The following is a 56,424-nucleotide window of genomic DNA, read 5'->3' as shown; positions in this document are numbered from 1 at the left end:
AAGAGCCTGGAGATGAAGGGCCTGGTCGCGCTGGTGTCCGGCAACCTCACCGAGCTCGTGGTCTTCGACGAGACGACCGGCAGGACCAAGGCGGGAGCCTTCCTGCCCCAGTACGCCGTACCGAGCGCGTGGAGGAGGCAGGCCTTCTCGCCGGACTGGCACTCCGTCGTGTGGACGACGAAGGGCGGCGACCTGTACTTCGGGGAGTACACGAGCGGCGCGGGCCCGAACGGGAACTACGGCGACACACCCGTGCATATAGGGGGTAAGCCGACATATTCGGGTGGCAAGCCCGGATACACGCAACCCCGCTTCGGCCCGGACGGGAAGCGCGTGTACTTCCTGGCCAACAACGACAAGGTGTACTCCGCCGACCCCAAGAGCCCGGATGACCTGAAGGAAGAGGCGACCCTCGGGCCCGGAACATCCGCGCAGGAGAACGAGCTCGCCTGGGACATCGCCGCGTCCGGCCAGGTCGAGAAGCGACAGGCCGCGTCCCCCGGACGCGACAGCGAGGTGCCCGCCCCGGACGGCAAGAGGACCCTCGTCAAGAACGGATCAGGCTGGTTCCTGAAGGAAACGGGCAGCAGCGCCGAGCCGAAGTTCCTCTTCGAACACCTCCTCGACTACGACGAGAAGCCACTGGCGAACAAGAGCGTGACCGTCGACGTCCTCGGCTGGTACTGACCTGCCGCCGCCCTGACGCGTGGTGGCCGCCGCGCACACGGGATCGCCGCCCAAGACACGACGTCAGGACGGCGTCACCGGCTGGGGAGGAGCACGCGGATACGAGGCCGCAGGACCGGCTCAGGGCCGTGAGCCGGGTGCGGGCCGTTCACGCGTGGGGGCCGACTGCCCGTCACAAGGCCGCGTCGACCGGCTCGGGATGGTTCGACTGGATCTGCGCCACGGCAAGAGGCATGAACGACATGACGGCATCGGCCTCCGGCTGGGTCAGCGAGAGGACGCTGCTGATGACGACGAGCGAACTCCCCACGCGTACCACGGTCGCGTCGGCACGTTGCGCGTCACCCGTGGTGCCCATCGTCACCGACGCCTGGATGACGAGGCTCTCGTCCCCGAGCCGTGGACCTTCGGCGACGGCGAAACCGGCGGCCACGGCCGGCTCCCATGACGCACGGGGCAGGTCCACGCTCCGGCACCGGCCCACCAGGTCACGCATGTCCTGCAGCGCCTGGTGCGCACCGTCGCCCGGGAACGAGTAGAGCATCTCCGATCCGGGGATGACGCCGTTCCCGGCGGAGTGCCCGCCGCTGAACACGGCTGCCGCAGACGCAGCCGAGGCCGCCGTACCCGCGTCCGCGACACTCTGCCCGTCGAGAAGGCCCGCGCAGGTCGGCGGTGTCGCCGCCGCGCCCGGTGTTCCCTTCGGGCGCTCCTTCGCGGGCTCCGCCACGGAGGTCCAGCCACCCGGCATGACCGCGGGCAGGAGGTGTGTTCGCAGCTCTGCAGCCGACATCGGCGTTTGCGGCGCCGATATCGGCTGTTGCGGCTCCGTCGGGCTTCCGCAAGCCGTGATCGACGCAAGCATCACAAGTCCAGCCACGCACCGGATCCCGGAGTCGGTCACCTCGGCACACCTCCCACCTCAAGTGATCGAACTGCCAGGAGCCGGCAGGATAGCGGTGCCTTTGACCGTCCCGGCGGCCGGGAGGCGCCGGACCCGGACCACCGGCACCGCTCACGCGGCGACGTCGTCGAGGCCGTCACGGCCCCGCAGCGCGCTGGTCGACGCGTCAGCCGTCGAAGCGGTGGCGGGAAGCCTCGATGTGACCGAGGTGCCGGTGGGTCCAGTCGCACAGTCCGTCGATCGTCACGCGCAAAGCCCGGCCCGGGCCGGTGAGGGTGTACTCGACCCGCGGCGGCACGACGGGGTGGACCGTCCGCTCGACCAGACCGTTGCGCTCCAGCATGCGCAGGTTCTGGGTGAGCATCTTGTGGCTGATGCCCTCGATCTCGTCCCGCAGCCCACCGAAGCGCAGGGTGCGCTCTCCCAGGGCCTCGATGATCAGGAGAGCCCACTTGTTGGCGACGTCCGAGAAGATCTCCCGGGCCAGGGAGTCGGCGCGCCTCACGTCCCCGTCGTCGGCCGAGCCGCCGAGCTGCTTGGTCACCACAAGGTTCCCCAGTCACCGAAAAGTGCGTTCTTCCATGTCAGCGATCACTCTCCTACGGTTCCTGAGTAACCACAAGAGAGCACGTAAGCCACGCGCGCCACGGAGCGCACTCTGACAAGGAGACAGCAGCATGCCCGTCACCCTGGTGAACCCCGGCGGACTGCCGAAGATCGATGCCTACCGGCAGGTGTCGGTAGCGACCGGCTCGAAGCTGGTCTTCATCGCAGGCCAGGTCGCCTGGGATGCCGACGGTGCCACGGTCGGCGAGGGTGACCTCGCCGCTCAGGTCGAGCAGTGCTACCTCAACCTCAACACCGCCCTGGACGAGGTCGGTGCCTCATTCGACGACGTGGCGAAGCTGACCGTCTACGTCGCCGACTGGACCCCCGGCAAGATGCCGCTGCTCATGGAAGGGATCACCCGGGCGGTCGCGAAACTGGGCGTCACCCCGACACCCCCGGCCACCCTGCTGGGCGTTGCGGCTCTGGACGTACCCGAGCACCTGGTCGAGATCGAAGCCACCGCAGTCATCGACTGAACAGGTCCTGTGAACAGGCCCTTTGGGCAGGCCCTTTGGACAGGTCCTTTCCGCCGGGGCCGAACCGAGTACGCGCCACCGGCGGCGAGGCGGCCCCCGGCCGACCGGGCTAGCCCGCGCCGGTCGCGCCGGGTGGCGGGAGGTGTCGGGTGATCCGGTCGAAGAGCTCGACCAGTGGTTCGCTGATGTGCCTGCCGAACTCGGTGAGCCCGTAGGTGACCTGAGGCGGCGTCGTGGGCTCGACCGCCCGCCACACCACCTCGTCCCGGACCAGAGCGCGGAGGGTCTGGGCGAGCATCTTCTCGCTGATGCCCTGGATGCTCTCGCGGAGCTCGTAGAACCGAAGGTCCTTGCTCCGCAAGGAGATCAGCACCCAGATGCCCCAACGACTGGTCACGTGGTCGACCATGTCGCGCGCGGGGCAGTCCGTGTGAAACACGTCATACCGCTTCACCGCATCACCGGCTCCGAGCTGCGCGCTACCCCTCATGTGAGGAGCTTACCCACAGGTATGTCCTTACCAGAAGTTAGTCCTCCTCCTAGCGTCAGGTGCGTACAAGTCACGGGGACGAAGGAGCTGATCATGATCGTGGTGACCGGGGCTACCGGGAACGTGGGCCGGCCGCTGACGCGGGCCCTTGCAAAGGCCGGCGAGGAAGTGCTGGCGGTATCGCGGCACAAGGCGCCGGTGCCGGACGGCGTCCGCCGACTGGCGGCCGATCTCGCCGAGCCCGCCGCTCTGCAGCCTGTACTCGCAGGGGCGAAGGCCCTGTTCCTGCTGCTGTCCGGGGACCTGCACGGTCCCGGCACCGGCCCGGCCGAGACCGTCAACCGGGCCGCGGCCGCCGGGGTCCGCCGGGTCGTCCTGCTCTCCACACAGGGCGTGGCGACCAGGCCGTACGGTCCGACACGGATCGCGATGCGCGCCCTGGAGGAAACGGTTCGGGAATCCGGCATGGAGTGGTCGATCCTGCGGCCGGGCGGCTTCGCCTCCAACGCCCTGTGGTGGGCCCCTGCCGTCCGCGCGCAGCGGGCCGTCGCCGCCCCGTTCGCGGATGTCGGCGTCCCGGTCATCGACCCGTGGGACATCGCCGAGGTCGCGGCGGCCTGCCTGCTGGAGGACCGGCACCTGGGCGGCGTGTACGAGCTGACCGGCCCGGAGGTGATCACCCCCCGGCAGCAGGCACAGGCCATCGCCACCGCACTCGGCTCGCCCCTTCGCGTCCACGACCTCACCCGCGACGAGGCCAAGGCCGCCATGACCCGGAACATGCCTGCAGAACTCGCGGACGACACCCTGGACATCCTCGGCGCCCCGAGCGACGCGGAACTGCGCATCAGCCCCGCCGTCCAGCAGGTCCTGACCCGCCCCGCACGCCCCTTCGCCGACTGGGCCGCACGCAACGTCGCCGCGTTCCGCTGAGCCGCCGCCCGCGCGGGGTGGGCCCCGCCCGGGCGTTCGCAGGGTGTGGTCGGGGGGCCGGCGGCTGTAGGCGCGTGACCTGCTAGGTTGACCGTTCTTTTGTCAGGCGCGGCTGGGGGAGCAAGGGTGATGGGGCGCGGGCTGGTGCGATCGGCGACAGGGGCGATCGGGACCGGTGTCCTGGCGGCGGGGCTGATGGCCTGCGGGCCGTCGGAATCCAAGCAGACCCCAGCGGGCAGGGGCGTGCAGGATCCGAAGCCGGCCGCGAGTGCGAGTGCGAGTGCGAGTGCGGGTACGGGAACGGCCGCCGGTGTCAAGGCAGTCGGTTCCGTCGGCGGCGAAGACACCCCGTGCCGCCTGCCCGTCTCCTTCGACCTGGTCCAGGACTGGAAGCCGAAAGCCGTCACGCACGCCGAGGACGACCGGTTCGCTTCCCTCTTCCAGCAGGGCGGGATGACCCTCGCCTGCGAGATCGACGCCAAGCCTGCCGGGAACATCGGCTTCCTGCGCGTCTGGGTCGCCGACGAGCCGGCCGCGCCCGGAGACGCCCGCAAGGTCCTCGAAGCGTTCATGGCCGGCGAGAAGGCCAAGGGCACCCCGGTCTACACCGACCTGAAGGCAGGCCCGGCCGGCGCCGCGCTCCCGGCCGTCCAGGCCGCGTACGAGACCGACCCCCTGGACGAACCCAAGAAGGAGAGCGCCTTCGCCGCCGTCACCCCGGGCGGCGAGGCGGTCGTCGTCCAACTGGGCGGGCTGGACAGCGGCGAGCACGATGAGATGCTGCCCGCCTTCCGGCTGGCCCAGCAGTCCCTGAAAGCCGCCAACCAGCGATGACCGCCCCACGGCGGAACGTGGTCTCGCACGGCTGACCCACCGCTCACCCGTGCCGCAGTACGCATACGGTCCCCGGCCGACGGGCATCCGTCCAGGGTGATCGGAACCGAACCGCCCCAGGGCCAGGACCCGCCTCCGCAAGCCGTCCGGGCCGGACCGGTCCGCGCCCTGCACGCGTCCTACCAGGCCCTCGCGGCCGTCGTGGCCCCGCTGGAGGACGAAGACTCCTGGCAGCCCACCGGCTGTACGGGCTGGGCCGTCCGGGACCTGCTCTTCCACTGCCTCATGGACTGCCAGCGCGGGCTCGTGGCCCTGCACACCCCCGCGCCCGGACCGGCGGACCGGGACGCCGTCACCTACTGGAGCGACAGGCGCCCCGATAGGGAAGGCGCGGCCAACGGCCGACGCTGGGCGCGGGTCAGCGCCGGCATGTTCCTGCATTTCGGCCAACTGCGCGGACTGTACCTGGAGACCGCGGCAGCCACCCTGAACGCCGCCGCCGCGACCGACCCCGGCCTCCTCCTCTCGACCCAGGGCCACACCATGACCGCCGGCGACCTGATGAAGACCCTCACCGCCGAGGCGACCGTCCACCACCTCGACCTCGTCGCCTCACTCCCACACGCTCCCGGGGCCTCACCGCCCGGACTGGCATGCGTACGTGCCACCCTGGACGGCCTGCTGGGCCGCCCGCTCCCGCTCGACTGGAGCGACGAGCACTACGCACGCGCCGGCACGGGCCGCCTGCCCCTCACGAACGCCGAAGAACGGGCACTGGGACCGGACGCCGCCTCCTTCCCCCTGTTCGGCTGACAGGACCGGTGTCCCCAGGACGCGCAGTCCATGTCTGCCCGATGCCGGCGGCGGCGGTCCTTCGCGTCCACCATCCGTTCCGGCCGGTTCCGGACGTTCCTGGACACCCGCCGGTGAGCCCGCTTCCCTGCGGGGCCCGGGAACGGGCGCTCGGGTGAACCCGGGCAGACTGGCCGAAACTGGCATCGATGAGATAGGTGCCTTAGGCATGTAATGGAGTCCGGCGTGAACGGAACCATCGCTTGCGAGGTGTTGCTTTCCATGACCGAGGCCATGTCCCATGCCCTGCCGGATGTCGTCGCCTTCCCCCAGGACCGCACCTGCCCCTACCACCCGCCGGCCGCGTACGGGCCGCTGCGGCAGAACCGGCCCCTCTCACGGGTCACCCTCTTCGACGGCCGCTCCGTATGGGTGGTCACCGGCCACGCCGAGGCGCGCGCCCTGCTCTCCGACGCGCGGCTGTCCAGCGACCGCACCAAGGAGGCATTCCCCGCCCCCACCCGCCGCTTCAAGGGCGTCCAGGGCCGGCGCACCGCGCTGCTCGGGGTGGACGACCCCGAGCACAACCGGCAGCGCAGGATGCTGATCCCGAGCTTCTCGGTCAAGCGGATGGCGGCCATGCGGCCGCAGATCCAGGAGACCGTGGACCGGCTGATCGACGCCATGACAGCGCGCGGCACACGGGCCGAACTCGTCAGCTCCTTCGCCCTGCCGGTCCCGTCCATGGTGATCTGCTCCCTGCTCGGGGTCCCGTACGCGGACCACGAGTTCTTCGAGGGGGAGTCGCGGCGGCTGCTGCGCGGCCCCGAGCCCGCCGATGTCGAGGACGCCCGCCGCCGGCTGGACAGCTACCTGGAGGCCCTGATCCGGCACAAGCGCACCGATCCGGGCGACGGGCTGCTGGACGAGCTGATCGCCACCCGGCTGGAGACCGGCACGACCACCGTGGAGGAACTGGTCGACCTGGCTCTGATCCTGCTGATCGCGGGCCACGAGACCACGGCAAACATGATCTCCCTCGGCACCTTCACGCTGCTGCGCCACCCCGAGCAGCTCTCCGAACTGCGCGACGACCCCTCGCTGATGTCGGAGGCGGTGGAGGAGCTGATGCGGTTCCTCTCCATCGCCGACGGCATGCTGCGGATGGCCACCGAGGAGATCGAGGTCGGCGGCGTGACGATCCGCCCCGACGAGGGGGTGGTCTTCTCCACCTCCGTCATCAACCGCGACGAGACGGTCTTCGAGGAGCCGGACGCACTCGACTGGAATCGGCCCACCCGCCACCACCTGGCCTTCGGCTTCGGCATCCACCAGTGCCTGGGCCAGAACCTGGCCCGCGCCGAGATGGAGATCGCCCTGGGCACCCTCTTCCGGCGGCTGCCCGGCCTGCGCCTGGCGGCCGACCCGGACGAGATCCCCTTCAAGCCCGGGGACACCATCCAGGGCATGCTCGAACTCCCCGTGGCCTGGTGAGCGGCATGCAGATCTCGGTCGACCAGGACATCTGCATCGGCGCCGGCCAGTGCGCGCTGACCGCGCCCCAGGTGTTCACCCAGGACGACGACGGGCTCAGCGAGGTGCTCCCGGGCCGCGAGGACGGCCACGGCAGCCCGCTCGTACGGGAGGCCGCCCGGGCCTGCCCGGTCTCGGCGATCACCGTCGCGGAGGGCTGAGGCTCCGCCGGACCGGCGGGCCCGCAGAGCCGGACCGTCCGTCGGGGCGCCACACCCGGCGAGCGCCCGTCAGGGGCCGGGTGGTGGGTGGTGGGTGGTGGGTGGTTGCACATGCCGTAGCGGCATGTGGTGTCGTCGAGGGCACCACAGCACGAAAGGCCCCGTCTGCGATGTACCCCTCCGCCACGCCTCCCCGCGAGGTCAAGATCGGCGATGCCGCCGCCTTCGCCGGAACCACCCCGCGCGCCATTCGTCACTACCACCAGATCGGTCTGCTGCCGGAGCCCGGGCGAGGCGGAGACGGCCGCCGCCGCTACGGCTACGACGACATGATCCGCCTGCTGTGGATCCGCAAGATGTCCGAAGCCGGCATCAGCCTGGACGACATGCGGGCCGCCTTCGACGAAGCCCGGGACGTCGAGGACGTCCTGGGCCGGCTGGAGGAGACCCTGGCCGCCCAGGAGGCCGACATCAAGCGCCAGCGCGCGGCAGTCCAGCGCCTGCGGGCCGTGGGCAGCCCACTGGGCCTGCTCTCCCCGTTGGTCACGGACCGGCTCAGCCACCTGCCTTCCGGCGCACTGCGCCCCTCCGACCTGGACGCCCTGCTCGTCACAGAACGGATCTTCGGGCCGCTGGGAGCCGCAGTTCAGGCCAGCGTGTTCATCACCCTGGCGACCCATCCCGGCCTGCGGGCCGAGGCAGACCGACTCGACGCGGCCGACGCCGCCCTCGATGACACCGTCGACCCCCACGACCCGCAGGTCGGGGAACTCGCCGCGCGGCACTGCGCCCACCACAAGGCCCTGCTCCAGGCCATTGAAGCGGCCGGACTGGACGTGGCCGAGGAGAAGCTCTTCGAGATCTGCGACGACGAGGCGAGCGGCGAGGAGGACGCCCGGATGAGTGCCTTCGAAGCGGTGACCAAGATGCCCTACGGCTTCTCCGCGGCCCGGACGCGGTGCGTGGAACTCACGGCACGGCTCCTTGCCGGGGACCTCTCCGCAAGCGGCTGACCGCTGGTGTGGCCGTGCGTGCGGATCCCGGCGACTGAGCCGGGCCCTTCGGTGCACGCGATGTGCGGACACCATGCCGCAACGGCCGCCCTCCGCGCCCTATGACTACGCGTCACGAGCCCGCGTGACTGCCGGGTTCGGGCAGGTCAGGCGGGCCGGCGGAGCTTCTAGGATCTGCGGCATGGCAACACGACTCGTGCAGATCAATATGAAGGCCCGTGACGACTCCGCGCTCGGCCGGTTCTGGGCGGAGGCACTCGGCTGGGGTGTCGACAGCGAGGGACCCGGCGTGACCAACCTCGAACCCGTGGGCTTCGCCTACCCCGACCCCGTGGCCGTTTGCATCGACATCGTCGCCCGCCCGGAACCCAAAACGGTCAAGAACCGCGTGCACCTCGATCTGGCCACCACCTCGACCGCCCATCAGGCGGAGTTGGTCGCGCGCTTGAAGGATCTCGGCGCGACGCTCGCCGACGTGGGGCAGGGCGACGTCCCCTGGACGGTCATGGCCGACCCGGAAGGCAACGAGTTCTGCGTCCTGGAGCCCCGTCCGGTCTACCAGGACACCGGGCCGGTCGCCGCGGTGGTGGTCGACTGCACCGACCCACGGGAGATGGCGCGGTTCTGGGGCGAGGCGATGGACTGGACGCTGTGCGAGGTCACCGACGAGCAGGCGACCATGCGCTCCGCCAAAGGCGTAGGCCCCTACCTGGAGTTCGTCCGCACTCCCGACACCAAGAGCGTGTGGAACCGCGTCCACCTCGACGTCCGCCCCTACCCCGGTGACGACCTGGCCGCAGAGGCAGCCCGACTGTGCGCCCTGGGAGCCACCGCCCCCGATTTTGACCGGTCCGCAATCTCCTGGACGGTTCTGGCCGACCCGGAAGGCAACGAGTTCTGCCTCCTCACGCCTCGCTGACGTGAGCGGACACGGGGTGACCTCCGATCGGCGGTGGCCGTTTCCCCGGGCCGCCGTCACGTTCCCGGCGCCCTGGGCGGCGTTGGACAGGCGGCCCCGGCACGCGTAGCAGTCCGCCGCAGGGCCTCCGCGTCCGCGTCCTCGTCGGCGGTGGCGCGGGCACCGGGCCGGCGACACCGGGCCGGCACCCGTCGTGGGCGTCCCGGCCGCCGATCGTCCTCGGCCCGGATGCCATCGGGCATGCGGCTGGGGGGCGATCCAGCCGGAGTTCCAGCGTGAGGCGGTGTGGACAGACCGGGGCCGGCTCCCAGCCGGCGGCCCACTGGCAGGCGCACCGGCCCGCGCCGATAGGGTGCGGGCCGGACTGCCGGGAGGGGCTGAGGATGAGACCAGGGCGAAGACTGTGGATCACAGGGCTGGTGCTGGTGCCCCTGGGGGTGCTGCTGGCGGCGGGCACGTGGCTGCTCGGTGACTCCGCCTTCGGCGGCCACAGCGTCGGCTCCGATGCCATGCGGCCGACGTACGAGCAGGGCGACACCGTCTTCACGAAGAAGATCGACGGCACCGACGTCCATCGCGGCGACGCGGTCTTCTACTACCTGCCCGGGCGCTACACCGACACCGCTCTCGTCTTCCAGCGCGTCATCGGGGTCGGCGGCGACCGGGTGAGCTGTGACGGGCAGCAGGTACGGGTGAACGGCAAGCCGCTGCACGAGACGTACGTCGCCGGGGGCGACCCCGTAGGTGACGGCAAGAGCTATGACGTGAAGGTGCCGGACGGCAGGATCTTCGTGATGGGCGACAACCGGGTCAACTCCCGGGACTCCCGCTACTTCCTGTCGGACGGACAGAGCGGCACGATCCCTGCGGACGCGGTCCGCGAGCGGGCGTTCGACGGCGCGGGCCTCGCCATCGCGATGGCCGGCCTCCTGATCGGCGGGTTCGTCCTCGCGCTCATCGGGCTCGGCTGCGGTCTGGCCGGATATCTGATCATGCGCCGGGGCCCTCGGGCGCAGCCCGCGCCCGCGCCGCCCTACGTCTTCCCGTCACCCTGACCAGGACCCCGACGCAGGAAGGTCACAGCCGCCCGTACGTCTCCCGATCACCGTCGCCCGCACCGGGGACCTGCCCCGCCGGCATGCCTTCGCCACCGGGCCGGAACTGTCAGACCCCTGCGCCATGCTCACCGGCATGAACGAAGACGCCTTCTGGCAGCTCATCGAGGACTGCAGGCCCACAGAACCCGACCCGGACGCCGACCTCCTTGCGGACACGCTGACCGAGCGGCTTGCCCGATCCCCGTTGCCGCTGGTCACCGGCTTCGCCGAACGACTGTCATGGGCGCTCTACCGGCTGGACCGCAAGGAGTACGGACACGACCTGGGCGCAGACGCCTTCCTCTACACCCGTGCCGCGGTCGTCGCCGCCGGCCGCACCGCATTCGACAGCGTTCTCAAAGATCCTGCCGCCTTCACTCCTTACGCCACCGACCTCGTCTGGGCCGAAAGCCTGCTCTACACACCGGACCGGGCATACAGACGCATCACCGGGCAGGAGTGGGACCGCAACACGCGCTACTCCTACGAGTCGTACTCGAACACCGGGGGCTGGACCGATTGACCGGCACGGCCTGCCGATGGTTCCGGACTCCAGGAGCCCGAGCGGCTCACCGGCCCGTCTCGGTGATCATGTCGATCAGGCCCTGGGCCGTGTTGTACTCGGAGTCGATCCCCGGATCCTCTCCACCGTCAAAGGTGGCGACCCCGGCGCTGCGGGGGAACATGGCCTGCTCGTACTCGGTGAGCGCGGCCTCGACATCGCCGGGGTGCGCGGCGAGGGCCTTGCCGAGTTCGGCGCCGTCGTACATGGCCAGGTTGGCGCCCTCGCCGTTCGGGCCCGCGAGGTGGGCGGCGTCACCGAGCAGGGTGACCCCCGGCACCCGGTCCCACCGGTGCCCGGTCGGCAGAGCGTAGTGGGGGCGCAGGACCGGCGCTGTGTCGCCGTCGGTGATCAGCGCGGTGAGTTCCGGTGCCCAGCCGTCGAACTCGCGCGCGATCCGCGCCGTGGCCGCGGCGGCATCGGTGAAGTCTATGGCGGCGAACCAGTCCTGAGGCCTGGTCAGCGCCACGTAGGCGTGCAGGGTGTCGCCGCTCTCCCGGTGGGCGAAAATCTCCCTGCCCGGCGAGGGAGCGATCAGCATCCCTCCGCCGACCGCCTTCGCGGCGGCCGGGTGGCGGGTGTCGGCGTGGAACAGGTAGGTCTCGACGAACGACGTGCCGGTGTACTCGGGCGTGGCCGCGGAGAGCAGTGGCCGTACCCGTGACCAGGCGCCGTCGGCGCCGACCAGCAGGCGGGTGACGACGGTGCTGCCGTCGGCGAACGTCACCTCGTGGCGGCCCGAGCCGAGCGCGCGGGTGCCGCTGACCTTGCGCCCCCACCGGACGGTGCCGGCCGGGAGCGAGTCGAGCAGGATCTGCCGCAACTCGGCACGCTGCACCTCGGGGCGTCCGCCCGTGCCGTCGTCGGCCTTGTCGAGCAGGACGGTCCCGTCCGGGTCGAGGACCCGCATCGCCTGGCGGCCCTCCAGGACGATGGCGTGGAACTGCTCCGTCAGGCCGGCCGCCTCCAGGGCGAGCTGCCCGTTGTAGTCGTGGATGTCGAGCATCCCGCCCTGCGCACGCGCCGTCGGGGAGGACTCGGCCTCGTAGACCGTGACCGGGATTCCGTGGACGTGCAGGACGCGGGCCAGAGCAAGTCCGCCGAGTCCCGCGCCGATGATCGTGACGGGCAGGTGCATGGTGCCTCCTGGGAACGGGGCCGCCCGGTGAGCTCCGGCCGGCCGTCTCCCGTACGGTGTCGGACCTCGCCGACAAGCCACCGACACCGAACCGGCAGCCGCCGATGGACGACCGACACCGCACCTGCGCCAGGTGGGTGAGCGGGCGATCATCGCTCACGCCTCGGTGAGGGCCTGCCGCCCTCACCCGTCGGCTTGTACTCGGGCGGCGTCGCCGCGGGGGAGGCCAGGCGGGGGAGTCAGGCGGGGGAGCCGGCCCCGTGGAAGGCGCGGGCGGCCAGACCGATCCACTCCGGGCGCTCCCGGGTGCTCCAGCGGGTTCGAGCGGCGTGTTCGACGGCGGCGGCTGCCTCGTCCACGGTCTCGCCGCCCACCGCTGCGGCGGCGTCTCGGGACGCGAAGCCGAACACCCCGGCGGGCAACGCTGAATCCACCTCACACGCCATCAGGCCCCCGCTGGACGTCTGGACGTCCCGGCGGGGGCCTGACTGTGCGCCCGGGCGCAGCACCCGGCGGGAGTTGACGAAGGCGGCCCCTTCCGCCAGCGGCGTTGCCCGGGGGCGGCCGCCGCGCGGGCGGGGGGTCTACAGGTGGGGCAGGACGAAGTCGTACCCGGCCATCGAGTGGGCGTTTCCGGCGGGGCAGCGGCCGTTGGTGGGGTAGCCGTAGTAGTAGAGGCCGTAGCACTTGGGGCAGAAGCGCCAGTTGCGCTGGGTGGTCGCGGTCTCCGGGATGTCGTGCGGGAGGACGAAGTCGTACCCGGCCGCCGCGTGGGCGTTTCCGGCGGGGCAGCGGCCGTCGTCGGGGTAGCCCCAGAAGAACATGCCGTAGCACTTGGTGCAGAACCGCCAGTTGTGCTGGGCGGTGGGCGTCTCGGGGATGTTGTACGGGAGGTTGAAGTTGTAGCCGGCCGCGTCGTGGCCGCTGCCTGCCGGGCAGGCGCCGTCGGTGGGGTAGCCCCGGAAGAACATGCCGTAGCACTTGGTGCAGAACCGCCAGTCGGCCTGGTTGGCCAGGGCCGCCTTGGTCTTGGCGGGCGAGGAGGTCTTCGCCGGCGACGCCGAGGCCGGCCCGGTCGCCGCCCCCACCGCGGCCGCGGTGCCCAGGCCGGCCGCCGCGAGGCCCAGCGCCCGGGCCAGCACGGCCCGCCGCCCGGGCCGCGACTGCGGATCCTCATCACGCACTGTCAGAAAACCCATGAATGTCCACCTCTCCGCCGGCGGTGGCCGGCGAATCCACAGGCGAAGCCCGGTCAGGCATTCGTTGCGCCGAGTATCCGACCGTCACTGTGCGTGGTCAACGGAGCGCGGGGGTGCGCCGGGCCCGCACGGCGCGCCCCCGCGCTCACCCTCACGGGTGTCCTGTCCCTCGGGCTCACCCCGACCCTTTGCCGGCTCGCCCTGAGAACGGATCCGGGCCGGCGGGGTCTGGCGGCCTGCGATCGATCCTGCCCGCGCAAGGGGCCGTTCAGGAGAGGCGCAGCCCCTGCAGGAGCAGTCCGATCAGCCTTCGCGGGTCGTAGCGGGGGTCGCTGTCGCGTCCGATGCAGAGGTTGCCGATGCCGCGCATGAGTTCGTACGGCTGCGTGCCGGGCCTGATCTCGCCGGCGTCGGCGGCGGCGCCGAGCAGCTGGTCGCAGACGGGCAGCAGCCGGTCGAGGAAGAGGGTGTGCAGCGTGGCGAAGCGTTCGCTGTCGGACTGGAGGGCGTCGGCGAGGCCGTGCTTGGTGATCAGGAAGTCGGCGAAGAGGTCGACCCACTGGCGCAGCGCGTCGAACGGGGAGGCCGCCTCGGCCAGCAGCTTCGGGCCGGCTTCGGCGCAGGCCTCGATCTGGTGGTGGTAGACGGCGGTGACCAGGTCCGCCCGGGTGGGGAAGTGCCGGTAGAGCGTCCCCAGTCCGACACCCGCCCGGGCCGCGATCTGGCGGATCGGTGCGTCGATCCCCGAGGTCACGAAGACCTCCGCGGCGGCGTCGAGCAGCGTCTGCTGGTTGCGTACGGCGTCTGCCCGCTTGCTGCGGGCGGACGCTCCTCTGGCCGGGCCTGCTGTGGGCACCGCGCTCTCCTTCCGGCGGCCGTTGACGAAACGGATCAGCGTTCCATATTTTAAATGGAACAACGATCCGCTTGCAGGTTAGTCGACTGCGGGCACTCCGTCACACCCGCCGTCGCCGTACGCGGCCGGCGGCGGGGGCCATCGAAGGGCATCTGCTCATGAGTGAACCTGCTTGCACAGCCGCCACCCTCCACTCGCCCGCCCCTGTCCTCTCGGTCGGCCCGGTGGTGCTGCCGGCTCCCGGCCGCGCCGTGGACCTCCAGGTGCGTATCTCCGCGCCGGTGACCGGGAGCGAGTTGCCGGTCATCCTCCTCTCGCACGGTCTTGGCCTCTCCAACAACCTCTCCTCGATGAACGGGTACGCCCCGCTCGCGCACGTCTGGGCCGCACGCGGTTTCGTCGTCATCCAGCCCACCCACCTGGACTCCAGGACGCTGAGCCTGGCCCCCGACGCCTCCGGCGCCCCCGGGGCCGCTGCGCACTGGCGCACCCGAGCCGAGGACATGACGCGCGTCCTGGACCGGCTCGCCATGATCGAGGATGCCCTCCCGCAGCTCGCCGGACGCCTCGACCGGAGCCGGGTCGCCGTCGCCGGACACTCCATGGGCGGGCACACCGCGAGCCTGCTGCTCGGCGCCCGGCTCACCGATCCCCGCGACGGAACCGAAGCGGACCTGGCCGACCCGCGGATCAGGGCGGGCGTGCTGCTCGCCGCGCCCGGCCGGGGCGGAGACGCGCTCACCGAGTTCACGGCCGAGAACTACCCCTTCCTCCTGACCACCGACTTCTCGACGATGACGGCGCCCGCGCTCGTGGTCGCCGGCGACAAGGACGACTCCGCCTTCCTGACCGTCAGCGGCCCGGACTGGCACACCGACCCCTACGTCCTCTCCCCGGGCCCCAAGTCCCTGCTCACCCTGTTCGGCGCGGAGCACGGGCTGGGCGGGGTCTCCGGATACGACGTCGCCGAGACCACGGACGAGAACCCCGAGCGGGTCGCCGCCCTCGCCCGGCTCGCCTGGGCCTACCTGCGCAGCGAGCTCTACCCCGGGGACCCCGCCTGGCAGGCGGCCCGCGACGCGGTGACGGCCGGCCCCAACCCTCTCGGGCGGGTCGAATCCAAGGAGAACCCGCGACCCTGACGGCGCCGCACGTGACAGCGCGACCGCGGCGGCCGCGTCCTACGTGAGGGGGAGGGGGCGGACCGCCGGGGCGCGGGCGGTGTCCGCCGGGTGCGCCGAGCCGGTCGCCGCACCTCGCGTACCAGCGGTGATCACGCCTGCGTCCGGCCGGTGCCGTGGTCGCGCCGGAACGAGGAACGGAGGCCATTCGGCAGCGGGTTTCGGCCGCTTGTCCGGATATTGCATGCTACGGGAGAGGGACCTGGGGTGATCCTTTCGGTGGATTCGCTGCTGCCCGCCGATGCAACACGGTGGCCACATCAGCGATTTCACCGGAAGAAGGATGACACGCCTCCATGAAACGCCTCGCACCGCTGCTCGCCACGATCGGACTCGTCGCAACCTCCGTGCCCCTGCTGACGGCCACCCAGGCCGCTGCCGCCCAGATCCCCGGCTACATGCGCCAGCAACCGGACTGGCACCGCTGCAGCCCCGACCGGCCGGTGACGTACGAGTGCGCGACCCTCAAGGTGCCGCTCGACTACCGGCACCCCCAGGGCCGCATGCTCGACCTTGCGATATCCCGGATCAAGACCGAGAACCCGGGCAAGCGGCGGGGAGTCCTCCTCTTCAACCCCGGTGGCCCCGGCGCCTCCGGGCTGTTCCGGCCGCTGGACCTGAACACGAGGATCCCCAAGGACGTCCGGGACCAGTACGACCTCATCGGCTTCGACCCGCGCGGCGTCGGCAAGAGCAGCCCGATCTCCTGCGGACTGAACCCGGACGAGGGGGGTCTCGGCGGCGCCTACCGGCCCGAGACCTTCCCCTCGGACGTGGCCTGGGCGCGAAGCGTCGCCGACAAGTGCAGGGAGAAGTCCGGCGACGTCATTCCCCACATCACCACCCGCAACACGGCCCGCGACCTGGACGTCGTCCGTGCGGCGCTCGGCGAGCGGAAGATCTCGTACCTGAGTTACTCGTACGGGACCTACCTCGGAGCGGTGTACTCCCAGATGTTCCCGCAGCGCACCGACCGCTTCGTGCTGGACAGCGGGGTGGATCCGCAGCGCGTCTGGCGCGGCATGATCCAGGTGTGGGCCACCGAAGCGGAGCCCGCCTTCGCACGGTGGACGCGGTGGGCCGCGGAGCGCTCGGACCGATACGGGCTCGGCACCACGCCCGAAGAGGTGTCCGCCACCTTCTGGGCCCTGGTGGCCCGGGCCGACAGAGACCCGATCGTCCAGGACGGGCAGAAGATCACGGGTGACTACCTCAGGTCGGAACCCTCGCTGTTCTTCTCCCCGTACGGAGCCTCGGCCGTCATCAAGCACCTCAAGTCCCTGGCCGAGAACGGGCCCGGGCAGGCGGACGGCGACGCGCCGGATCTGAAGCAACTGCTCGCCGGCTCCCGGCCCTCCGAGCCGAACGCAGCGGCGCCGAACGCAGCGGCGCCGAACGCATCGGCGCCGGGCGCGGCGGCCGCCGATTCCGGCGGCGACGGCATGGCCGTCTACTGGTCCGTCGTGTGCGGGGACACCGACACCTGGCCGCGCGACCCCGATCAGTACGCGCGGGACGCGGCACGGGACAAGGCGAAGTACCCGCTGTACGGGGACTTCGCGTCGAACATCAAGCCGTGCGCCTTCTGGCAGCGGCCGGTTGAGCCCGCGACGCCCATGAAGACCCGGGCCGACGTGCTGACCGTGCAGAACGAATGGGACTCCCAGACCCCGCTGGTCAGCGGCCAGGGCCTGCACAAGGCACTGAAGGGCTCACGGATGGTGCTGGCGCTGGGCGGCGAGAAGCACGGTGTGTACCTCTCCGATCCCGCTTCCTGCGCCGACGCCACGGTCAACACCTACCTCGCCACGGGCCGGCTGCCCGCCGCAGACGTGACCTGCCAGGACCCGCCGCCGTTCCCGTAGGGAGCCGAGGGCGGCGGCCGGCCCCGCGCCACCCCGGTCGGCCTAGTACGGGAGGTAGTAGCTGAGTACGTCCGCGGTGAGGGGAGGGAAGAGCACCTGGAACAGCTCCTCGTCCGCGGAGTAGACGTCGGGGCGGATCCGGGTCAGCCCCTCGATTCCGAGCGGGCCGAACAGCAGGGCGGCCAGATGGTCGGGCGCCACCCCGGCGCCTTCCACCGCTCCGGGCGACTGCACCGGGCCGCCGGTGACGACCTCACCGAGCCCGTCGGCGAGAACCGGAATCCGGTGGTGTGCGCCGAAGGTGGACAGGACGATGTCCCGGCCGATGCGGTCGATCCCGGCCGCGGTGAGGCGCTGCCAGAACAGCGGACGCAGCCTGTCGAGCAGCGCCGCGACATCCGGGAGGCGGATGTAGTACTGCTCTGCGTTCCGCCGCGGTTCGCGGTCGGTGAACTCCTGCCACGCGTCGGCTGTCACGGTGCCCGCCCGATGGACGACCTGTACCCGGCTACCGGGTGCCAGGGAGGCGACGCCACTCAGGAGGTCCCGTGCCGCCGCCCCGTCGCGTGCCGCGGCCTCTGCCAGGAGCATCTCCTCACCGGGAGGCGTGGTGCGCGCGGTGGCAATGACCGTATCGGCATGCTCGAGAACCCAGAGGTTGCTCGACTCGTGGTCCAGGAGCCATCGCCAGCACGCCGCGGAGTGCGGCATGGCCACATCGAACCCGCTCTGGGCCGAGGCCTGCAGGGCAGACAGGGAGGGGATGTCCGAGGGCCGGGCGGCACGGAGCGTGCCCGCTCCATCGCCGGGCGGCAAGGCGTTCACGTTCAGCACCTGCGGTATGTCGATCGCGTACTCATAGCCGAACAGCCGGTAGAAGTACGGGATTCCGATCATCGCCTGGACGATGTGGCCACGGGCGGCGGAACGCTCGTGAGCCCAGTGCATCAACGCCCTGACGAGACCGCGTCCCTCGTACTCGCTGTCGGTGGCGACCAGTTCCACCTGGCCGGCGGGCAGACGGACGCCGCCGATGCGCACCTCCTCGTCGAGGAGCGTCGCGGTGGACACGACCCGGTCGCCGTCGACCACCACGGCACAGGCGGACAAGCCCGCGTCGGGGTCGGTGACGACCAGCCGGTGGTCGACGGCGTCGTCCGGCTCACCGCGCCCGGACAGGAGCGCGCCGATCTGGTCGAGATCCGTCGGCCTCGCCTCGCGCAGGGTGAGGCCGCCGGCCAACGAAACAGGTGCGGAAGAACCGCTGGTCATGATCACAGCCAGACTGTGGCATCGCCCGGCCGTCCCGGCCAACACGTTTTCCGCGGCTCGTCGCCGGCGCCGACGGGCACAGGTGGCCGGCACCCGGTCCGGCGCCTCTGGCTGGGAGAGCGCTCTGCGTGGCGCCCTTGACGGTGCCGCCGACAGCGAGGAGAGGAGATCCGCCGCGCCACCGCGACTGCGGACGGCTCGTGGCCCAGGATCTCGATCGTGATGACGTTCCCGTCGTTCATGCCCTCGGCAACCCGCCTGCCGTGGACGCGGTTTCGCGCGTGCGCCGGGTGCACCCCGTCGGGTGCTCCGGATCAGGGACCGCTGCCGCGCGAGCGCGGACCGAACAACCCTCCGGGGTTAAAACCAGAGCTAATGGATACGGGAATCCAGGGTTAAGGTGAGCTAGGGTCGAGGTATGCCAACCGAGGATGAGCTGTTCGCGGCCGTGGACGCCCTGCTGACCGGTGAGCCCGAGATGCCGCCGCCGGCGGAGCGGGCCCGGCTGCGCGAGGCGGCGGGGATCACCCAGGCGCGCCTCGCGCAGGTCCTGCAGACCACGACCCAGTCGGTGAAGAACTGGGAAGCGGGACGCAGCGAGCCGAGGCCGCCGCGCCGTCAGGCGTACCAGCGGCTGCTGGACGGCTGGGCCGCCCAGCAGCCCGCCCGGCCGAGCGTGCCGATGCCCCCCGCACCGTCCGGCAGGCCCGCACCGGCCGCCCCCGCACCTGCTCCGGCCGCACCGGCCGCCCCCGCACCTGCCCCGGCCGCCCCGTCAGCCGCGTCCGGCAGTGCGGCCGTTGCCGCATCCGTACACCGTCCGGCCCCTGCGACGTCGCGGCGCCCCGCCATGAAGAAGAAGGCCGCCAGGCCCGCCACCACCACAGCGGCCGCCGATCCCCGGTTCCCGCACGGCCCGCTCGCCGTCCTGGACGGTGACGGCAGCGCGTACGGCCTGAACGGGACCGTGCTGGACTGCCCCGCCACCACCATCACCGAGTTGGTGGAGTGGACGCTGAAGGAGTCCGGGCTCGGCGCCACGCGCCTGAACCACAACGGCAAGGACTCCGACCCGCTGATCGTGCTCACCGCCGCGGCCGCCGTGAAGCTCGGACTCCCGGAGCGCCTCGAGGGCCGCGAGGAGCGCCGCTCGCTGCGCCTGGCGGAGGACCACCCCGTCGTGCAGCAGATCGGCAAGGCGAAGTGGCAGCTCACGCAGCGCGGTTTCGGCCCGTGGGCGCGCGTCTACCGCAAGACCGAAGGCAGCGCACGGCAGTGCGTGCAGCTCGCGGTCCTGTCCTGGGACGCCCTCGACACCCGCTCGTGGCCGGGCGTCGCCGCCATGCACCCGGCCGACATCGCCGGCGTCCTCGGCGTCTACGCCCAGCGGGTCATCACCCCGCGCGGTTCGACCGCCGTGTCCGGGCTGGAGCTGATGACCGCCCTGCGCCCGCCCACCCGGGCCGTGCAGGACAACGGGACGTGGGTGTCGGGCCACAACCCCGGCAGCCTCGGCTCGGACCCGATGGACCCGGCGCCCCCGGAGGCCATCGCCGAGCACCCCGTCGTCGTCCGGTCCGGCTGGAGCGGGGGTTTCCTGAACGAGGAGGCCTACCAGTGGGTCCGCGACCCCGCTCTCCTCTCCGACGAGGAGTGCCTGCTGCCGTACGCGGTCGGCCTGGACCTCAACACCGCCTTCCTCGCCGCGTCCGCACGCCTGACGGTGGGCCTGTCCGCCCCCGACCACTTCCACCGGCCGGTGTTCAACAAGAAGATCCCCGGCTCCTGGCTGGCCGACCTCTCCCACATCGACCTCGACCCGCGCCTGCCGTCACCGTTCACCCCGGACGGCACCCGCCCGGGCGGCCCGGCCTGGTACCAGACCCACACCCTCGCCTACGCCCAGGAACTCGGCCACGACGTCCACCCCGTCGAGGCCTACCTGCGCCGGGAGACCGGCGCCTACCTCGACCCCTGGCACGACCGCCTCAAGACCGCGTACGTGGACACCCTCGCCGACCTCGGCGTCACCGCGGATCTCACCGACGCCGGCTTCCTCGCGGCGATGGAGGACCACCAGCAGACCGACCCGGCCATGGCCGCCGTCCTCGCCGCGATCAAGGCCACGGTCAAGGGCGGCATCGGCAAGCTCCGCGAACGCCCCCAGGGCCGCACCTACCGCGACGGCGACCCCTGGCCCGCCATGCAGCGCCCGACCTGGCGCCCCGACATCCGCGCCGCCGTCATCTCCAAGGCCCGCGTCAACATGCACCGCAAGCTCGCCAACATGGTCAAGCTCACCGGCCTGTACCCCCTCGCGGTCCTCTCCGACTGCGTCGTCTACCCCAGCCCCGGTCCGTCGCCGCTGGACTTCCTGCCCTACGCCGCCTCCGGCAAGCCGCTGATGGGCGGCTTCCGCCTCGGCCCCACCCCGGGCCTGGCCAAACTGGAAGGGGTGCAGGAGATGGCATGGGCGGTGGACCTGATGGAGAAGGGCCTCAACCCCGCCCGCCACATCAAGGGCGGCGACGCCGTCCTCGACGACGGCGAATAGAACCAGGCCATGGCCTGCGGTACGGACTTCTGCGTCGAGGAGCTGAACAGCTGTGGGAGAGATCGAGGACGCCATCGTCCGCGCCGATCAGGAGGCCTTCACCAAAGCCCCGCCCAAGACCCTGAAAGGCCGGATCAACTTCCTGCTGAAGCAGCTCAAGACGACCAAGGCGGTCGCCGCCGAGCTCGGGCTCAGCCAGCGGTCGGTCGAGCGCTACCGCAAGGGCGACCGCAAGACCCCGCCCCAGCCCGTCGCGGAGCGCATCGACACGGCCGTACGCGCCCGCTGGCAGCCCGTGGTACGGGGCCGCCGCCGTAAGGAGGCCGCCACCAGCACCGGCATCACCGTCGAGACCCGCGCCCGGTTCGGCTACACCGCCCCCGTCGGCACCACCGACGACGGCCGGGTGCGCCGCCTGACCGTCCACCTCCCCGCCGCCTACGCCCAACGCCTGTTCGACGCCCGCGCACAGGGCGCCGCCGACCGCGACCTGCGGGCGATCGTCGCCGAGGGACTGCAGGAGATCTACTTCAAGGACGGCGGAACCCGGGCCGACGAGCTCCGGGTCGAGCTCACCGACATCGACTACTTCGACGTCTCCTTCTGACCGCGACAGCCGGCACACAGACATCGCGCGCGCGTGCCTGACGGTCCGGAACGGCCGGCCCATCCCGTACCGGGTCGTGCCGCAGGGGCTCTACCGGCATGCAGGGCAGCGGATGTGTACTGGAGTCCTGCCGCATCAAGGGGGAGGCATGCCGCACACACCGGATCCGGAAACCCCGGAGCCAGAGCATGAAGAGGAGCCCTGGCTCGGCAGTGACCAGGTGGCGAAGCTGTGGCCGGTACGCAAGGACTGGCTGCCGGGCGCCGCCCGACGCGCGGATGTCCGCGTCCGCAGCTTCGGCGGGGCAAGCCGCGGCACGTGGGGGGCGGAACCGACCTTCTATCACTTCCACCCAGGGGACGTGCGCAGGGCCGCGCCGGCCATCGCCGAGGGACGCGTCGACATCCCGTCGGACTGGCGCACCGACACTCCCGACGGCCGGCGGGCGGAGTTCTGGGGCGCGCTGAGCGCCCGTGTCGCCATCACGCTCTTCATCGCGGCCCTCCTGTGCGGGCTCCTCCTCGGCCTGGCCACAGTGATCTTCCTGCTGACAGTGGAATGACCACCAGCGCCGCAGCCGACGGGCAGCACGCTTCCCGCCGTTCTCCTCGTCCCCTCGGAGGAGGCTGCGTTCAGCGGTCCGTCGGAGGCTCCGTTCAGCGGTCCGTCCGTTCCGGCCCGGTCCCCAGCCGGCGGCGGGCCGTCCCGGGCACGGGCTGCTCGGCAGCGGCCTGCGGCGGATCCTGCCGCTCGGGGTACGCCGGTTCGGCGGCGAGGCGGCGGCGCAGGCCTGGCGCGGGCGCGGTGTCGGTGGTGGGGCGGGGGCCGGTGCCCAGGGGGCGGCGCTCGATCATCCTCCCAGTGTGACCCTGCCGTTCCCACCGGGAACACCCGGGCCTGCGCAACCAGAACACCCCTCCGACGCCCGGATCAGCGGCGGGGGTAGACGAGGATGACCGGCGCCGCAACACCTCGAAGGACAACCGGCCTGCCCCTCACCCGTCCGGCCGCGGCCGGCCGCGTCCCGAACGGCCCCGGCTGACTTCCCGCCCTGGATTCGACGACGTCCGTACCAGTGCGTGCGAGGCGGCCAACCACCGCCCGACCCCCGTCGACGCGTGGCGAGCGAAGGGCAGGACATGACCGGCCGCCCCGACATCCTGCTGATCGTCACCGACGAGGAGCGCGCCTGGCTGCCTGGCAGCGCCTGGGCGAGGCTCCGTTCACCGACGGCTCGGCGCGGCAGGCCCTCCTCCGCTAACGCCGGCACCGCGCACGCCCTGGAACGGAGGTGCAGGCGCCTCACCAGCAACGGCTCCGTATCATCCCCGCATGTCCTGGATACGCCGCCGCCCGCGCGCCACCGAGCCCCACGCGGGCCGACTGCCCGATCTCGACTTCCTCGCCCTGGTCCGCGACGCCCTGGAGGAGGTCGCCCCCGGCTGTACGGCGGGCGCCGGACTCAAGGGCAACTCGCTGGAAAGCCCGCACGGTTGGGCCGTGGCTGTCGGACCGGCGGGGCACGGGGACGAGCGGCACTACGACCTGATCGCCTTCCCGGACGTGAGCATCCAGCCCGACGTGCCCTGCTTCGTGGACTGCGTCGTGGTGGTCACCACCCCGCGCGACGCGGCCGGCCTCTGGGCCCGTTCGGCCGGCGCCTGCCTGCTCGGGCTGCTCTACGAGCATGAGGAGCTCGCCGAGCACTGCGGCCCCGACGAGGGGCGCGGCGTGCCGGGATGGCGGTCCATCACCTCGGGCGTGCTGGCCTACGGACTCTCCGACACGGAGAACCTCCGTCTCCAGAACGCACTGCTGGAGGCGGACGTGCTCCGCGAGATCGCCGACACCTTCACTGCCGACCTGGAGTCACCCTGGTTCAACGGCGTACGGGTCTTCTACGGCGGTGCCCCGGGCGCCGTGGAGGCCGAGGTCCGGGTCAACGGCGAACGCCACGAGGCCGCCTCCGCCGCGCTGGCCGCGCTCGGCCTGCCCGAGCCGGCCGTCTTCACCGTCGCCCGGTCCTTCACCCTGGTGCTGCCCGTAGGCTCCGGCCAGGAGGCGCACGGCCACGGGGCCGACGGCTGCGGGTGCGACTGCGGCGGCACCTTGGACCCGGAGCATCCCGGCTTCGCCCACGCCCTGCCCCACCTGATCGGCGAACTCTCCCCGGCCGAGCAGGCGGAGCGGGTCACCGTCGACACCGGCGCGATGATCGTCGCCCGAGGTGTCGGCAACTTCCTCAAGGTCCGGCTGCCGATCCGCCTCGACGACGGCCGCACCGTGGTCCACCTGGCCTGGGTGCGCCTGGCCGCCGAAGTGATCCAGGACTACACCCGCCGGGTGCACGACGGCACCTTGGAGGGACACCGCTTCGAGGGCCTGTTTGGCAACGCCATCGAGCCGTGGGGCGAGGAGCTGCTCCAGGCACCCGTCCTCCTCGGCGGGCAGCGGGAAGAGGCGGACGGCTCGATCCGGCCCAGCGAGGTTCTCGACTCCGAGCACCCACTGCTGGCCCGGATCCTGCACGAGAGCTGGCCGGCCGCGTTCGTGCTCGGCGACCGCGACCCCCGGCGGCCGTCCCGCTCCTGATCACCGCCGGGTGCCCCACCCCGTACGCCGTGGCGACGTACACCCGTCGTGCGCAGGAGGTGGTGACGCCGCAGTGGGCGCGTATACGGCCGCCGCACGCGTCACCGCCCGTGAGCGGGTACGGCCTCAGTGGGCCGGCGCCGGCCTCCGGTCCACGCGGGCCGGACACCTGGTGGTGCCGCGCACGGCAAGCAGGAACGCGACGATGGGGTCCGGTGCGGCCGGATCCTCCGCGCGCAGGATCCGGTAGTCGTCGACTTCGACGCCGCGGACGCCGAGCTGGTGCTGCAGCCCTTCCTGAGGCGGTTCCACTGTGCCGGCCTTCGGCCGATATTGCAGCGCGTAGGCACCTGCGGCAATGACTTCGGCGAGCCGGTTGGCGAAGGACGCGTTGCATCCTCCGAGCCGGACGAAGCCGTGGCCGGCCACGGGCCCGTCGTTGCTCAGGGAGGGAAGGGTCAGATCTGCGAGCGCGAGCGCCGCCTGAAGGTTGCTGACTGCATCTTGACCAGCCTGGTAGGCGGTGTCCTGGCGCCGCTTGTACTGGATTCGCTCTGCGTAGGTCAATTCGTACATGTCGCTGATCTCTCATGATGGGCGTGCAGGCTAGGCGCCGGAGCGCGTTGTGTGTTCGGTTCAGCGGAGTGTGGCCCTTTGCCCGGCGCGCACTGGCTCTTTGCGCACCAACCTCGCGGCTGCCAAAGCGCTGATCACCTGGGCAGCAGGGCTGCAGCAGATGCCGTGGGCCGACTCCCGCTGCCGGGCATGGCCGTTCCCTACGGCACGTCGGTCGGTTGTGCCGCAGTGATCGGACGCCTGGGGTGCGGGGTCCAGGCGGCACCGCGGTGGACGACTCAGGCTCGGCTCGCGATGGGGGTGAGAGCGGGTGGAACCGTCGGACTGAGTCTGGTGCGGCCCGTGACTATCGGTTTCGATCTTCGTTTCAAGAGTGCAGGTGAACACCCCCTTTGACGTGTGGGAAGGACCGGGTTGGCCAGGGAGGAGTCAGCAGCTGCTACCGCCTTTGCTCCTCGCGGTCGCCACCCGCGGGTTGATCGGCCCTCTCGCGTCGTCATGCGACTGCTCGGTTCCCGCGGGGACACCCGCCCGGCGACTCCGCCCCCAAGCTCGGCCGGCGCATCGCTCTGGCCGGTGGCGAGGCCGTCGGCCGGCCGGACTCCCCTGACGGTACCGACTCGCGCCCCGTCCTCCTGTGGTGGCGCAGTGGTTCCCGCCGGGCCGAAAGAGGATGAAACCAGAGGCAGCCCCAGCACGGCCGGTGCGACATCGAGCGTTGTTGCGACGTCCATCGCCCGTTGCGGCAACCGGTACCCATCGCCCGGGCCAAGGGCCTTTGCGCTGAGCGCAGGTGGCACTGCCGCACGCGTACGACCGTCATGCGTCCTATCCGAATCTTTGGCTGTGGGACGGCGAGTGGACTGTCCTGCTGCCGGCCGCGGGGTAGCCGGGAGGGACGCTGCCCGGGCCGCGTCTGGCGGAGGCCGTCTGCCGGAGCGCGGCGGACACGGAAGCCGTCGGGTTGCGGTGCCGCGGAGCGGCCTGGCGAGGCGGTCGCGTGAGCGTGATCTGGCGGACCAGCTGTTGGAAGCAGGCCAGCGCCGCGACTGCGGGAAGAGCAGATGCTGCCCCGGCGGCGATCGTTCTGGGTGCCTGGGCCACGCACAGGAGCGTGGCCAGGGTGGAGAACAGCAGAACGATGGACCAGGAATGAAGCGCGCGGCGCTGGTGCAAGGCGGATCTGAGGATGGACAGGGAGGCGACCGTCCAGGGGCCGTAGATCAGCAGGGGCCACCAGCTGACCACTTCACGGGCCGTGTTGGGTCCGGCGCTGTGGCGCAGGGTGTCGCAGAGGGCCAGTCCACTGAGGATGCTCACCACTGCGGCGATGCCGCCCACCAGCGCGGCGGTGAACAGACTGCCCTTTTGCACCAGGGACACGACCGGCGATTTCGGCAGGTTCCGCCGGTGCCCCCTGGAGGCTTGAGCGGGCGGCCCGGGAGTGGAGTTCTTCAGCCCTGCGATGAGGCCGATGGTGCTGGTCGTGGCACCGGCACAGTCGAAGCCGTCTCGGGTGAGGGGCTCCCGCTGCCCGTGCGCAGCGCTCTCCTGGAGTAGGCCGGCGAGTTCCTCCGCCGGATCCCATGGTCGATGCGCCTCGCCGGGTCCGCCGAGCGGTTGCCCAGGAGCGGGGGGCTGCACGTGGTCGGGCCAGCCCCAGAACGCCGAGGTCTCCGGCTGGGGGCGGACACCTTGGATGTCCGGGTACCCGTACGACTCATACACGGGAGCTGCCACCCGGGCACTCGCCGCCGGCGGACGCTGCCGTGTTCCCCAACCGCCTGCCGAAGTCGGTCTGGATCATGCTCATCCTATGGAGGAACTCCTCAAAGATCGTCGACGAGTCACTCAGATCGATTTCCAGACTCTCGTGTTCCAGCGTCGCGTTCCGGGTCACGCCGCAGTCGGCCGAGCCCGGAACAAAAAGCCACTTCCCAATCCGGATCGCACCGGAGCGAGAACTGTCTCCCTGTCCGTCTTCTTCCGCGGTCCTGCGGAAGAGGGCGGGGAGCTTTGCTGTTGTCATATTCCATAAACGCTGTCGATGTTGGTCAGGGTATGCGCCATCCGGGTGATGGTGCCCGATGGGCAAGTATTGGGCCCTGTCTTATCGATTTCAACAAACAGCTGAAACGTTGTTTCCGGCGCCGTGCCACCCCGCGAATCAGGTAAACGACGAGCCTCGGCCCGATGCAGGACTCCGGTGTCGCCTCCCGGCTGTCGAGCCCCGTCGGCGGAGTCTCTGTGCGGAAGGGGGCGAGTGCGCCTGTCGGTATTGAGCCCCTCATCGGCTCCGCCGGCGCCGCCGCCCCGGGCCGGCTGGGCCGGCTCCAGGTGTGGAGCGCGGAGGGTCGACCGATCATCGGTAAATAGATCGAGATGCCAAGGCTGGTGGGTTGCCGCGCATGGCTGCAATCGGGGGACAGGGCGCAACCAGGCATATGCCCTTGCGTTATGCCGGTCGATCGCCGGGGGTTTGGCCCGGGCGGTCCTTGCTCGGCTACGACTTTCGAAAGGACCAGCTGTGGGAGGCATCCTCCTGTGGATCGTGCTGATTTCCACCTCATTGGGCACAGTTTTCACTGCGTTGAGCCCCCCGGGGGCCGGCCGTCTCTGGGGCGTGGACGCCCTCGAGCTGAGGCGCCAACGACGCTTCAAGCAGGTTCTGTCCCTGCATGTAGACGCCATCCGGCTGTCCCGCCGGGAAGCCGCGGTGCCGGTGTGGCCGGGGGAGGGGCCGGCGGTCGTCTCCGCGCCAGGATCGGTCATGAGCCATGTGGGCCACCCGTCGTACTGCGAAACGCCCGCTTGCCGGCGGCCGGAGCCGCCCGCCGAACGACTGCAGCCCTGAGGGCGGAGTGCTCGCGTTGGCGGGGCGCGTGATGCCGCGCCTCGGGCGATGAGGCTCCGGGACGGGGCACGCTGAGGCCGCCGAATAGGCGTCGGCGAGAGCACATTCAGTCCTGCCGACTCGCCGTCGGTGCACCGGTGGAAAGGGTGTCAGCGCCCTGAAAAACCCCGGCAATTCGTACATCCTCGGAGTGGGGTGAAAACCCCCGGCAATTCGTACATCTGTGAGCAGGTGAAAACCCCGGGCAATTCGCACATTGTTGTTCTCGCGCCGGTGGTGGCCGGTCTGGTTCGCGCCCGGTGCATTCTGTCCTGAGAGCCGAGGGGAAAGTTGAGAGTTTTCTGAACCGAAAAAATTATCGTCGGTCTGCCATTGCGAGGGCCGTCATCTGTAAAAGATGGTGCGCTTCGGGAAGGTCCATCCCCCCGAGACGCGCGGCAGGTGAGGAAGCTTCGTTGCACGGACCGGATTCCGGATCATCTGGACACAGTCTGCAAGAAGGGTTGCGTGAGTATGCCCCCGTGCGGTGACCCAGCAGCTCGTGGTCCATGGACGACGGCACAACGGGTGGCGGGCACGGTGCGGGCGGTGGTGATGCGGGCGATCCGCCGCCTGGCCGAAGCAGGAACGGCCGGCGCAACCACCCCGACCAGCACACGAACGAGCCCGATGCCAGAACTTCAGGACGAATACAGGTCGGGCTTTGCCCTGCCCCCGCCTCCGCCGGCGAGCTCGGCGAGCGACCTCCGCGAATGTCCATGGTGCCGGTCCCTCGCGGATCCCGGGACTTCTGGCGGGTCCGCGCCCACTGAGGGCTGTCAGCCATGACGGAGGGGGCCGTCAGCCGACGGAGCGGCCGAGGCGGACTGGCGTCGTAGTCCAAGACGGTGGCACGGCAGGGCGCGCTCTTCCTCCCGGCTGGTGGTTCCGGAGCGGACGGTCCTGGCGCAGGCGCAGGCGCAGGCGCAGGCGCAGGCACGGTCAATGTCGGGAACGAGAGCGTGGGCGGGCGAGCGGTCGAGAGAGTGAGCGCGGTCAAGGTCACCGGCGTGGGCCTGGGCGCTGTTCAGGACGAGGAGGAGCTCCGAGACGAGGCCGAGGGCCGCGGCACGGGCGCGGGCGAACGCCATCGGGGTCGGTGATCTTCCGTATCCCCAGGTCAGTGGCCATGGGCAAGCCCTTTCGGAAAACGACGCCCCTTTCCCCCGCGATAGCCGAGGGAAAGAGGCGTCGTCCATCAGGGGCTGGCCGGGGAGCTCAGGCCGGCAGACCCGGCCGGCAGCATCCAGCCGCCGTGCCCGCCAGCCCCGGACAGACGTCACCGCAGCGGTCGCGGCCGCGGCTTCGGCGCGGGCCGCGGGAAGTCAATGCCGGCAGGACGGCCGGACGCGGAGCAGCTCGGTCCGCAGCACGGGTGTGCCGTCGACCGGTGCCGGGTCCTCCGCGGTCGGCTCGATTCCTCCGGCGGCGGTTTTGTCCAGAGTCGCCAGGCCGTCGGGGCCGACCGTGCCGAACACCGTGTAGTTCGGGCGCAGTGCGGAGTCGCCGTAGACGACGAAGAACTGCGAGCCGTTCGTGTCCGGACCGGCGTTGGCCATCGCCAGCAGGCCGCGCCCGTACAGGCGGCGCGCGCCGGTCGGATCGGTCGGTGCGGGTGGCAGATCCACCGGCAGCTCGTCCTTGTACTTGTACCCGGGCCCTCCCTCACCGGTACCGGTCGGGTCGCCGCACTGCAGGACCTTCAGCGTCGGATACGCCGTCAGACGGTGGCACACCGTTCGGTCGTAGAACCCATGCCGTGCCAGGTGCAGGAAACTCTGGACCGTGCACGGCGCCTTGGCCTGGTCCAAACGCAGCGGGAGCGGACCCTGGCTGGTCGGAACAGCCACGTCAACCATGCCGCGGCTAGGGGTGCGCCGCGGGTCAGGCGGCAGCGGAACATGACGCGCGGGCGGCTCGTCCGGGGTCTGTGCGTACTGGCAAGGGCCGTGCGTGGTGCGCGGCGGAGCGCCGTCGGAAGCGGTGGCGGCACTTCCCCCGGACACAACTAACGTCACGGCCGCAAATGCGCTGATCAGTGCTCGGTTCATCTTGTGCGCCCTCCTGATGATCGCCAGGTTTTGGAGCGGTCGCAGTCTAGGGCGTGGTGTGGTCGGCGGGAATGGACAACGACAGGAGGCCGGCGAGGGGCGCTGGTCGAGGACCGCGGCGGTCGGACCTGGTGGCGGCCGCCGGGCAGCGCCCCGACGGCCCTTTCCCCGACGGCGGACTCGCCGTCGGGGACGCCGAGCAGAGCCGCCCCGAAGCCGCCGTCCGGGCGGAGGACGCCCCCGCCCTCGCCGCTCAGTCGCGGGCCGAGACCGAGGGCACCGCCTGGCGGTCGATCAGCACGGCGGGGACCCACGGGGGCAGGCAGGTCAGCGGGTGGCCGCGTTGCGCAGTGCGAGGGTGGTGCGGGCGGCGTCTGCGAGGTCGGTTGACCGCAGGCGTACTCCGACGAGGTTGACGGCGTCGCTCCACGCGCAGAGTGTCCGGTCGCCGTCGGGGCCGGCCACGAGGCCGCAGCTGAGGCCGCCGCCGTGCTTGCCCGCGTCGAAGGGGGTCACGTCGCGGGCGTTACTGGAGTGGAAGAAGCCGCGGAGCTCCTGCGCGATCGATTTGGTCGCCTTGTTCTCGGCGACCTTGGGGTCCCAGTCGGCGCTGTTGACCAGGACGAAGAGGTCGTAGGACCCGTCGGCGTCCTGGTCGTAGTAGCCGGTCCGCATGCTGTGCGGGAGTTTCCGGCCGGCCAGCACTTCGGTCTCGGCGCGTTGGGCGTCCTCGCCCGTCAGGAGGCGGAAGCGGTCGAAGATCTCCGGGAGGATGATGACGAGGGACTCCTCGGCGCCGTCCGCGGAGAGCGCTTCGACGGCGCGGGGTTCGGGATGGTAGGAGGCGGCGGCCTTCACGCTCGCGACAGCCACTATCAACACGGTCACGCCCCCGATGAAGCCGTTCCGCCTCCTCTTCTCGCGCAGGGCCAGCGCGGGGTCGCCGCCGGGCGGGGTGGACTGCGCGCGCCAGGAGCGGCTCAGCCACCAGAGCAGCGCGACGGCCGTGGCGGCCGCGGCCATGACTCCGATGACCTCGCCGACGGCGAAAGCCTGCGAGGTGGGGTCGACAGAAGCGACGATCATGCCCCGCATCGTACGTGTGACCGAAACCCCGCGGGACAAGCCCCGGTCCCCGATCACGCGACGCAGTACGGTCGGAGCCCCGCCGCAGGAGCCCGGCTCAGGCGCCGCTGCGCCCCGGCCCGCGGGCCGGAAGACGCGGTGTGGAAGTGCGGGACCTGCATCCATACCGCCCCGGCCGGCCTCCCCCTTCTGCCGACCGGGGCCCGCCCCGACCCGCCACCCCCCAGGCTTGTCCATGGCGAACATTGGCCCCAGCACGAACGGTTCGCAGTTCTTCATCACGGTCGCGCCGACCACCTGACTGAACTTCAAGCGCACGATCTTCGGCGAAGTCGCCGACGAGGACTCGCGCAAGGTCGTGGACTCCGTTGCCGCCAGGTCTTTGGCCCTGCGTTCCATCAGGACCGGCAGGTAGGTACGCACGCGCGCGTACCTGAGCTCTTCGTACGCCGTCTGTACTGAGCTTTGCGCCAGCCCCGCGTCCATCCGGGAGCGCGCTTTCATCAGCCGCTCGGTGACGTGGCGGATGGCAACGGCATCCTCCGATTCCGCGCTACGGCGGCCCGCCCACGGCGCAGGGCAATGGGCGACAAGCTAGCGGTCCGCTATGAGGCGACCGTCCTCATGGCGGCCATCGGCGCATGGCTGTGACCAGCACGCGTCAAGCGCGTTCAGAACGAGCCCGCAGGCGGGGAGGTGCTCTCATTCCACGCAGCATTGAGGAGGATCTGCGCCAGCTCGCGCGGCTGGGAGAACATCGGCCAATGGCCGGTGTCCATCTTGGCCAGCCGCCAGCGCTTGCTGCTCAGCAGCTCGGCCACATCTTCGTCTGGCTCGGCGTCGTCTGGCTCGGCCCCCGGCATCACGCACAGGATGTAGGTCGCCGGAAGTTCGCCGAGCGGCCCCGCCAGCACAGCGGGCTCGGTCAGCGTGGCACCCGGGTGAGGCGTCGAGCCACGCACGAGGCGTGCGATCTGCTCATCGGTGAGACCCTCGCCGTCAAAGTGAGCAGCTGGCGCGGGCGGCCAGAACCCTCCGTTCTCGGCGATCGATGCCTCCACTGCCGCCCCGCCGTCCGGCCAGGCGGAGACAAACGACGCGCCGTCAGTTGGAACACTTGAGTCGACGAATACCACGTGGGCCAGTCGGTCACCGATCCGCTCCGCGGCCTGGCCTACCGGGATGCCCGAGTAGCTGTGGCCCACCAGGACTACGTCACGCAGACCCTGGCGTTCTACCTCGGCAACGATGTCCTGGACGTGAGTCGCTTGCCCCGCCGGTACACCCTGCTTGTCGGCAAGACCGGACAGCGTCAACGGACAGACACCGTGGCCGGCCGCGCGCAGGTACGGCACCACGTCGTCCCACGCCCACGCCCCGAGCCGTGCACCTGCAACCAGCACGAAATTCACCATGCCCGCACCGTAGCCGGGCAGCCTGACGATCTCCCAGAAAATACTTTCGATACGCGCCCGCTGCAGACATGGCGGCCCGTGGGCGGAGGCGGGTGAAGGCTGGCTGATCTCACTGAACCCTGACCGGGCCGGCCGCCGGGGTCCTGTGTCAGCGCGCGGTGACTGAATACGCGGCGAGAGCGCGGTTGCCGCGCGGCTTGGCAATGGCCCGGAGGACGTCGAGCTGGCTCAGGACGAGCTGTCGCACCGGCTCGGGCAGCATGGCCAGACGCTCATCGCTTCCCACCAGGTCGAGGCAGGCTGCGATTTCCCAGTCGCCGTCCTGCAGTTCTTCGGTATCGACCGGCTGGCTGCCGTCGGCCGTCCAGCCGGCCTCAGGCAGGAGCCGCAGCAGGCCCTCACGGGAGAAAGGTGTGCGGACGTTGCCCTGGCCGTGCGATCCCGCGGCTTCGGTCTGCCCCTGGATCAGCACGGCGAGCAGGTGCGCCAACTGGTCGTCGGAGGCAGGCGTCAGGTCCCACTCGGTGAACCACAGTCGCCGCGCCCACGGCCGCACCCGGACCAGCGTGTCGCGCAGTTGTCCCAGCGATGCGAAGTACCAGGAGCAATGTGCCAGCACCACATGGTCGAAGGTGCTTTCGGGAAAGTCGACTGACGGGTCAAGGACGTCGGTGCCGAAGCGGAAGTCGATGCGTGGCCCGAGAGGGCCCGCCGCGAGCCGGGCTGCCGATTCTCCGAGCGTGACCGGCGTCCCGTAGGAGGGGTCGGCCACGTCAACGGCCACCACGCGCCCCTTGGGCCCAACCGCCTCTGCGAGGACGGCGGTCATGTCGCCCTGGCCGCAGCCCAGCTCGAGGACGGTTGAGCCGGGTGTGATGTGCCAGCTCGCCACGAGCGCGGCGCGGTGACGAGTCTGGGCCAGCTGGGTATCCGGGCTGTGATCGGCGGCGGCCATGCCGGCCGCGAGCGAGGGGGCCTTGGCGAGGAGATCGGAGTGATTCACAGAGTCCTTGGTGATTTCGACGGGTCGGTGCGGGCCGAGGGTATGAGATGCACGGGCAGCGGCGCCTTCGATTTCCTGGACATCACCGGCACGACGGCGGCCCACCCTGTGGGCCGGCAGTGACCTCCGCCTCGTGGACGAGACCCTCCGTGCCCTGACCGCGCCGCCCTCCGCGTCGCCCGCGTCCGCTTCCCGGCGGTGGGTCTCCCCGATGGCCGGCCCGCTCCCGCTCCACCCCCACCCCCGCCCCCGGTCGAAGCCGCCGTCCCCGCCCACCGACAGCAGGCCGCGCCCACCAAGGGAGCGGGGCGCGGGCGCTGACAGGGCGTCCGGCCCCGGACGGGAGCGGATGGGGGGCCGCGAGCTGCGCGAGACTCCGGGTGTCGGGGTGGGGTGGCTTCGGGGGGGGGCGTCCTGTGGTGTGTGGGTCCCCTCGCCTCTTGACCCGTCATGGCCTGCAGGTCCGGCGGGGCCGCGCCCCCGCGCCGGCCGGGGTTTCGTCCGGCCGGCGCGGGTGGGGGTGCGCGGTTGGCTGTCCGTCAGGGGCAGCTGATGCGGGTGTCGCCGGTGTCGGTGGTGCAGGTGTCGGAGCCGGAGCCGCCGTTGGCGGTGTCGTTGGCGCTCACGCCGTCGGTGGTGGTCAGGCGGTCGTTGCCGTAGTAGCCGGTGAGGACGTCGTTGCCGCGGTCGCCGTTCATGGTGTCGTCACCGAAGCCGCCGTCGAGGTTGTCGTTGCCCGGGCCGCCGTAGACGGTGTCGTTGCCGAAGCCCGCACGCACGGTGTCGTTGCCGGAGAGCGCGCAGATGACGTCGTTGCCGTAGCCACCGGTGAGGGTGTCGGTGCCGGACGTGCCGACGATCGTGCAGCCCCGGGCGTTGTTGACGGAGGTGGTGGCGGTGGCGCTGTTGTCGCCGGTGTTCGGGTCCTGCGGGGAGCCGGTCACGGACGCGGTGTCCCGGAGGGTGCCGGTCGTGCGCGGTTCGGCGGTCACGGTGACCGTGGCGCTCGCGCCGGGGGCCAGGCTGCCCAGGGCGCAGGTCGCGCCCGTCGCGGTGGTGGTGCAGGTGCCCTGGGAGGGCACGGCCGAGATCAGGGTGCCGCCGGCCCCGGAGAGGGAGTCGGTCAGGGAGACGCCCGTCGCGGTCGCCGTGGAGGAGGCCGCGTTGGTCACCCGGACCGTGTACGTCGCCTGGTCGCCGATGCTCACCGTCGTCGTACCGGACTTGGTGACCGACAGGTCCGCCGACTGCGGCGGGGGCGTGGTGCCGCCACCACCGAGGTAGCGGGCCACGCCGCGGTCGGCGGCAAGGCTGTTGGCCTGGCCGACGACCCCGTCGGCGACGATCTTCCCGTCGGGCTGCAGGGCCACTTGGGAGGCCTGCTCGGAGGGGCCGCCGAAGTCGGTCGTCAGCCGGCCGTCGCCGTCGAAGGAGGTGTCCGCGGCGCCGTTGGTGTTGTACCGGGCCAGCGCCCAGTCGCCCGCGTACCGGCCCGCGACGACGATCCGGCCGTCGGACTGCAGGGCGACGTCCGCGGCGTCGGCGATGTCCGGTCCGAAGGTGGTGGTGACCCGGCCGGCGCTGCCGAACGTCGGGTCCACGGCGCCTGCGGCGGTGAATCGCGCCAGCCCGAAGACGTTGTCATCGCCGGTCGCGACGACGATCCGGCCGTCGGACTGCAGGGCCACGCCCCGGGCCCTGGCCCCGAAGCCGGGGGTCGCCCGGCCGTCGCCGTCGAAGGCGGGGTCGAGGCTGCCGTCGGTGTTGTAGCGGGCGAGCGTGACGCCGCCGGGGCCGGCCCCGGCGACGACGACCCGGCCGTCGGGCTGGAGGGCCAGGTCGGCGGCAGATGCGAAGGTTCCGCCCGGGAAGGTGGTGACGGCCTTGCCGTCGCCGTCGAAGGCCGGGTCCAGGGAGCCGTTGGCGTTCCAGCGGACCACGACCCAGCTCGCGAGGCTCTGGCCGGCCGCCACGATGCGGCCGTCGGGCTGTACGGCCACGGTCATGGCGGTCTCGATCGCGTCCGGGTCGATGTCGGTGACCGCCCTGCCGCCGGTGCCGAAGGTCGTGTCGAGGCTGCCGTCGGGGTTGTAGCGGGCGGCCACCCAGTCGCCGTAACCGGCGATCGAGGTGGACCCGCCGACCGCGATGATCTTGCCGTCGGGTTGCAGGGCCAGGGCCCTGGCCTCGTCGTTGTTGAGGTCGAAGTCGGTGTTGACGATGCCGTCGCCGCCGAAGGTCGTGTCCAGGCTGCCGTCGGCGTTGTAGCGCACCAGCACGAAGTCGCCGCTGGTCTCGTCGAAGTAGCCGTCGCCCACCGTGATGATCTTGCCGTCGGGCTGGACGGCCATGCCCGAGACGTTCTCGTAGCCGGTCACGTCCGTGACGACCTTGCCGTCGCCGCTGAAGGCGGGGTCCAGATCGCCCGGAGCGGCCGTGGCCGCCGTGGGCAGTCCGAGTACGAGCGCCAAGGCGGCGGTGCCGACGGCACCGGAGCGCCAGGCCCGGCGCCGTGGGGAGTGCTGGGGCATGCGCGAACCACTTCCGTCCGTCGGTTCCTCGGGTGCCCCAGCTTTCTGGGACACCGGGTCGGGACGGGGCCGCGGCGGGCCGGGGCTGCGCCCACTGGACCGCCGTGTTCCACCCTCAGGAGTGACGGACCGCTCGCCGACCTCCTCCCCGCCACCTGGCTTGGTTGCCGGTGAGGTCGCGCATGTCAGGAGTTCGCCCGGCGTGAAGGACGACCGTGACTGCGAGGATCGGTGTGCGGCAGGAGAACGGGACGCAGAAAGGGGCAAGCAGCTGCTGGCGGAGACTTCCTGATGAAGCAGCACACCTTGTGCGGTCGCCGACGAGCTCGGTGTGATCGAGCGGTCGGTGGCAGCCCGTCGGCCTGGACAGGGTGCTCCTCTCGGCCCGCCCCCAAAAAAGCAACTAAACGAAAACACCCACCTCGGCCGATAAAGTTGCAGCTCAGAAAGGTCGACCCCGCGCCTGCGGGGATGGTCCGGTCAAGGCCCCGCACGGCCGGGACGAGCAGGCGTGGATGGTCCGTCCGGTACCGCGATGCTCAAGGTGCGGACGCGGTCGACCCTGAGCCCGCGGGGATAGGTCCGGTTCACCTGAGGGGCCTGAGGGCCCGGCGTCTGGCTGGTCAGCGGGGTTGGGGGCCTTCTGCTGCGTTTAGGTGGATCACTGTGATGTCTCGGACTGCGGCGACCGCTTCGGGGACGCCCGCCGCCGCATCTCCCAGAAGAAGCAGCTCAGCCTCTCCGCCCTCGCCAAGGAGCCTGAACCAGTCTGACCGACGACTCGGTACCCGGCCACGGCGCTCGAAGCGCCAGGCCGCAAGGACCGGCTCGATCAACTCCCAGCGTGCGTCGGACAGATCACTCGGATACGGACGTCGTGTTGTCATGAGTCCGGCGTACCGCCGCGGACCGAATGCGCCCAGGCGCACGGCCGCGACGCTGGAAGCACACGGGCCGCCAATCGACGGACATCCTGGGATGAGACAGGCGCAAGAACCAGCCCGCCCCACAAGCCACCCCACACACCCCACAGAAACCGACTCCGTCAATAGTCACTACCGCACCGTGGTCGACCACTTCAAGAATCGCATCAAATCTCCAGATTCTGGGATAAAAAGACCTCTTAGAGGTCGTTTTATCCCTCTGTTTCATCCCGGAATCGGGTGTTCTGTGGTCTTCTTCGGGTCGCGCCAGGAGACGGTGTTCTCGCCGGTGAGGCGGCGGGCCATGAGGTCGGTCATCGCGATGTGGATGACGGCTTCGGAGCGGGTGGGCAGGGTTTCGTAGTCGCGGGCCAGGCGGCGGTGGAGCATGAGCCAGCCGTAGGTCCGCTCGACTGCCCACCGCTTGGGTATGGGGGTGAAACCCTTGGTCCCGGGCTTGCGTGCGGTGATCTCCATGTCGATGCCCAGAGCGGCGGCATGCTCGACCAGGTGCTGACGGTATCCGCCGTCGACCCACACTTTGCGGATTGACGGGTGGTCTGCGGCGGTCTGGTCGATGAGGCGGGTGCCGGCCGCGGAGTCCTGCACGCTGGCCGCGGTGACCAGCACGGCGAGGAGGAGGCCGAGGGTGTCGGTGACGATGCTGCGTTTGCGGCCCGCGATCTTCTTGCCCGCGTCGATGCCCTGGCTGGTGGCGGGAACGCTGGTGGATGTCTTGACGCTCTGCGCGTCGATCACACACGCAGTTGGCTCTGCATTCCGCCCTTCCTTCTCCCGTAAAAGCTGCCTGAGCAGGCCATTGAGCTGGGCAAATACGCCCTCGTCAGCCCATCTGGCGAAGTAGCCGTAGACGCTCTGGTGCGGTGGGAAGTCGTGCGGGAGGTAGGCCCACTGGCAGCCGGTGCGGTCCACGTAGAGGATCGCGTTCATGATCTCGCGCAGGTCATGCCTCGGAGGCCGGCCAAAGTCCAGAGCCCGGCCACGGCGCTCGAAGCGCCAGGCCGCAAGGACCGGCTCGATCAACTCCCAGCGTGCGTCGGACAGATCACTCGGATACGGACGTCGTGTTGTCATGAGTCCGGCGTACCGCCGCGGACCGAATGCGCCCAAGCGCACGGCCGCGACGCTGGAAGCACACGGGCCGCCAATCGACGGACATCCTGGGATGAGACAGGCGCAAGAACCAGCCCGCCCCACAAGCCACCCCACACACCCCACAGAAACCGACTCCGTCAATGGTCACTACCGCACCGTGGTCGACCACTTCAAGAATCGCATCAAATCTCCAGATTCTGGGATAAAAAGACCTCTAAGGGAAGGAGCGCGGTATGAGAGCGAGAAGGGGTGCCATCTGTGGTTCTCCCCGGTGCGGCCTGGTGACCCCGGCCGCCGGGTGGATGTATGGCTGGGTCCTCTGCCGATGGTGCGCGTGTTCAGCGGTCGTGGGCATGTAGGTCGGTTTGGCGCGGTGGTCAATTGGTGAAGCTGGCGGTGGCCGTGGTGGCGTCGGCGCCGCCTGCGGCGTCGGCCCAGTTGTTCCAGGTGCCGGTGTTGTAGTCGCCGTCGCGTTCGATGAGGCGGTTGTCGCCGGTGGTCGCGAAGACGTGGTTGACGCCGTTCGCTGCGGCGCTGGTGACGCGCGTGAGGTTGTCGCCGCCCATGTTGCTCCAGCCGTTCCAGGCTCCACCGCGGTCGAAGTCGCCGTCGGTGTTGTAGTACTGGCCGGCCGGGCTGATCGCTCCGAGGTGCACGGTGTTCCCGCTCGCGGAGGCGGTGACATCGAGCGCTTTGAAGCCGCCGGTGGGGCCGGCGAGGTTCCAGTTGCCCCACGCGCCGGCGGCGTAGTCGGCGTCGAGTTGGAGGATCTGGCCTGTGGTGTCGGTGGCGAAGACGTGGTTGACCTGGTCGGCGGTGGTGGCGCTGGTGACGTGCTTGAGGTTGGTGCCGCCTTGGTCGCTCCAGCCGTTCCACTTTCCGGCCGTGTAGTCGCCGTCGGTGTTGTAGAGGTGTCCGTCCGTGCCGATGGCCACGAGGTGGACGGTGTTGCCGTAGGAGGACGCGGACAGTGCGGTGTAGGTCGTGGAGTTGTTGATGGCGGGTGTGAACCAGCCCGACCATTTTCCGGCTGCGTAGTCGCCGTCGTTCTCGTAGATCTTGTTGTCGCTGCCGATAGCGAAGACCCGGTTCACCGGTCCCGTGCCGGTACTGGTGACCTCCTTCAGCTGCGAGGCCCCCTGGGCGCTCCAGCCGCTCCACCTGCCTGCCGCGAAGTCGCCCTCGGTGTTGAACAGGTCCCCGTTGGGCGCGATCCGCTGCAAATGCACCGTGTTCTTGAGCCGGGGCTGATCCGGCCGGGCGGGGCCGCCGGTGAACCAGTGTGCCGAATACGCCTCGTCCAGAGGGGTGAAGAAGGCCTGGGCCAGTCGGGCGTATCCGGCGTCGTTGGGGTGCAGACCGTCGGACATCTGCGCGGGATGGGTTGCGTCCGCCCGGTCGGTCGGCGTCAGTGCAGGTGCGTCGACGAAACGGAAACGCTTTCCGGCCTGCTGCTCCACCTGTTCCAGCTGCTTCAGCCGCTGGTTGTACCGTGCTGCGGGCTGGGACAGGTCCTGATGGTTCCATCCGGGGGTTGTCGGGATGAGACCTTCCATGATGACGGCGACTCCGGGACGGGCCGCGAAGATCTGGTCGACGAGGGCGGAGGCCTGGTCTGCGGCCTGCCCCGGGTCCGCACCCTGGTTGAGATCGTTGATTCCGACGTGGAGCAGTACGACGTCGGGCTGGGCTGCCGCCAGCCAGCGGTTCGCGCCGGCACGGATGCGCTCGATGGTGTAGCCCGCGTGCCCCTCGTGCGCGGAGTCCGGCATCGCACCGTGCTCAAGGGACCCGACGAAGTCGAGCGAGTAGCGAGACTGCTTGGCGGCGAGCCCGTGCAGTGGCAAGCGGTAGCCCGATTCGTTGGAACTGCCCTGCCCGTAGGTGATCGAATCACCGAGAGGCAGGACGCGGACCACGGGTGCCGGCGGTGCGGCGGACGCGGCCACCGCCCCCAGGACCGGGGCCGTGGCCGCCACCAGGAAGACAGTGGCGCTGGTCAAGATGGCGAGGCGGTGCACGGTTCTCCTTGTGAAAGCCGTCCTGCCCGGCACGTAGTCGTGCCGGGCAGGACGGGACGGGACGCGGGAGCGGTGGTCGGGGCGCGCCGCACGGCGTCACCGACGCTCACGTGCCCGGGCCTCGCACCTGCCTGAGAAGGTGCGCGGCCCGGACAGCGGGGGTTAGGCGCCGGGGGTGGCGCTGATCTGCTTGAAGCCTGCGGCGTCGCCGACGAGGTTGAAGGGGCTCCAGGACCCGGCGGCGTAGTCGCCGTTCGCGTTGTACACCCGGTCATCCGAGCCGATCGCGTACAGGTGCACGGTCTTGCCAGCAGGGGTGGCAGCGAGCTGCTTGAACCCGGCCGTGCCACTGACCACGCTGTAGCCGCTCCACGTGCCGGCGGAGTAGTTGCCGTTGTTGTTGTAGATCCGATCGTCCGAACCGATCGCGTACAGCCTGACCGTGCCCTCGCTCGTCGCCGTGGCAGCGACCTGCTTGAAGCCGGCCGTGTTGCCGACGAGGTTGTAGCCGCTCCACGCGCCGGTGGAGTAGTTGCCGTTGTTGTTGTAAATCCGGTCGTCGGAGCCGATGGCGTACAGCCGGACGGTGTTGCCGGTCGCGGCGGCGGTGATCTTCTTGAACCCCGCAGTGCCGTCCACCAGCTGGAAGCCGCTCCAGTCGCTCTGCCCGTAGTCCCCGTCGTTGCTGTATACGCGGCCGTCGGAGCCGAGGGCGAAGAGGCGGACGGTGTTGCCGGTCGCCACGACCGAGATCTGCTGGAAGCCCTGCGTGTTGTCGACGAGCTGGAAGCCGGTCCAGGTGCCGGTTTTGTAGTTGCCGCGGTCTTCGTAGATACGGTCGTCCGCGCCGATCGCGTAGACGTGGACCTCGTCGCCCACCTGGATCGAGGTGGTCTGCTTGAAGCCCTGCGTGCCGTCGACGCTCTGGTACCCGTCCCACGTCCCTACCGAGTAGTTCGCGTTGTTGCCGTACACCCGGCCGTCCGAACCGATCCCGTACAGGTGGACCGTCGGGGACACCGCAGGAGCCGCCGGGGTCTGCGGGGTGCCTTCCTCGCCGCTGCCCAGCGGGGAGATGTAGGCGGTGATGACCTGGCCGAACGGGGACTGGCCTACGCGCCAGTTGGTGGTCGTGTTCGTGTGGACCGCGTTGCTCTCGTTGCCGCCCGTGATGGTGACGCTGTCGCCGGAAATGGCGGTCACGATGGCGACGTGGTCGTTGATGTAGGTGCCGTCGTTCATGTTGTAGACGACAGCATCGCCGACGTGCGGGGTGGTCGACCGGGTGCCGTACTTGTTCCCGTAGTCGAGGAAGCTGTTGGCCATGTCGGTCAGCGTGCCCCGGCCGGCGACCCCGGCCTGGGCCCACGCCCAGCCGGCGAAGTCCGCGCACCAGGCGTGGGTGCGCCGGCCGTTGCTGCAGCTGCTGTTCTGGTTCGGGCCGCCGACGTATCCACCGTGCGCGCAGGGCCCGTTCCCGGTCTCGCCCCTGGCCGCGGAGGCGATGGTCTCGCCGATCGTGGCGGCGCTGGCAGGGGCCGCTCCGAGGACGCCCAGCGCGGCGACCGAGATCGCGGAAGTGAGCGCGAACGAGACGGAGCGGCGCAGCGAAGACGCAGAGACACGGATGGACTTGGACATGGTGGTTCCCCCACAGAGTCGATCGGTGGCGCTCGGATCTTCCGTCCGGCGCTTCGAGATCAACTCTGTCCCGGGTCCCTGACCTGCGGAAGTGTAATCCGCTGGACGGAAAGGGACTTGGCCCAAAGGGGCCCGGGTGGGCTCTCGGGACCTTCCGGAGCAATAGTCGCGGGAGGCTCCGGGGGGACCGTTGCCACTACCTGTTCCCGAACCGGATCGATGAGCCACGCTGCTTGAAGCCGGGTCGCCGCGCCTGAGAACCGCCAACAGAAGGAGGCTGGGCGAACCTGGTTGTGCCCGAGGATTTCGTTCACCACCATGAGCCCTGACATTCCCTGACCGCCGCGATTTCGCAGCGATCCGTGTGCTGTTCAAGCCGCACCACTTGGTCGAAGTCGGTGCGGGATCCTTCAGACCGGACCGCCTGTCCAGCCTGGTCGCGGCACGATGCAAGCGCGGCCATCCGCTCCGGATGGCCGCCGGGGAACTCACCCCACCCAACGCAGACCACAGCCTCCTGCCCCAAGCCGCCACCGGCCGGCATCCAGGTGGCGCCACGCGTCCCGAGGAACACTGCCGGCCGGTAGATGATGCGCCGTCAAACACCTGTTCTCACGACCGCTTGATTGAACCTCACCCAGCCGCAGGGTCGGTGTTCGAGGCGCGCCGAAGTTCTAGATGATCCGTGCACGGCCCGAAAGGTCGATGCCCACGCTCGTATACCCGGCACGCAAGAGCAGAGCCTTCATCCATCCGGCACGGCCAGGACCCGGGACACGCGAGACCGCGCCCTGTCCACACTGTGGACCCAAGAGGCCATGGCCCGAACGGGCCACATCGCAGCGCCTGACATGCGAGTCGGCCGTTGGAAGAGTCGACTTCATGTACCTCGTCCACACCGGACTGCGCGCACCGCGCGACGCCCGCGCCGCCATAGACCTGCCCACACTGATCCGTTCCCGCCTCGGCCCGGACGACGGAGCCGAGCACATCAGTGTCCATCCGCACGCCCGGCCGGATCCCGTGATCGGCCTGTACCTGCGCGCGCAGTCTCCCGGAGGCGGAGGAACACGCGACCATCCTGATCCGCCTTCTGCTCTCGCGCTGCCCTGAGCTCGCCGACTGGACGCCACTGAGGCCGGAAGTGCCGCTCATCGCCGCCGCGTTCGAAAACCAGCCGCCCATTTCCGAGCCTTCGCTGGACGGATCGGTCCAATGCCGCTTCGGGCCACCCCAATCCCCTTCCACCCCCTCTGAACAGCGACGAAAGTAGTTCTCGCCAGCAGGGACCAGCTCCCGGCGGGCCAGGACCGGACAGCGCCACCGCGGGACGCAGGCCGGTTGAGGACACGGACCCATCGCTCGAACTGTCAGAAGAGGGCACCCCCATGCTCCGCACCCGTATCGCCCAGGCCGCCGCGGTCACCGCCCTTTCCGCCCTCACCGCCCTCGGTGTCAACGCCGCCGGCCAGGTCGACGGACCGGGCCGCCTGGTTGCCGCCGCTCCCGCCGCCGAGCAGGCCGGAACCTCCGCGGACTCCATGGGCTGGTCGTAGGACCGCAGCGCTCGTCAGTCAACCCTCCGCACACACGCCGAACCACCGAACCGAGGTATCCCCATGTCTGCAACCGTCCGTCCCCGCACGAAGATCGCCGCCCTGGCCGGCCTGACCCTTGCCGGTCTCACCCTCTCCCTGGTGCCCGCCGGTACTGCGAGCGCCGCCTCCCTCGCCACCTGGGACAAGGTCGCCCACTGCGAGTCGACGGACAACTGGAGCACCAACACGGGCAACGGCTACTACGGCGGACTCCAGATATACAAGCCGACGTGGGACGCCTACGGCGGCCAGCAGTACGCCGCATACCCGCACCAGGCCACCAAGCAGCAGCAGATCCTGATAGCCGAGAAGATCCTCGCGGGTCAGGGCGCCGGAGCCTGGGGCAGCTGCGGAGCAGCCGCGGGTCTCGCCGACGACCACGCCGACCCCTACCCGGACGTCCCGCCCACCGGTTCGGTCTCCGCGACGGTCCACTTGTACGGGATCGGTTCGGACGGCCGGGTGTACGGCAACAACGCGAACTACTCGGTAGGGACGTGGGACGGGTACCAGAGCGTCGACGGCACGCAGGGCTTCAAGCAGACCACCTCGATCCAGGTGGGCGACGAGGTCCACGTCTACGCGATCGGCGCGGACGACCGTATCTACGAAGACCGCGGCAACTACAAAACCGGCACCTGGACCGGCTTCCAGCTCGTCGACAACACGCAGGGCTTCCAGCAGATCTCGGTCGTGGCGACCGGCAACACCGTCCGCCTCTTCGCCCTCGGCTCCGACGGCCGCGTATACGGGAAGAGCGCCGACTACACCCAGGGCAGCTTCACCACCCTCCAGCTGGTGGACGGCACCGCAGGATTCAAGAAGATCACCGCCGCCGCGACCGGCAACACCGTCCGGCTGTACGCCATCGGCTCCGACGACCGGATTTACAACAACAACGGCAACTACTCCACCGGCGCGTGGAGCGGCTACAACCTCGTCGGCAACACGGCCGGCTTCAAGCAGGTCGCTGCCACGGCGACGAGCGAGGGCACGGTCAGGCTGTACGCGATCGGTTCGGACGATCGGATCTACAACAACAACGGCAACTACTCCGCCGGCACGTGGAGCGGCTACAGCGTGGTCAGTGGCACGGCCGGGTTCAAGCAGCTCGCTGCCACCCCTGCTGGCAAGACCGTGCACCTGTACGCGATCGGCTCGGATGACCGGGTGTACAACGCGAACGGCGACTACGCCGCCGGGTCCTGGAGCCCCTTCAACCTCGTCGGCGACGCCGCAGGCTTCAAGCAGATCAGCGCCACCCCCGGCGCCTAACCCTCTGCTCGGGCCCGGCCCTGTGCCTGTCTGGGCTGGGCCGGGCCGTGCCGCCACGGCTGTGACGGCGGCTGCTCGCCGCCCTCGCCCAGGTCACGCCGGACACGGTCCGGGTCCTGCTCGCCGAGGCGGCCGGGATGGCGCGCGTGGCGGTGGTCAACTGGCGCCGCCGCAACTTGCAGATGCTCAGGAGGCGCTGCGCGGCGGCGGGACACCAGTGACCGGCGGCGGCCGCCTCGGAGTCGGCGACGCGGTGTTCGACCGTGACCGCCAGGCGCGCGGCGAGGTCATCGACGCCAGGTCGGCTCGACCGGCAGTCCGACCGCGCTCGCGGCGCTGCTGTCGGTGGTCGGCCCGGGCCCGGACCGGATCCCGTTTCTCACCGTGGTGTGCACCTACGACTCCCTGGACAAGATCCGCGATGCCCAGCACACCGGCCGTCCGGTGTCGCCGTTCGATTTGGCGATCATGGACGAGGCGCACCGGATCGCGGGCCGCGGACAAGAAGTGGACGGTCATCAACGACGGCGCGGCCATCCACGCGGACCGCCGCCTCTACATGACCGCGACCCCGCGCAGCTTTGCCGCCCCCGAGGTGTCGGATCGGAGTCCGCGAGCCTGATCCGCCCGCGCCGCCACCGTCCCGCCGCCGCGCTGGCCGACGCGTCCGCCAACTCGATGAACAGCGAGGCCGTCTACGGCAAAAAGATCTTCGAATATCCCCTGGCGACCGCCATCGCGGACGGTAGAGCCGCGGACTACCGGATCGTGGTCCCCACGATCACCGACGCCGACCTCCGCGCCGTCCTCAACCTCCCCCCACCCGGCACCGCCGGTACCCCGGCCGCGGACGGAAGCACCGCCCATGGCGGGGCCGGAGAGGCCGCGGCGCGCACCACTGCCCTGCACCTGGCCGTCCTCAAGGCCATGACCCAGCACGGCCTGCGCAGAGTGCTGGTGTACTTCCACCTCGTCGAGGACGCCACACGCTTCACCCGCGAGCTCGGCCACACCCTGCGCCTGCTCAGACGGAACGCCCCCGACCTGTGCCCGGACCTCGACCCGGCCCTGTTCTTCGTCCACGGAGACCACACCCCCGACGAACGGGCCGCCACCTTCGCAGCCTTCGCCGCCGCCGACCACGCCATCCTGACGAACGCGAAGCTCATCTCGGAAGGCGTCGACATCCCCAGCGTCGACGCCGTCGTCTTCGCCGACCCCACCCGCAGCGTCATCCGCTGCGTCCAAGCCCTCGGCCGCGCCCTGCGCCTGGACGTCTCCGGCAAAACCGCCTCCCTGATCGTCCCCGTCTACCTCCCACCGGACGCCGACCCCGAAGACATCCTCGGCACCGCCTACGAGCCGGTGTGGGCGATCACCACAGCGCTGGCGAGCCACGACCACCGCATCGTGGAACGCCTCCCGGACAAAGCGAACCGGCTCCCCAAAGAGACGAGCACCCTGGTCGCCAAGCGCTGGCACTTCGACTTCACCCTCCACCCCGAACGCATCGCCCGCGCCATGGACCTCATCGCCTTCAACCCCCACGGCCTCCTGACCCGCTCACGCCGCGCGGGCCTCGCCGCCGCACAGGCCTTCCACGACGACTACGGCCACCTCGACGTCCCCGCCGACCCGATCGGCTTCGAACTGGGCAGCTTCATCAACACGATGCGCGAAGCCCGGACAGCCGGCCGCCTCGACCCGCAGTGGATCGCCGAACTCGACGCACTCGGCATGATCTGGGACAAACACCAGGCCGCCTGGCGCGCCCGCCTCACCGCCGCAGCCGACTACCACCACACCCACGGCCACCTCGCAGCCCTCGCCACCACCCCCATCGGCGCCTGGCTCGCCGAACAACGCTCCCACGCCGCCAAGGACCAGCTCGCCCCCCAGCGGGCCGCCGACCTGGCCGCACTCGACCCCCACTGGTAACTCCCACACGGCCCCGACTGGCACCGCAAATACCACCAACTGCGCCACCACCTCGAAACCGGCCGCCCCCTCACCCCCGACACCACCACCGGCAGCATCAACCTCGGCGGCTGGGCCATCCGCCAGCTCACCCACTGGACCACCCTGGCCACCGGCCAGCGCCAGCTCCTGGAAGCCCTCGGCATCACCCCGACCACCACCAGCCTGGCCCCCCGCCCGACAGCCCGCTGCATCTTCCCCCAGACCGTCCAGCTCCTCGAACTCTTCCTTCACCGAGAACACCGCGCCCCAACCGCCCGCGAAACCATCACCGTCGACGGCGACACCGTCAACATCGGCCCCTGGTTCGCCAAGACCCGCACCAAGATGCGCACAGGCCAACTCGACCCCGAACACGCCCAACTCGTCGCAGCACTCTTCGACGGCGACTGGACCGACGAAGACCCTGCCCCGGCCTTCACCTGACCCTGCCGCCAGCAATGTCCGGACTGCACGACCCCACGATGAACAGAAACCCCAGCCCAAAGAGGCACGACCTCCACATCCAGATTCCTGGAAAGTTTTGAGGGAAGGAAGCAGCGATCCGCAGGGGCGTAACGGTAGGCCGATCGAAGCAGCGATCTGGCGTGACCATCACGCTGACGCGAAGGTCCGGTGCTGGTCCCGGGTTACCGGGCGCGGCACGGACGGGACCCCGCAGGCGCACGTGACGCAGCTACTCCTCATCGAAGTACAACGGTGACAGCCTGGCGCCGCGCTCGGAAGCATCCACGTCAGGTGGTGTGATGTGGGCGAGGTCGCCGTCGATTGGGATGTCGAATTCTCGGCCGATCTCAGCGATGGCAACTCCAACCCGGCCGCGCAGCACACCCAGTGCCTGAAGTCCCCACATCCATTGCTTCCGATCCAGATCCCTAGGTGGGGCGTCTGGGTTACTTATTCTCTCAACGAATCTGTGTGCTGACTCGACATCGGTGAGCCACTGCCTCACGGCGGCGTGCATCGCGCGCACTTGCTTCCGCAGTTCTTCTGACTCGCACTGCTCGACCTGTTCGTTCAGATACGCACGCAGTTCCTCGATGGACCCCCAGGTCCCATCTGCCTCCTCGGTTTCATACGGCGCATAGAGCACCCGGTGGTCTTCCAGGCGGAGCAGGATGGACCTCGCCCGATCGCGCTCACCCAGGGGGCTGAGCTCCACGGTGGCGCCCTGTCCAAAGAACGATAGGTTGATCGTCTGTAGCCGACCGCGCCAGCGCCATCGCCATTGCTTGAACATCCCACCGCCAGCTGCTTCTGGCGTACAGGAGAGCCAGCATTTTCACACGCCCACAGGAAAGCCAGACGGTCCGACTGGCCGGGTCGCAAAAGTCAGCCTCCGCCCGGGTGATACGGCTCTCCGCCCGCGTCCACCGCTGCACGGCGATCCGAACGAACAGTCGAAGCTGCCGACTACGGTTCCCGCACGGGACTCACTCAGCGTGTGCGCTTCACGGAAAGTGAACCAGACCCCATGTTTCGACAGCGCCAAGGCCTGATCGTTCCCCCGCTGACCACGGACACGGGCCGGTAAGAGCCCCAGCCGTATAGGGCCGCGGCGTGCTTCTGGGTTACGGGTGTACCTGCCACCAGCCAGCCGCCTCAGCGCGAGTCGCTTTGGCGTCGTACTGACTCGCGTTGAAGTGGAATTCCGGCGGAGGGTAGGGCGCGGGTGCGAGCGGGGACTCCGACGGAACCTCCCAGTCCGACCACTGCACGATCTCCTCGAATCGCTGCACGACCACGGTCAGGAAGCCGCAGCAGTCACCGGTGGTCCCGGTTGCCCCAGCTCCAGGCGGCGTGCCTCGCCGGTCGCCCGGTAAGGGCTGGGGCGGCCAGCCGGCAGGGCATCAGACGCGTACGGCCCGCGGCCCGCGTATGGTTCGGATCCGCCGATCACTTCCTCGACCAAGTCCTCGCCGTTGACCCAGAACCGCACCTGGGCAGCGAACCGGGATCCCCGCGGCAACACCTTGATCTCCAAACGATCGAACATCAGACCACCCTACGGCGTGCCTGACATCCGGACTTGGCCCAGCCGACGCCTGCCTCCACTCGGCCGGCGGGAGGGTCCACGAGGCGCCTCCCGCCCCTGTGAACATCAACCACGGCCCAGGCGGGGCGCCTCCCGAAGTCGTGCACAACTACGGCCGGAACTCGTGAACAGAACCAGGTCACAGACCGTGGGCGACGGGGTGCAGCGGTTCGTACAGCGGGAGTTCGGCTCCGCTGGGAAGCCGGATCGCAGTCAGTCTGCCCCAGCGCTGCTCGCTGACCGGACGGGTGATCTCGACACCCTGCGCGCGGAACTCGCCGAGCTGGGCGTCAAGGTCGTCGCACATGAGGAAGAACTCGTTCTGCGGTGGGCCGTCGGTCGGGTGCACGGCCACCTCGGCCGGGGGCAGCTTGAAGATGAGCCAGCCGTCGCCCGCGTCGATGCCGGGAAAGCCGAGGACGTCGCGGAGGAAGACGCGGTCCGCCTCGGCGTCCTGACTGTAGAGGATGACATGTGCACCGCTGATCATGGCTGGCTCCTGCCCGTCGACGTGCAAGCGGTCGTGCCCCCCCCCGGCATCCTGGCACGCTCAGGCCCAAGAAGACCTTCGACTCGATCCGATGACACGACCGCCCCTTCGCCGCCAGTCAACCCGCGGCAGCGGGCCCAGTCCTGAATACCTCTTACTCACTGAGGCACACCTAGCGTATTCTTGTCCATTTTTGAGCCTTCCAAGTCAGCCCCGCTCAATTTGGCGCCACGCAAGTCAGCTCCTCGCAGATCAGCAGTGCTGAAGTCGACGTCGCGCAGGTCAGCGCCGCGCAGGTCGGCGCCAGAGAGGTTGGTGTGCGTGAGGTTGGCTTTGGCTAGCTTTACCCCGGTCAGAATCCCGTGGTTCAGATCCGCATTAGTCAGGTCAGCAGCGCTGAAATCAGCGTTGCTGAAGGTGGTGTCGTGCCGGATCGCTGCACCGGACAAGTCGGCGTGGCCGAGGTCGGCGTGACTGAGGTTTGAGTAATAGAAATTCACATTTGCCAAATTCGCGCCGCGTAGAATTGCTTCACTCAGGTCGCATTTGGCCAGGTGTGAATTTTCCCAGTTTACTGCTGCGAGAATCGCATGGTGGAAGTCGAAATTGGAGAGAAGTACCCCACTCAGGTCGGAGCCGCCCAGGTCTGCATAGCGGAAATTTCGTTTGGTCAAACCGGTGCCTTTGAAAAGCGGTAGAGAGCCATCATTGAGGCCTGTAAGGTTGACAAATGTCAGATGCGGAATAGATGGCAGTGGCTCGACTGGGCGGTTGGCCAGGACGGTGAGTGCTGCCGCGACGTCGGCGGGCAGCACAGCCGGGTCCTCAGGCTTTTCGAAATTCCGTGGGACTTTGTCACGGATATAGGCGGACAATACCGAGGTGACCGCAGGTTCATCTCGCGCCGAGTCCTGCATGATGCGGCCAAGGGCGTAGATGCCGCCGATCCGGACGTGCAGGGACGATGCTCCCAAGTTGACGACTGCGCTGTTGAACCGGTTGGTGATCTGCCCCTCTTCGGAAACACGCAGTTCCTTGCTAGCCTGCCCTACTTGCATCCACGTGAAGAGTGCCGCCGCTAGCGCCGCCAGCCCCGGCAAGGTCGAGGCCACCAGCACCCACCTCTGATGCCGGGGCCCACTCGTCTCCTCGACTGAGCCTGACCCGTGACCACCGCGCGCTGACCTCCCTGCCGTCCGCCGTCGTGCGATGACACGCAACCGCTCCAGACCAAAGTTCCGCTGCACAGACCCATGGCACATCACACGGTCCATTCGTGAATCGCGCCACGCGGCTCAAACCGCAGCCGAAGAGTGAGCAGCCCTGCAAGCGGCGTAAACCCTCCCCAAGCAGCTGCTACCGCCAGCCGGCTCGCAGGAGCGGGCTCAGGTCCTGGAGGCGGCTGGCGGCTCCCGAGGTCAGTGGGTTCCTTCGTTGCCGTCGTAGGTGGGGCCGGGGGTGCTGCCCCATGTGCCGTCCTGGGGTCCGCCGCTTGCTCCGATGACCCAGAAGCCGGTCAGTGAGATGACTGCGGGTGCCACGGCCAGGGCTTTGATCCATTTCCCCAGGGCGTCTTGGATGCCTTGGGTAGCAGGGCTGAGCATGATGACGGCGACGGCAGCCCATATCACCACGCATAGTGTCGTGCTGATGATCGTCCATCGCTTGATCCGGCTCATGGCGCCCCCCACTCGTTCTTCATCCCATCTGCCGGTCCATCATGCAGGCACCAGCAGAAGAAGCCAGCCCGAGCCCCGCTTACTGCTGCCAGCTGGCCCGCGGCAGCGGGCCTGGTCCTGGCGGCGGAGCCGTAAGGACCTGAAGGGGCGGGAGCGTCAGCGGACACCCCTTCGACGTCCGCGCTTGCGCGGACATCCGGTGGCGTGTCAACGCCACCGGCCCGGCGCTTGCGCCGGGCCTTTCCTTGAACGGCCGCTTGCGAACCGTCGATTCCCGGGCTTGCACAGGCATCTGGCGGAGCGTCAGTGGAGTCTGTCCGGAGTGGAGCCGTAGGGGCGTCGCTCCGGGCAGGTCGGCGCTCAGGGGTCCGACAGGGCGCTCAGCCCAGTTCTTGTGCCTGGCATGATCTCGTTATGGCTATCACCGTCGAGTTTTTCGTTGCTCCGGATGATGTGACGGCAGCCGGGATGCGTCCCCGGTATCGGGATCACGGTCTCCCGGCGGTCGTGTTCGAGGGGTTCTTCCCGGATGAGGCTGTACTGGAGTGGGAGAGCCTGTTTACCGGCGAGCCGATCGACCGGATCGCGCAGGGGGAGCCGCGAATGGTGGTTCCCACAGCGAATGACGGTTTCGGAGTGTTCGAGGTGGGCGCGGGCCTGCGGGCCCTGCTCGCGGGGGCTGGCACGCTGCGGTTGGGAGGGATTGCCGAGGGGTGGGCGGCTCTCGATTCACGCGCGGACGATGAGGTCTCGCGTGAGGAGGCCGTGGACATCCTTGAGGCAGTTGGGGCGCTCGCCCGGGAGGCGGTCAGGGCTGGACGAGGCTTGTACTGCTGGTACTTCGCCCCCTGAATACGGATGTGGGATCGCGTCGGAGGAGTCCGGCTGCACGGCGGGGTGCGCTTGCCAGGCATGATGCACCGGGACCGGTTGCGTCGGTCGTCTCGGCTTCTCCGTCCTGCTCCGCCCTGATGGGAGACGGCTGGAGAGACCAGGCGTAGCCGCCTACCGCTGTCTGGACTGGGTTGGGACGGGGCCGGCGCTGGCAAGCGTCTGCTTGGCCCTTTTTCCCCGGCCGCCGGTTGGGCCGTGACCACCCCCGCGCAGACCGGGAGGTTTATGCCGTTGGGTTTCCTGTGCTGGAGGCTTCGCCACCGACCCCGTCGAAGTGGACCTTAGCCGGGCCGGCACGCGGCAGCGGCACATTCGGAAGGGCCAGGGGCGGGAGAGAGCCAGCCCCACCGGAGCCGGGGCCACTGACACCGTCGCCGGCACTCGGCAGACCACCCCAGCCCCCTCACCGCTGCCAGCTGGCCCGCGGCAGCGGGCCCAGGTCCTGAAGGCGAAGCCGGAAGGACGCGTACTGGGAGCGCCGGCGGGAGAACCTGATCCGCTCCGGCTGGCTCGTCCGCCACCTCGACAACGACGGCCGGGGCCGCCGCATGGAGATCTACCCCGTCGACCAGAGCCACGTGGATTCCAAGTACAGCTGGCCCCTGAACGACCGCTCCATCACCGTCCGGTACATCTGGCCCGACCTCGTCCACGCCTGGGCCGCCCGTAACGAGGCGATGGTGGACGAGATCTGGGACGACGTCATCACCGACCTCGACTCCGACTACGCCGCCTACGCCTACGTCTCCTCCGTCGGCATCGGAGCCTGACCCCTCACCTGACGGAAGTGGCTGAGGCCGCTCGTACGCGACAGGACGGCCGCCACCGGTTCGGCAGCGGCCGTCCTGTTGTTCGCCCTCCGGGAGCCTCGACGACCGAGTCGTCGCGGATCGGCATGGGGGTTTTGTCGGCCGAGGAAGCGTGGGTCGGCCGTCTGCATGTGGTGGCCGAGGCGTTCACGGCTTTGGAAGGCGGAGTGCAGGCGCAGTGCAGGCGGACAGCCAGGCGTGCCGGCCGCCCGCCTCGCTACTGCGCGTCGCGGAAATCGTAGTAGTCCTTGCCCGCGACGAGGACCGAGGTGAAGGAGACGGGCAGGCCGTGCGGTCCGCGGGGCACTTCCTGGGAGGTCTGGCGGGTGAAGCCCAGCGAGACGCCCGGGACCACGATGTTCTCCGGGTCCTCGGTGTCCACGGTCGCGCCGCGCCCGGTCAGCTCCGCGAGGATCGTGTCGGCGGGGTCCGCGAAGACATCATGACCGTCCAGGAGGACGCGCGTGGTACTCCGGCGGCCCTCGCCGGGCCACCACAGCTCCACGGCCGTCACATGGTCCTCCGCATCGAAGAACACCGTGTAGCCGACCCCGTCGACATCGCCCATGAGCCGGCGCGCGCGCCGGGAGGTCGGGCCGACGACCCGGGGCTCGCCCCAGGGCTGCAGCGCGGCCACCGCCTCTTCGTACGTACTGCCGAGGTGCACGGGTCCGGCGGCGGTCGGCGGTGTCAGGAGCAGATCCATATTGCTTCTCCGATTGTCTACTTGAGCACTTCGTAGTCTATTGTCCACTCCCGCTTCTCGAGCATCTTCTGGAACTTCTTGTTCACCTTGAGGCTCTCCACCATGTCCGCAATGTGCGTGTCGTACTTGTCGCCGTACAACTCCCGGATCTCGTCGATGTCCATCTTCATCGCGAGGTCCCACCGACCGGCGTCGATCAGCGCACGCTGGTCGGCCCGCCACTTGATGGACTCCGCGCTCGATCCGGTGCTCGTCACCCCGCGGTGGTCGTCGTACTCCATCCGGATCGCCGGGCCCATGCCGGCGCCGCCGCCGTCCTTGTTGGTCTTGAAGCCGGGCTCGTCCAGGTGCGCGTACGCATTCTTCGCCGGAATGTGGTTGACCTCCATATTGGTCTCCGTGCGCCGCGTACCGTCCTCGTTCTTCAGGTTGGCCGGGCTGAGACCGCTGTACCAGCCGCCGTGCTCCGTACAGCCCTTGGCGATGAGGCCCTCGGGGTCGGACCAGCGGTAGGGATTGACCACGAACGCGACGGGGTTCGCGGCCGCGCCCAGGCCCAGCGGGTCAGGACTGGCGTAGCGGGCCGTCTGCGGGTCGTAGTGCCGGTGGAGGTTGTAGTACAAGCCCGTCTCGGCGTCGTCGTACTGACCCGGCAGCCGCAGCGGCGTGTAGGCGGCCGCGTTGCGGTTCCAGGTCGTCGCGCCCCACACGGTGGACCGGGCGTGCCAGGCGATCCGGCCGTCCTCGTCCACCAGCTCGCTCGGCGCGCCCGCCAGGTCGGTGATGATCGCGAAGAACCTGGCGTCGATGTCCCGGTCGGCTGCCCCTTCCACGGCTGCCCCCTCCACGGCCGGCGCGCTCTGCGGCGCGCGCAGTCGCCGTTCCCACTGCGCCAGCGGGCGGTACCCGTCGTACTCCCACGTGGTGACCGTGGAGTGCGCGGTGTCGACCTGCTCGGCGAGACGGGTGCCGTCCCAGACGAAGTGCACCGAGTGCACGGCGGTGCGGTCGTCCTGCGCCATGCGGTGCTTGGCGGTCCGGCGGCCCAGCGGGTCGTAGTCGTAGCGCCACAGGACCCCGTCCGGCGTCCGGCATGAGGTCATGCGGTTCTCCGCGTCCCAGGTGTAGCGCCACGCCTCCTTGCGGCCCGACAGGGTCGTCCGGTGCCGCGCCACGGTGCGCCCCGCCGCGTCGTACTCGCACCGGATGCCCCCCGCGCCCATCAGCCGCGTCCCCCGATACGTGCGCTCGCCGCGCCCCTCGGCGCGGTGCGCGCGGTCCGGCCAGTCGGCCGCGGTCTGGTTGCCGGCCAAGTCGTACGCGTAGGACTCCTGCCAGTCCGCCGCGGTGACCCGCAGTGGGCGACCGACCGGATCCATCTCGAAGTTGAGCGTCACACCACCGAGTTCATCGGTGAGCCGGTCGAGGTGGCCGTCCGCACGGTAGCCGTAGGAGTGGGACCGCAGCGTCCGGTCGCCCGCGGTCACCTTGCGGGTGGCGAGCCGGCCCGCGGTGTCCCAGGTGGAACCGATGACGAGCGGCCGGTCCTCCCTCCCGACGCTGCGGGTCAGCTCCCGGCCCCGGCCGTCCCGTTCGAAGCCGATGCGGTGGCCGCCCACCAGGAGCGCCTCGCGCCGCCCCGCAGTGTCGTAGGAGGCCCGGGAGACGGTCCCGCCCGGCGTGGTGCGTGCAACGACCCGGCCCGTGGCGTCGTAGGCGTAGCGCATGGTGCGCCCGTTCACCGTCTCCGCGAGGATCCGGCCGAGCTGATCGCGTTCGACGGTGACGGAGCAGACGGCGGCCCCGGCGGCAGATGCAGACGAGGATGCCGAGGCCGACGTCGAGAGGGCGGACACGAGCTGTCCCGACGTGTCGTAACCGAAGCGGGTCGACACGTCGCCCACCTGCTTGCGCGTGACACGGCCGCAGGCGTCGTACTCACTGGTGAGCACGTCACCGGTCGGGGTCGTGACGGAGACCATCCGCCCCGCACCGTCATAGGCGTAGTCGAGGCCGCGGCCGTCGAAGTCGCTCTCCCGCGTCAGGTTTCCGGCCGCGTCGTAGGTGTAGTCCCAGGTGAGACCCTGCGGGTTGCGGACCTGGACCAGTCGCAGCTCGGTGTCGTGCCGGAACTCGTAGCGGGCGCCGTCGGCACCGGTCCGCGCGGTCAGCAGGTCGAACGGGCCGTACTCGAAGCGGGTCGTGTCGCCCGCCGCGTCCGTGCGCGAAGTGCAGTTGCCCTCGGCGTCCCATGTCCAGCTCTCCGCACCGCCGTCGGGCGCGGTCGTACGCAGCGCCCACCCCTCCGGGCTCCATTGCGTACGGGTCACCGCACCCTGGGGGTCGGTGCCTTCGAGGGGGCGGCCGAAGGGGTCCCGTACGACCGAGAAGGTGTTGCCGAGCGCGTCGGTCAGCGAGAGGGCGAGGCCGGCGGCGTCGCGCGTGAGCCGTTCCACCGCGCCCGACGGGTCGGTACGGCTGATCAGCGCACCGTTCTCGTCGTGGTGGAAGCGGGCCACGGAGCCGTCGGGAGCCACGACGGCCGTCCGGTTGCCGCGTTCGTCGTTCTCCTGGCGCCAGGTGGCGCCGTCGGGTCCAGTCAGCTCCACGAGCAGGTTCAGGTCGTCGTACCGGGCGGTGGACCGGGTGCCGTCGGGGAAGTGCAGGATGGTGAGGTTGTCGTTGTCGTCGTACGTGAAGCGGGCGGTGTGCCCCAGCGGGTCGGTCCGTGCCAGCAGGTTGTCGTAGCCGTCCCACTCCCGCAGCACCGTGTTCCCGAGCGGGTCGGTCTCGGCGACGACCTGGCCGAGGGCGTTGATGCGGTGGGTGGTCACGGCGCCGGTGGAGTCCGCGAACCGCGTGATGCGCAGCTCCGGGTGGCGCGGGTCGGTCGTGTACGAGAACCGGGACGAGAGCATGCCGTCCGGTCCCGTAGTGCGTATGACGCGGCCAGCGGCGTCGTAGGCGTAGGAGTACGCCGCTCCGTGGCGGTCGGTCCACGAGGTGATGCGGCCCGCCGCGTCATAGGCGAAGACCAGAGGGGCGCTGTCGGCGTGGGACACGGTCCGCAGGTTCCCGGTGTCGTCGTAGCCGAAGACGTGGAGCGTCCGAGGCCCGTCGGGTGTGCGCAGAGCGTGCGAGGTGAGGCGTCCGGCGGGGTCGGTGGTGAACTCGACCTGGTATCCGCCATCGTGGGTGGCGGAGAGGGGGCGGCCGTCCGCCTCCCGGCGGAAGTGCACGGCGTTGCCGTTGCGGTCCGTGAGGGAGGTCAGCCAGTGGCACGCGCTGCCGTGGTACGGGTTGCCGGTGAAGGAGCGGGTGAGGCCGGAGTGGCCGTCGGAGATCGCGTACGTCACGTCGCCGAACTCGGTGCGCTCGACGAGGCGCAGCGCGAGCCGGGAGCGGGCCGCGGGAAGGACCTCGTCGCGCTC

Annotated in this window: 50 protein-coding genes and 3 pseudogenes (2 of these 53 running past the window's edge); 24 read left to right on the top strand and 29 right to left on the bottom strand. The window is 70.1% G+C overall.

Annotated elements, in window-relative coordinates; translation table 11 throughout:
* Positions 1–687: the 3' portion of a hypothetical protein gene (locus tag Sspor_RS01655; RefSeq protein ID WP_202197376.1), read on the top strand. Its footprint begins 207 nt before the window's first position; only the last 687 of its 894 coding nucleotides appear in the window; the start codon falls outside the window, past its left edge; its stop codon occupies positions 685–687.
* A gap of 172 nt (positions 688–859) precedes the next feature.
* Here the strand turns inward: Sspor_RS01655 and Sspor_RS01650 are convergent, their stop codons facing one another.
* Together Sspor_RS01650 and Sspor_RS01645 are read right to left on the bottom strand one after the other, a co-directional pair.
* Positions 860–1,591 carry a hypothetical protein gene (locus Sspor_RS01650; RefSeq protein ID WP_202197375.1) on the bottom strand — a complete coding sequence of 244 codons (732 nt, stop codon included), beginning with the start codon at positions 1,589–1,591 and terminating at the stop codon, positions 860–862.
* A gap of 166 nt (positions 1,592–1,757) precedes the next feature.
* Positions 1,758–2,138, bottom strand: coding sequence for a winged helix-turn-helix transcriptional regulator (locus Sspor_RS01645; protein ID WP_202197374.1), 381 nt, complete (start codon positions 2,136–2,138; stop codon positions 1,758–1,760).
* Positions 2,139–2,268: 130 nt separating this feature from the next.
* Between Sspor_RS01645 and Sspor_RS01640 the strand changes: the two genes are divergently transcribed.
* On the top strand, positions 2,269–2,676 hold the full coding sequence (locus Sspor_RS01640) for a RidA family protein (protein WP_202197373.1): 408 nt from the start codon (positions 2,269–2,271) through the stop codon (positions 2,674–2,676).
* A gap of 109 nt (positions 2,677–2,785) precedes the next feature.
* Here the strand turns inward: Sspor_RS01640 and Sspor_RS01635 are convergent, their stop codons facing one another.
* On the bottom strand, positions 2,786–3,166 hold the full coding sequence (locus Sspor_RS01635) for a winged helix-turn-helix transcriptional regulator (protein ID WP_202197372.1): 381 nt from the start codon (positions 3,164–3,166) through the stop codon (positions 2,786–2,788).
* A 93-nt stretch (positions 3,167–3,259) separates the two neighbouring features.
* Between Sspor_RS01635 and Sspor_RS01630 the strand changes: the two genes are divergently transcribed.
* The 9 genes from Sspor_RS01630 (at position 3,260) to Sspor_RS01590 (ending at position 10,971) form a co-directional block, all read left to right on the top strand.
* Positions 3,260–4,099: an SDR family oxidoreductase gene (locus Sspor_RS01630; RefSeq protein WP_202197371.1), complete on the top strand. Its 840-nt coding sequence runs from the start codon at positions 3,260–3,262 to the stop codon at positions 4,097–4,099.
* 144 nt (positions 4,100–4,243) lie between these two features.
* Positions 4,244–4,933, top strand: coding sequence for a lipoprotein (locus Sspor_RS01625; RefSeq protein ID WP_202197370.1), 690 nt, complete (start codon positions 4,244–4,246; stop codon positions 4,931–4,933).
* 96 nt (positions 4,934–5,029) lie between these two features.
* Positions 5,030–5,746 carry a maleylpyruvate isomerase N-terminal domain-containing protein gene (locus Sspor_RS01620; RefSeq protein ID WP_237403596.1) on the top strand — a complete coding sequence of 239 codons (717 nt, stop codon included), beginning with the start codon at positions 5,030–5,032 and terminating at the stop codon, positions 5,744–5,746.
* Positions 5,747–6,007: 261 nt separating this feature from the next.
* Positions 6,008–7,219: a cytochrome P450 gene (locus Sspor_RS01615; protein WP_237403595.1), complete on the top strand. Its 1,212-nt coding sequence runs from the start codon at positions 6,008–6,010 to the stop codon at positions 7,217–7,219.
* A 5-nt stretch (positions 7,220–7,224) separates the two neighbouring features.
* Complete coding sequence (locus tag Sspor_RS01610; RefSeq protein WP_202197516.1) at positions 7,225–7,419, top strand: ferredoxin; 195 nt, start codon at positions 7,225–7,227, stop codon at positions 7,417–7,419.
* A 170-nt stretch (positions 7,420–7,589) separates the two neighbouring features.
* A complete protein-coding gene (locus Sspor_RS01605; protein ID WP_202197369.1) occupies positions 7,590–8,432 on the top strand; it encodes a MerR family transcriptional regulator in 843 nt (280 codons plus the stop codon).
* 181 nt (positions 8,433–8,613) lie between these two features.
* Positions 8,614–9,351: a VOC family protein gene (locus Sspor_RS01600; RefSeq protein ID WP_202197368.1), complete on the top strand. Its 738-nt coding sequence runs from the start codon at positions 8,614–8,616 to the stop codon at positions 9,349–9,351.
* A 419-nt stretch (positions 9,352–9,770) separates the two neighbouring features.
* Positions 9,771–10,406: a signal peptidase I gene (gene lepB / locus Sspor_RS01595; RefSeq protein WP_237403594.1), complete on the top strand. Its 636-nt coding sequence runs from the start codon at positions 9,771–9,773 to the stop codon at positions 10,404–10,406.
* Positions 10,407–10,542: 136 nt separating this feature from the next.
* Positions 10,543–10,971 carry a DUF4240 domain-containing protein gene (locus Sspor_RS01590; RefSeq protein WP_202197366.1) on the top strand — a complete coding sequence of 143 codons (429 nt, stop codon included), beginning with the start codon at positions 10,543–10,545 and terminating at the stop codon, positions 10,969–10,971.
* Between the two features lie 46 nt (positions 10,972–11,017).
* Here the strand turns inward: Sspor_RS01590 and Sspor_RS01585 are convergent, their stop codons facing one another.
* The 4 genes from Sspor_RS01585 to Sspor_RS01570 form a co-directional block, all read right to left on the bottom strand.
* Positions 11,018–12,148: an FAD-dependent oxidoreductase gene (locus Sspor_RS01585; RefSeq protein WP_202197365.1), complete on the bottom strand. Its 1,131-nt coding sequence runs from the start codon at positions 12,146–12,148 to the stop codon at positions 11,018–11,020.
* 239 nt (positions 12,149–12,387) lie between these two features.
* The gene (locus tag Sspor_RS01580; RefSeq protein ID WP_202197364.1) at positions 12,388–12,582 is read right to left on the bottom strand and encodes a hypothetical protein; all 195 of its coding nucleotides are present in this window, start codon (positions 12,580–12,582) and stop codon (positions 12,388–12,390) included.
* A 150-nt stretch (positions 12,583–12,732) separates the two neighbouring features.
* Entirely contained in the window at positions 12,733–13,347 is a 615-nt protein-coding gene (locus Sspor_RS01575) for a hypothetical protein (RefSeq protein ID WP_202197363.1), read from the bottom strand.
* 268 nt (positions 13,348–13,615) lie between these two features.
* Complete coding sequence (locus tag Sspor_RS01570; RefSeq protein WP_202197362.1) at positions 13,616–14,203, bottom strand: TetR/AcrR family transcriptional regulator; 588 nt, start codon at positions 14,201–14,203, stop codon at positions 13,616–13,618.
* A gap of 158 nt (positions 14,204–14,361) precedes the next feature.
* Between Sspor_RS01570 and Sspor_RS01565 the strand changes: the two genes are divergently transcribed.
* Both Sspor_RS01565 and Sspor_RS01560 read left to right on the top strand, forming a co-directional pair.
* Positions 14,362–15,345 carry an alpha/beta hydrolase family protein gene (locus Sspor_RS01565; protein WP_202197361.1) on the top strand — a complete coding sequence of 328 codons (984 nt, stop codon included), beginning with the start codon at positions 14,362–14,364 and terminating at the stop codon, positions 15,343–15,345.
* A gap of 335 nt (positions 15,346–15,680) precedes the next feature.
* The gene (locus tag Sspor_RS01560; RefSeq protein ID WP_202197360.1) at positions 15,681–17,249 is read left to right on the top strand and encodes an alpha/beta hydrolase; all 1,569 of its coding nucleotides are present in this window, start codon (positions 15,681–15,683) and stop codon (positions 17,247–17,249) included.
* A gap of 42 nt (positions 17,250–17,291) precedes the next feature.
* On the opposite strand, the gene Sspor_RS01555 is transcribed toward Sspor_RS01560, so the two are convergent.
* Positions 17,292–18,521 (bottom strand): GNAT family N-acetyltransferase, encoded by a 1,230-nt coding sequence (locus tag Sspor_RS01555; RefSeq protein WP_202197359.1) that lies wholly within the window; start codon positions 18,519–18,521, stop codon positions 17,292–17,294.
* 418 nt (positions 18,522–18,939) lie between these two features.
* Between Sspor_RS01555 and tap the strand changes: the two genes are divergently transcribed.
* From tap to Sspor_RS01540, 3 genes are all read left to right on the top strand, one after another.
* Positions 18,940–21,075: a telomere-associated protein Tap gene (gene tap, locus Sspor_RS01550; RefSeq protein WP_202197358.1), complete on the top strand. Its 2,136-nt coding sequence runs from the start codon at positions 18,940–18,942 to the stop codon at positions 21,073–21,075.
* 52 nt (positions 21,076–21,127) lie between these two features.
* The gene (tpg, locus tag Sspor_RS01545) at positions 21,128–21,682 is read left to right on the top strand and encodes a telomere-protecting terminal protein Tpg (protein WP_202197357.1); all 555 of its coding nucleotides are present in this window, start codon (positions 21,128–21,130) and stop codon (positions 21,680–21,682) included.
* Positions 21,683–21,830: 148 nt separating this feature from the next.
* Complete coding sequence (locus tag Sspor_RS01540; protein WP_202197356.1) at positions 21,831–22,244, top strand: hypothetical protein; 414 nt, start codon at positions 21,831–21,833, stop codon at positions 22,242–22,244.
* Positions 22,245–22,338: 94 nt separating this feature from the next.
* Here the strand turns inward: Sspor_RS01540 and Sspor_RS01535 are convergent, their stop codons facing one another.
* Positions 22,339–22,536: a hypothetical protein gene (locus tag Sspor_RS01535; RefSeq protein ID WP_202197355.1), complete on the bottom strand. Its 198-nt coding sequence runs from the start codon at positions 22,534–22,536 to the stop codon at positions 22,339–22,341.
* Between the two features lie 478 nt (positions 22,537–23,014).
* Between Sspor_RS01535 and Sspor_RS01530 the strand changes: the two genes are divergently transcribed.
* Positions 23,015–24,274 carry a DUF6348 family protein gene (locus tag Sspor_RS01530; protein ID WP_202197354.1) on the top strand — a complete coding sequence of 420 codons (1,260 nt, stop codon included), beginning with the start codon at positions 23,015–23,017 and terminating at the stop codon, positions 24,272–24,274.
* 126 nt (positions 24,275–24,400) lie between these two features.
* Here Sspor_RS01530 and Sspor_RS40170 read toward each other — a convergent pair whose 3' ends face one another.
* The 5 genes from Sspor_RS40170 to Sspor_RS01505 form a co-directional block, all read right to left on the bottom strand.
* On the bottom strand, positions 24,401–24,850 hold the full coding sequence (locus Sspor_RS40170) for a hypothetical protein (RefSeq protein WP_237403593.1): 450 nt from the start codon (positions 24,848–24,850) through the stop codon (positions 24,401–24,403).
* Positions 24,851–25,678: 828 nt separating this feature from the next.
* Positions 25,679–26,233, bottom strand: coding sequence for a hypothetical protein (locus Sspor_RS01520; protein WP_202197353.1), 555 nt, complete (start codon positions 26,231–26,233; stop codon positions 25,679–25,681).
* Between the two features lie 337 nt (positions 26,234–26,570).
* A complete protein-coding gene (locus Sspor_RS01515) occupies positions 26,571–26,879 on the bottom strand; it encodes a hypothetical protein (protein WP_202197352.1) in 309 nt (102 codons plus the stop codon).
* 2,189 nt (positions 26,880–29,068) lie between these two features.
* The gene (locus Sspor_RS01510) at positions 29,069–29,593 is read right to left on the bottom strand and encodes a peptidylprolyl isomerase (RefSeq protein ID WP_237403592.1); all 525 of its coding nucleotides are present in this window, start codon (positions 29,591–29,593) and stop codon (positions 29,069–29,071) included.
* A 528-nt stretch (positions 29,594–30,121) separates the two neighbouring features.
* A complete protein-coding gene (locus Sspor_RS01505; RefSeq protein WP_202197350.1) occupies positions 30,122–30,880 on the bottom strand; it encodes a hypothetical protein in 759 nt (252 codons plus the stop codon).
* 229 nt (positions 30,881–31,109) lie between these two features.
* On the opposite strand from Sspor_RS01505, the pseudogene Sspor_RS01500 reads away from it, so the two are divergent.
* Positions 31,110–31,295 (top strand): annotated as a pseudogene (locus Sspor_RS01500) (peptidylprolyl isomerase); the annotation flags it as partial.
* 23 nt (positions 31,296–31,318) lie between these two features.
* Here Sspor_RS01500 and Sspor_RS41445 read toward each other — a convergent pair.
* The 8 genes and pseudogenes from Sspor_RS41445 to Sspor_RS01470 form a co-directional block, all read right to left on the bottom strand.
* Positions 31,319–31,366, bottom strand: a pseudogene (locus Sspor_RS41445) (hypothetical protein); the annotation flags it as partial.
* Positions 31,367–31,551: 185 nt separating this feature from the next.
* Positions 31,552–32,295 carry an alpha/beta fold hydrolase gene (locus Sspor_RS01495; RefSeq protein ID WP_202197349.1) on the bottom strand — a complete coding sequence of 248 codons (744 nt, stop codon included), beginning with the start codon at positions 32,293–32,295 and terminating at the stop codon, positions 31,552–31,554.
* Between the two features lie 148 nt (positions 32,296–32,443).
* Entirely contained in the window at positions 32,444–33,298 is an 855-nt protein-coding gene (locus Sspor_RS01490; RefSeq protein WP_202197348.1) for a class I SAM-dependent methyltransferase, read from the bottom strand.
* A 539-nt stretch (positions 33,299–33,837) separates the two neighbouring features.
* Positions 33,838–35,829, bottom strand: a complete 1,992-nt coding sequence (locus tag Sspor_RS01485) for a DUF11 domain-containing protein (RefSeq protein ID WP_202197347.1) — start codon at positions 35,827–35,829, stop codon at positions 33,838–33,840.
* A gap of 779 nt (positions 35,830–36,608) precedes the next feature.
* Positions 36,609–36,716: pseudogene (locus Sspor_RS41440) on the bottom strand (IS5 family transposase); the annotation flags it as partial.
* Positions 36,717–36,977: 261 nt separating this feature from the next.
* On the bottom strand, positions 36,978–37,847 hold the full coding sequence (locus Sspor_RS01480) for an IS5 family transposase (protein ID WP_202197346.1): 870 nt from the start codon (positions 37,845–37,847) through the stop codon (positions 36,978–36,980).
* A gap of 398 nt (positions 37,848–38,245) precedes the next feature.
* Positions 38,246–39,871 (bottom strand): GDSL-type esterase/lipase family protein, encoded by a 1,626-nt coding sequence (locus Sspor_RS01475; RefSeq protein WP_202197345.1) that lies wholly within the window; start codon positions 39,869–39,871, stop codon positions 38,246–38,248.
* Positions 39,872–40,051: 180 nt separating this feature from the next.
* Positions 40,052–41,530 carry a CHAP domain-containing protein gene (locus Sspor_RS01470; protein WP_202197344.1) on the bottom strand — a complete coding sequence of 493 codons (1,479 nt, stop codon included), beginning with the start codon at positions 41,528–41,530 and terminating at the stop codon, positions 40,052–40,054.
* Positions 41,531–42,412: 882 nt separating this feature from the next.
* On the opposite strand from Sspor_RS01470, the gene Sspor_RS01465 reads away from it, so the two are divergent.
* From Sspor_RS01465 to Sspor_RS40160, 4 genes are all read left to right on the top strand, one after another.
* Positions 42,413–42,643 carry a hypothetical protein gene (locus tag Sspor_RS01465; RefSeq protein ID WP_202197343.1) on the top strand — a complete coding sequence of 77 codons (231 nt, stop codon included), beginning with the start codon at positions 42,413–42,415 and terminating at the stop codon, positions 42,641–42,643.
* Positions 42,644–42,918: 275 nt separating this feature from the next.
* The gene (locus tag Sspor_RS01460) at positions 42,919–43,086 is read left to right on the top strand and encodes a hypothetical protein (protein ID WP_202197342.1); all 168 of its coding nucleotides are present in this window, start codon (positions 42,919–42,921) and stop codon (positions 43,084–43,086) included.
* Between the two features lie 63 nt (positions 43,087–43,149).
* The gene (locus Sspor_RS40995; RefSeq protein WP_202197341.1) at positions 43,150–44,403 is read left to right on the top strand and encodes a transglycosylase family protein; all 1,254 of its coding nucleotides are present in this window, start codon (positions 43,150–43,152) and stop codon (positions 44,401–44,403) included.
* A 678-nt stretch (positions 44,404–45,081) separates the two neighbouring features.
* Complete coding sequence (locus tag Sspor_RS40160) at positions 45,082–46,341, top strand: Helicase associated domain protein (RefSeq protein WP_237403591.1); 1,260 nt, start codon at positions 45,082–45,084, stop codon at positions 46,339–46,341.
* Positions 46,342–47,056: 715 nt separating this feature from the next.
* On the opposite strand, the gene Sspor_RS01445 is transcribed toward Sspor_RS40160, so the two are convergent.
* From Sspor_RS01445 to Sspor_RS01425, 5 genes are all read right to left on the bottom strand, one after another.
* Positions 47,057–47,620 (bottom strand): DUF6650 family protein, encoded by a 564-nt coding sequence (locus Sspor_RS01445; RefSeq protein ID WP_506005366.1) that lies wholly within the window; start codon positions 47,618–47,620, stop codon positions 47,057–47,059.
* A gap of 507 nt (positions 47,621–48,127) precedes the next feature.
* Positions 48,128–48,376: a hypothetical protein gene (locus Sspor_RS40155; RefSeq protein ID WP_237403590.1), complete on the bottom strand. Its 249-nt coding sequence runs from the start codon at positions 48,374–48,376 to the stop codon at positions 48,128–48,130.
* Between the two features lie 178 nt (positions 48,377–48,554).
* Complete coding sequence (locus tag Sspor_RS01435; RefSeq protein WP_202197339.1) at positions 48,555–48,905, bottom strand: VOC family protein; 351 nt, start codon at positions 48,903–48,905, stop codon at positions 48,555–48,557.
* Positions 48,906–49,063: 158 nt separating this feature from the next.
* Entirely contained in the window at positions 49,064–50,017 is a 954-nt protein-coding gene (locus Sspor_RS01430; protein ID WP_202197338.1) for a pentapeptide repeat-containing protein, read from the bottom strand.
* Between the two features lie 306 nt (positions 50,018–50,323).
* Positions 50,324–50,584: a hypothetical protein gene (locus Sspor_RS01425; protein ID WP_202197337.1), complete on the bottom strand. Its 261-nt coding sequence runs from the start codon at positions 50,582–50,584 to the stop codon at positions 50,324–50,326.
* Positions 50,585–50,998: 414 nt separating this feature from the next.
* On the opposite strand from Sspor_RS01425, the gene Sspor_RS01420 reads away from it, so the two are divergent.
* Positions 50,999–51,436: a hypothetical protein gene (locus Sspor_RS01420; RefSeq protein ID WP_202197336.1), complete on the top strand. Its 438-nt coding sequence runs from the start codon at positions 50,999–51,001 to the stop codon at positions 51,434–51,436.
* Between the two features lie 590 nt (positions 51,437–52,026).
* Positions 52,027–52,248 carry a hypothetical protein gene (locus Sspor_RS01415; RefSeq protein ID WP_202197335.1) on the top strand — a complete coding sequence of 74 codons (222 nt, stop codon included), beginning with the start codon at positions 52,027–52,029 and terminating at the stop codon, positions 52,246–52,248.
* 256 nt (positions 52,249–52,504) lie between these two features.
* On the opposite strand, the gene Sspor_RS01410 is transcribed toward Sspor_RS01415, so the two are convergent.
* Together Sspor_RS01410 and Sspor_RS01405 are read right to left on the bottom strand one after the other, a co-directional pair.
* The gene (locus tag Sspor_RS01410) at positions 52,505–52,993 is read right to left on the bottom strand and encodes a hypothetical protein (RefSeq protein ID WP_202197334.1); all 489 of its coding nucleotides are present in this window, start codon (positions 52,991–52,993) and stop codon (positions 52,505–52,507) included.
* Between the two features lie 17 nt (positions 52,994–53,010).
* Positions 53,011–56,424, bottom strand: the 3' portion of a protein-coding gene (locus tag Sspor_RS01405; RefSeq protein WP_202197333.1) for an RHS repeat-associated core domain-containing protein. The gene runs 1,440 nt beyond the window's last position; 3,414 of the gene's 4,854 nt are visible here — the last part of the coding sequence; its start codon lies off the right edge, out of view; it ends in the stop codon at positions 53,011–53,013.

It is taken from the genome of Streptomyces spororaveus, assembly GCF_016755875.1.
In the GTDB taxonomy this organism is placed as follows: domain Bacteria; phylum Actinomycetota; class Actinomycetes; order Streptomycetales; family Streptomycetaceae; genus Streptomyces; species Streptomyces spororaveus.
The sequence above is the reverse complement of the archived record's forward strand: the minus strand, read 5'-3'. Positions and strand labels throughout refer to the sequence as shown.

What these genes read in the sequence shown, in the direction of transcription:
- Sspor_RS01640 (WP_202197373.1), top strand. Translation starts at nt 2,269, where the DNA reads ATGCCCGTCACCCTGGTGAACCCCGGCGGACTGCCGAAGATCGATGCC.
- Sspor_RS01635 (WP_202197372.1), bottom strand. Translation starts at nt 3,166, where the DNA reads ATGAGGGGTAGCGCGCAGCTCGGAGCCGGTGATGCGGTGAAGCGGTAT.
- Sspor_RS01630 (WP_202197371.1), top strand. Translation starts at nt 3,260, where the DNA reads ATGATCGTGGTGACCGGGGCTACCGGGAACGTGGGCCGGCCGCTGACG.
- Sspor_RS01615 (WP_237403595.1), top strand. Translation starts at nt 6,008, where the DNA reads ATGACCGAGGCCATGTCCCATGCCCTGCCGGATGTCGTCGCCTTCCCC.
- Sspor_RS01610 (WP_202197516.1), top strand. Translation starts at nt 7,225, where the DNA reads ATGCAGATCTCGGTCGACCAGGACATCTGCATCGGCGCCGGCCAGTGC.
- Sspor_RS01605 (WP_202197369.1), top strand. Translation starts at nt 7,590, where the DNA reads ATGTACCCCTCCGCCACGCCTCCCCGCGAGGTCAAGATCGGCGATGCC.
- Sspor_RS01600 (WP_202197368.1), top strand. Translation starts at nt 8,614, where the DNA reads ATGGCAACACGACTCGTGCAGATCAATATGAAGGCCCGTGACGACTCC.
- Sspor_RS01590 (WP_202197366.1), top strand. Translation starts at nt 10,543, where the DNA reads ATGAACGAAGACGCCTTCTGGCAGCTCATCGAGGACTGCAGGCCCACA.
- Sspor_RS01585 (WP_202197365.1), bottom strand. Translation starts at nt 12,148, where the DNA reads ATGCACCTGCCCGTCACGATCATCGGCGCGGGACTCGGCGGACTTGCT.
- Sspor_RS01575 (WP_202197363.1), bottom strand. Translation starts at nt 13,347, where the DNA reads ATGGGTTTTCTGACAGTGCGTGATGAGGATCCGCAGTCGCGGCCCGGG.
- Sspor_RS01565 (WP_202197361.1), top strand. Translation starts at nt 14,362, where the DNA reads ATGAGTGAACCTGCTTGCACAGCCGCCACCCTCCACTCGCCCGCCCCT.
- Sspor_RS01560 (WP_202197360.1), top strand. Translation starts at nt 15,681, where the DNA reads ATGAAACGCCTCGCACCGCTGCTCGCCACGATCGGACTCGTCGCAACC.
- Sspor_RS01555 (WP_202197359.1), bottom strand. Translation starts at nt 18,521, where the DNA reads ATGACCAGCGGTTCTTCCGCACCTGTTTCGTTGGCCGGCGGCCTCACC.
- tap (WP_202197358.1), top strand. Translation starts at nt 18,940, where the DNA reads ATGCCAACCGAGGATGAGCTGTTCGCGGCCGTGGACGCCCTGCTGACC.
- Sspor_RS01540 (WP_202197356.1), top strand. Translation starts at nt 21,831, where the DNA reads ATGCCGCACACACCGGATCCGGAAACCCCGGAGCCAGAGCATGAAGAG.
- Sspor_RS01535 (WP_202197355.1), bottom strand. Translation starts at nt 22,536, where the DNA reads ATGATCGAGCGCCGCCCCCTGGGCACCGGCCCCCGCCCCACCACCGAC.
- Sspor_RS01530 (WP_202197354.1), top strand. Translation starts at nt 23,015, where the DNA reads ATGTCCTGGATACGCCGCCGCCCGCGCGCCACCGAGCCCCACGCGGGC.
- Sspor_RS40170 (WP_237403593.1), bottom strand. Translation starts at nt 24,850, where the DNA reads ATGTACGAATTGACCTACGCAGAGCGAATCCAGTACAAGCGGCGCCAG.
- Sspor_RS01515 (WP_202197352.1), bottom strand. Translation starts at nt 26,879, where the DNA reads ATGACAACAGCAAAGCTCCCCGCCCTCTTCCGCAGGACCGCGGAAGAA.
- Sspor_RS01505 (WP_202197350.1), bottom strand. Translation starts at nt 30,880, where the DNA reads ATGATCGTCGCTTCTGTCGACCCCACCTCGCAGGCTTTCGCCGTCGGC.
- Sspor_RS01495 (WP_202197349.1), bottom strand. Translation starts at nt 32,295, where the DNA reads ATGGTGAATTTCGTGCTGGTTGCAGGTGCACGGCTCGGGGCGTGGGCG.
- Sspor_RS01485 (WP_202197347.1), bottom strand. Translation starts at nt 35,829, where the DNA reads ATGCCCCAGCACTCCCCACGGCGCCGGGCCTGGCGCTCCGGTGCCGTC.
- Sspor_RS01480 (WP_202197346.1), bottom strand. Translation starts at nt 37,847, where the DNA reads ATGACAACACGACGTCCGTATCCGAGTGATCTGTCCGACGCACGCTGG.
- Sspor_RS01470 (WP_202197344.1), bottom strand. Translation starts at nt 41,530, where the DNA reads ATGTCCAAGTCCATCCGTGTCTCTGCGTCTTCGCTGCGCCGCTCCGTC.
- Sspor_RS01465 (WP_202197343.1), top strand. Translation starts at nt 42,413, where the DNA reads ATGTACCTCGTCCACACCGGACTGCGCGCACCGCGCGACGCCCGCGCC.
- Sspor_RS01460 (WP_202197342.1), top strand. Translation starts at nt 42,919, where the DNA reads ATGCTCCGCACCCGTATCGCCCAGGCCGCCGCGGTCACCGCCCTTTCC.
- Sspor_RS40995 (WP_202197341.1), top strand. Translation starts at nt 43,150, where the DNA reads ATGTCTGCAACCGTCCGTCCCCGCACGAAGATCGCCGCCCTGGCCGGC.
- Sspor_RS40160 (WP_237403591.1), top strand. Translation starts at nt 45,082, where the DNA reads ATGAACAGCGAGGCCGTCTACGGCAAAAAGATCTTCGAATATCCCCTG.
- Sspor_RS01445 (WP_506005366.1), bottom strand. Translation starts at nt 47,620, where the DNA reads ATGTTCAAGCAATGGCGATGGCGCTGGCGCGGTCGGCTACAGACGATC.
- Sspor_RS40155 (WP_237403590.1), bottom strand. Translation starts at nt 48,376, where the DNA reads ATGTTCGATCGTTTGGAGATCAAGGTGTTGCCGCGGGGATCCCGGTTC.
- Sspor_RS01435 (WP_202197339.1), bottom strand. Translation starts at nt 48,905, where the DNA reads ATGATCAGCGGTGCACATGTCATCCTCTACAGTCAGGACGCCGAGGCG.
- Sspor_RS01425 (WP_202197337.1), bottom strand. Translation starts at nt 50,584, where the DNA reads ATGAGCCGGATCAAGCGATGGACGATCATCAGCACGACACTATGCGTG.
- Sspor_RS01420 (WP_202197336.1), top strand. Translation starts at nt 50,999, where the DNA reads ATGGCTATCACCGTCGAGTTTTTCGTTGCTCCGGATGATGTGACGGCA.
- Sspor_RS01415 (WP_202197335.1), top strand. Translation starts at nt 52,027, where the DNA reads ATGGAGATCTACCCCGTCGACCAGAGCCACGTGGATTCCAAGTACAGC.
- Sspor_RS01410 (WP_202197334.1), bottom strand. Translation starts at nt 52,993, where the DNA reads ATGGATCTGCTCCTGACACCGCCGACCGCCGCCGGACCCGTGCACCTC.